Below are 57,671 nucleotides of genomic sequence, written 5' to 3'. Positions count from 1 at the left end.
ACCGGGTCGTTTTCGTAACCGATATTCAACACATTGGACGTGGTTTCGCTTTGTGTGGGTGACGCAAACGCGATGTACTTGGCATCCCGATAAAACCCCGACCAGTGATCGCCACTCAGGTCTGCCAGGCTATTGACTGCCAGACCACCCAGGCTATGGCCGCTGACCAGCACATCCTTGCCGTTCAACCCTTGAGCGCTGGCAAAGGCAGCCACTTTGCCGAGCAGCGCGTCAAAGGCGTTGGCGCTGTAGTTTTTGGCGTAGTCCGCAGGCCCGATGGCCGCTAGTAAATCGCTGATTGCATCGCCGATGGAGTCCGTAATCAACGACTCACGCGGCCCGCTGGTGCCACGAAAACCGATACCGATAGACGTCAAATGACCATCGGCGGCGTATTTGCCGAGGATTTCCACTTGGGCGCTGCCATAACCTGCCTTTTCGCCGAAAAATGTCCCACGCTGATCTACCTTGCCCGCGTATCCCAATTGCTCGGCGCTGATGGGGGTCCACCCGGCTTTTTCCACCGCTTCACGGGCAAGTTTCTCCGAGTCCGGGTTCCAGGGAATCCCCGGCACTACCCCCTGAGAATCGGTGCCGCCCAGTACGGCCTTGACCAGTGTGGCAGGCAAACCTGTGCCGAGACCGTGTTGCTGGTAACCCACGGCAAAACCGTTGTCGAGGTTGTGATAGCTGTAAAGCGTGATTGCCATTGCATCCTTGAAAAGTGCCGTAGATGCGCTGGAACCCACATCCTTGTAGTCAAACACTGCCATGGTTCTACTCTCCTGGTTGATCAAATCAATCGTGCACCACAAACGCCTCATCGACCCGTGCCAGGTCCTGCTCGCCCAAGGTCCCTGCGTAAAAATGCAATTTGGTCCAGGCCAGCAAATAGTCGTAACGCGTCTGGGCCAGGTCGCGGCGCGTGCTGTACAGCTGCTGCTGGGCATTCAACGCATCGAGGTTGACCCGTTCACCCCCCAGAATGCTCTGACGGGTCGACACCACCAGCGCTTCGGCCGAAATCAGGGCTTTTTGATAGGCGCGCAACTTGCTGACACCCGACTGGCAGGCATTGAATTGGCGCCGCAGTTCGATAAGGGTTTCGCGAGTTTTGCCCTCCAGTTCGTATTCCACCTGGGCCAGATTGCTGCTGGCCTGACGCACCGACGCCGACACCCCGCCCCCCGCATACAGCGGCAGGCTGATCTCAATACCGATGGTGTTAGTGTCGTAACGCTGGTTGTAGGTATTACCGCTGTCGGATTCCATCTTGCGCACACTGGCATACGCATTAAGTTTGGGTAGATGCCCTGCCCGATTACGTTCAACCTCATACCTCGCCACTTCCAGTGCCTCACGCTGAGAGGCCAGTAACGGGTTACGTTCCAGCGCCATTTCATGCCAGGTCGAGAAGTTCGCCGGTTCCAGCGGCAACGAGTTGAAACGGCTGGCCAATGGCGTCAGTTGCTCAATATCCAGCGTAGCCACACCGATCAGCGCACCCAGCTCGCGCAAGGCGGCATCCTGCTCGTCATGGGCCTGGATTTCTTCGGCGGTGGCCAGCTCGTAACGCGACTCGGCTTCCAGGATGTCGGTGCGCGTGCCCTCGCCCTGGCGGAACATATGCTCGTTTTGGTGGAACTGCTGCTCGTAGGCGTTTTTCTTGGCACGGGCATTGTCGATCTGGTCCTGGGCAAACAAGGCCTGGGTGTAATGGGTCAGTACCCGTACCAGCAGTTCCTGGCTTTTACTGCGAAAGGTCTCATCGGCAAACAGCGCTTGGGCCACACCTTTGCGGTAATTTGCGTACGCTTCGTAGTCGATCAATGGCTGCTGCAACGTAAACGTCGAGCCATAACTGTTGTAGTTACGGTCTTCGTGGGTATTGCCACGCTCATTCATATACGTGGCCTTGGAGTTGTTGCGGCCTTTGTTGTAGTTGTACGACAGCTTGGGCAGCAGCCCGGCACGGCCGATATTGCGGCTCTCCAGGCCTGCGTCGCGCTCCTTGATGGCACCGAGGAACTCTGGATCATTGCGCAACGCCTGTTCGTATACCTCAAACGGGCCCAGTGCCTGGGCACTGCCAGCGACACCGACCCATAGCGCAAAACCCAGGCCCACCCTTGCAGCTATCTTCATAAGTCGCAGCATCCTAGCGCTCAGTCAGCGCAGAACCTGCGCGATCCAGCAGCGGTTTAAACAAGTAGTTGAGCAACGAGCGCTCGCCCGTGCGCACAAACATCTCGGCAGGCATGCCGGGCTTGATCACCAGTCCGTTGAGTTTTTCCAGCGCTTGGTCACTGACCGAGCTGCGCAGCACGTAATACGGCATGCCGGTTTTTTCATCGAGCAACTGATCGGCTGAAACCAGATTCACCTGCCCCGACACCCGTGGGGTACTGCTTTGATTGAACGCGGTAAACAGAATGTCCACCGGCAACTGGCTGCCCACCCTGTCCACCAGATGCACCGGCAGGCGCCCTTCCACCTCGAGGCGCGTGCCTTGGGGCACGATCTCCAGCAGGGTTTCGCCCGCCCGCACCACCGCGCCTTCGGTGTGCACGCTAAGATTGACGGCGATGCCATCAGCTGGCGCGTTGATTTCACTGTGCAACAGATCAAAACCGGCCGATGCCAATTGTTGTTCAAGGGTCAGGGTTTTGAGTTGGGCATCGGCCAGTTGGCTGCGCACCTCTTTCTGGTATTCATCGATGTGCTGCGCCAGTTTGAGCCGCGACTCCAGAATGCCCTGTTCGATACGCCCGCTTTCACCGGCGTTCTGCGCCAGATCCTGCTGCACCTGGGACAGCTGGCGCTCGTACTCCATCAGGCGATTGCGCGGGATATAGCCGTTTTCAGCCAGGGGCCGAAGATTGTTCAACTGTTGCCGCAAGGAGTCGGCTTGAGCCGTTTGATCACCACGCGCTCGGCGCATCCCGTTTAGCTGCTGGGTTGCGCCTTCAATACCGGCTTTGAGCCCGGCCTGTTCGCGGGCAAAGGCTTCGCGCCGGCTACTGAACAACTGCTGCTGGCCTTCCAGCACCAGCGCCAACCGTGGGTCAGGGTCCTGGCTCAATTCCAGGGGGAAGCTCACCCGCGCCAGGTTGTCACGCTCGCTTTGCCAACGGGCCAGACTGGCCCAGGCCATCCGGTACTGGGCGCGCAACGATTGCACATCCGCCTCGACCTGGGTCTGGTCCAGTCGAAACAACGGCTCGCCCTGACGCACCGCCTGGCCCTCACGCACCAGAATCCGGCTCATCACCCCAGCGCCCAACGACTGCACGGCCTTGCGCTTGCCCGACACCACCACCGTACCTTGCACCGGAATACCTTCGTCCAACGGCGCAAGGCTGGCCCACAGGAAGAAACTACCCGCACCGACCAGGGTCAGCACCCAGCCTGCTCGCACGTAGTACCCGGCACCGCGTTCGCGCGATGATGGTTGATCGTGTTGATTCATGCTTGCAGCGTCCTTGCTCATGCGTCAGCGCTCTGACGGTTGATACTCGCCGCTTGGGGCGCGGCGTGTTGCTGTTGGGCCCCGGACAACGCCTTGAGCACCTCGGCACTCGGCCCGAATACCTGGCAGCGACCTTCGTTGAGTACCAGCAGCTTGTCGGCCTGGGCCAGCGAAGACGAACGATGCGTCACCAGCACCACGGTGCAGCCCTGCGCCTTCAGGTGAGCTATGGCCTGGGTCAGCGCCGCGTCACCGACCGCATCGAGGTTGGAGTTGGGCTCATCCAGCACCACCAGTCGCGGGTTGCCATAAAGAGCACGGGCCAGCGCCACCCGCTGTTTCTGCCCGCCTGACAGGCCGCTGCCCTCATCCCCCAGGACCGTGTCGTAACCTTGCGCCAGACGCAAAATCATCTCGTGAACCCCGGCCTGACGCGCCGCCGCAACTACCTGCTGGGGATCTGCATCACGAAAGCGGGCGATATTTTCAGCAATGCTGCCGCTGAACAGCTCGATGTCCTGTGGCAAATAGCCGATATACGGGCCCAATTGATCGCGGTTCCATTGATGAATATCTGCACCATCCAGGCGCACCGTACCCGCCAACGTCGGCCATACACCCACCAGCACCCGCGCCAGGGTCGACTTGCCGGAGCCCGACGCGCCCAGCACGCCGAGCACCTCGCCCGCGTTGAGGTTGAAACTGACCTGATGCAAGGTGGGCAATCGCAGGCCCGGCGGTGCGGCACTGACCTGCTCAAAGCTCAACTGGCCCTTGGGCGCTGGCAACTGCAGGTTGTCTTCGCCTGGCGGATGCTCGCGTAGCAAGCTGTCCAGCCGTTGATAGGCCAACCTGGCCGAACTCCATTGTTTCCAGACGGCTATCAGTTGATCGATGGGGCTCAACACACGGCCCATCAAAATCGAACCGGCAATCATCATTCCCGCGCTCATCTCACCCTTGATCACCAGCAGGGCACCCAAGCCGAGCACCAGTGATTGCAAGCACAAACGCAAGGTTTTGCTCACCGAACCGATCACGGCACCGGTGTCGCTGGCCTTGTTTTGCTCGGCCAGGAACCGTGAGTGCAGGTTAAACCAGCGTTTGCGCAACACACCCAGCATGCCCATGGCCTGAATCGTCTCGGCATTGTGCAAATGGCTGGTGGCCAGTTGGCTGGACTGCTGGGAATACTGGCTGGCTTGGCTCAGGGACTTGCGCGTCATCACTTCATTGATGCACGCCAGGGCAATCAGCAGCAGCGCGCCTGCGGTCGCCATCAGCCCGAGCCATGGGCTGAACAGAAAAATTACCCATAAATAGACGGGAAACCACGGCGCATCAAAGAAGGCAAACAATGCAGGGCCGGTGACAAACTGGCGGATCAGGGTCAAATCCCCTAATGCCTGCCCGGCATGGGCCTGGCCACTGAACAGGTTGCGCTCGAACGCGGCACGGTACACCTGCTGGTTAAACCTGCGCTCCAGTTGGCTACCAATGCGGATAACAATAAAACTGCGGACAGTTTCAAGCAGCCCGATAAAGATGAAAAAACCCACCACCATTAATGACAACATCGCCAGCGTCGTAGTGTTCTGCGAAGACAATACCCGGTCATAGACCTGCAGCATGTAAATCGATGGCACCAGCATCAATATATTGATCAAGGCGGTAAAACAGCCAACGCTGATCAGAATGCTTTTATAGTCGGCCAGTGCATGTATCAACGGCGCAACGGTGCTGTTTTTCAATCGCCTCATGAATCTTCCTTGATCGATAAAACACTGCAGGCCTGCACAAACAAAACAGACAGACGCACGTGAGCCGCCCCTTGCAGGTGCCTGCTCAACCTTTGACGATTTACGTTGTGCTTTTTAGTGCGTCTTAATTATTAACGCGCACCATAACCAGTACAGTTTCGGGGTTAAGCTGTGCCTCATAATGCCCCGGTTCAATACGGTTCATGTGCACTAAAGCCGTACCACTGCTGCCCATCAAGAACAGACCGTCTGGAGTGGGCGACCAACTTTTGGGTGTTTCGCCCAGCCATGTTTCCAGGCATTTTACTTGCGGGCTAAAGGTTTTCTGCTCGGCAATCAACTGCACCGTGCAGGCCTGTTTCTCATCACCCTGCGGGTAAAACGTCCAGTTGCCCGCCAGTTGTGCGGGGCTCATCAGCAGCAAGGAATTGGCCATGGTGCTCTCTGTGGTAAAGGTCAGCAATGCGGCAATACACCCCATTACCTTGAAAAATCTGCGTGCCATATGACTCATGAATTCAGGCTTCCTGGCAGAGAGCAGCGCTTGCGCGCTGCCCGTGTACCGGCAGGCTTAGACGACGATGTCGTAAGTTGCCACTTGACCCACAGTGTTCACCAGGAAATCAGCGACCGCATGACCACTGAAATCGACGGCAAAGTGGCCCAGATTGCTGGCCTTGTCATAGCTGATGATCGCTTCACCGGCACGGCCCGTAAAGGCGTCAACAAAGCTCAGACCGGCCAGCTTGGAGATGGCCGAGACGTCGATTTTGTCGATCCCGGACTGGAAGTCCATGATGATATCGGCTGCACCGGGCGCAGAGTCTGACACCGCGCCAAACACAAACACGTCAGCACCCGTACCACCCCACAGCGTATCGGCACCGCCGCCGCCAAAGATGATGTCGTTGCCGGCACCGCCCTTGAGCACGTTATCTGCGCTGTTGCCGATCAGCAGATCATTGCCCGAGCCGCCAATCGCATTTTCCACGACCACGCCTTGAGCGATGGAGACGTTACCTGTCATGCCGCCGACATCGGAAAACGAGCCTGCTGTCAGGTTGATCTTCTGGTTTTGAGTGAAGCCGGAGAAGTCCAGCGTGTCATTGCCACCGCCATCCCACACCGAGAAAATCAGTTTTGAGCTGGCCGAAGTTGCGTGAAAGTAATCACGATCGGCTGTGGAGTTAAAACCGTAAACCGTATCGTCAGCCCGGGTTTCCATGTTGGCGCCATAGAGCTTCTGTACCGCGGCGATGTCATCCAGCAACGGGGCCGACGCGTAAGCACCTTCGCCGCTATTGGTGAAATGCTGACCGGTGTTGCTTTCGCTCCAGTAGCTCATAACGCTGTAAGCACGGGTATCTTCGCCATACACGGCGTCGCGATACGTCGGATTGCCATTCCCTGCGTTGTAGTCTCCAGGGTGGGACAACCCCAAGGTGTGGCCGATTTCGTGGGTCAGGGTCTGGCGACCGTAGTTACCTTCGCCCGGGGTCTTGTTGACCTCGTAGTCCTTGTTTATCAAGTACCACGACTCGCCTTTGCGCGAACTGCTGGGCAGATAGGCAAACGCCGCACCACCGTTGCTTGCGCTGAAATTGGCGAAGGTCATGTGACCATCATCGCCCCGCGCAGCCGGGCCTTCCGTGAAGGTCACCTTGGCCACGTCGGCCCATGACTCCAGCGACAGCTTGGCTTGGTCCTTTTGCAGCGAGGAGAACTGGCTGAAAGTACCCAGACCACGGGTGGCGTAGCCCACCGGCGGCGCCGTCAGGAAGGTATACGTGAGGTTGATCACGCCGTCGCCGTTCAAGTCATGCCAACTGGCGCCGGAACGCGTTAGCTGATCGGCCGCTTGATCGGTGGTGAACGAAGGTTTGCCATTGACCAGATGATCACCGCGGTCATAGAAATGACTGAAGTTATCAATCTGAGTGAAGGCGGAACTGCCGGTGTTTGCCGCTTGCACCTGGCCAACAGACAATGCCGCATTCTCTTTAAGTTTCGACATGTAAACATTTCCTTGTTTAGCAGTAGAAAGATTTTGACAGACCACGACGACCCCATGGCGAGATCGTCCTATCACTCGCCGTTTATGGCCGGGAGAAACTGACACAACTAGAAATATTTAGTCCAGCGTTATTTTAATATCGATTTGCGCAAACTCATGAAGTAGCCGTAAACATTGAACAATCAATTTAAAGTATTTTTTTCGGCACGACTGGCCTAATACTGACTGCCCAGTCTAAGTGCATTGACTTAAATTAAGCGACACTACATTCGTTTATTAACTTGGCCTTGGCCCCCACTGAAATAACACTCGTCATATAATTAATCAGCCGCTTGAAATACCCTGAAGTTATAAAGTAAGTGTCGCCAACTGATAAGTTTACGTCGCATCCACTCTTTATCTTTAGCTGTAGGTCTGTGTGCCTAACAGTGGGCTCTTGTACAACCAAAAACCTGTGGGAGCCGGGCTTGCCCGCGATGGCATCACCGCGATACCTCTGACCCACAAGGGTCTGCACACCTGTTAAACGACACTTATTTGTGGGCGCCGATATTGATCACAGCCGGCGCTTGCCTTACGTTAACGTAAAGACAATAACGTGACCCCGACTCGCGGGTCTGAATACATTTCCAAGGATGATCAAGGTATGTCTCGGCTTGCCCCTTCTTTGCAAGACACTGCCGCCCCTGATGGCGTTTGCTACGGTTGCGGCAGCAACAACCCCCACGGCCTGCATATCAAGAGTTTCTGGCATGAGGACGGCGTGCATGTCATCGCCGAACACTTGCCGGACCCCAAGTATTGCGGCTGGCCGGAGCTGGTCTACGGCGGCATGGTCGCGATGCTGGTTGATTGCCATTCGAACTGGACGGCGATGGCTTACCACTACCGCATGGAAAACCGCGAAGCAGATAGCCATCCGCGGATCAATTGCGTGACGGGAAACCTGGGGATCAAGTTCATCAAGCCGACGCCAATGGGCGTGCCACTGACTCTACGGGCGAAAGTGGAAGGCGATGTGGGGCGCAAAACTCGGATCATCTGTGAGGTGTATGCGGGGGATGTGCTGACGGCTGTCGGCGATTCCATTTTTGTTCGCGTCGATACCGAACAACTGGCGACTGCCGCCCATGGGCGCGAAGCTGTTTGAAGGTCGATACCCTCGCGAGCAGGCTCGCTGCCACAGTGGTCCTGTGAGTGACACAAAACCTGTGGAGCTGGCTTGCCTGCGATGCCAGCACGCGGTCTGTCAGCCAAGCCACAACTCCCGCAAAGGTTGCGGGAGCCGGGCATATTGTTATTGACCCAGCAGCTTGGCGTTTTTGGTGCGGATCTCCTTGATCACTGCATTCACCCGGTTGACCAAAACATAGTGCCCGCTGATCAGTACCCATTGCTCATGTTCATCGGGCTTCGGTAGCCCTTTGGCTTTCCAGTCCTTGATCGCCACGTCATCCCGAGAGTATTGATCCGGTGCCTTGTCGCCATGGCCATAGCAACTGCTCAGGTCCATGGACTCGGCCAGTATCTGCCCAGGCTTGCAGTCACCGGGCTTATCGTCGTCAGCCTGCGCTGCGTAAGGAATGACACACAAAAAACCAGCCATTATCGATGCAGAAATCAAGCTGCGCATATTTACCTCAGCGAATGGGAGTACAGACTTGATGGACAAGTCAGGGACTCGTAACGTTCCGACGCACTGATCAAAAATATTGATTACGAGATCATCAATGACGATTGGACTCCACCTGTAGGCTGCGGTGAAGTAACCACAGGGCCGGTCAAAATAATAAGCGGCCGTTTGTGGAGAACAGCATGTCATTCAATATCAGCAGCTTCCAGCTTGAGGGTCGTCGCGCCCTGATCACCGGATCAGGGCAAGGCATTGGGCTGGAACTGGCACGCGGACTGGGCGCTGCCGGCGCAATCGTGGTGATCAACACTCGCAATATCGAAAAATCCCGTGCAGTTGCAGGTCAGTTGCGCGATGAGGGTTTGAAGGCCGAGTTCTTGGCGTTTGATGTCACCGACCGTGAGCAGTTGCTTGCAGCCGTCAACAGCTTTGAGACCGATATCGGCGCCATCGATATTTTGGTCAACAATGCGGGTATTCAACGTCGCGCACCGCTGGAGGACTTTTCCGCCAGCGATTGGCACGACGTAATGCGGACCAACCTGGACGGTGTGTTCCATGTTTCCCAGGCGGTTGCGCGGCACATGATTGCCCGCGGGCGCGGCAAAATCATCAATATCTGCTCGGTGCAAAGCCAACTGGCGCGCCCGACCATCGCCCCTTACGCAGCCTCAAAGGGCGCGGTCAAAATGCTCACCAAGGGCATGTGCGCCGAATGGGCACGCCATGGCATTCAGGCCAATGGCCTGGCGCCAGGCTATTTTGCAACCGAGATGAACCGCGCGCTGGTCGACAACCAGGAGTTCTCCGAGTGGCTGTGCAAACGCACTCCGGCCGGGCGCTGGGGACGGGTTGAGGAGTTGTGCGGCGCGGCGGTGTTTCTCGCCTCCCCCGCCTCTGACTTTATCAATGGGCAGACGCTGTTTGTAGACGGAGGATTGACCAGCGTTGTTTGACCCGTACCGGCAAAAAAACAATAACAAGGAACACCCAATGAGCAACTTGAACGAACAAGCCCTGCCGGCAAACGATATCGGCAATGCGCAAGCAACGGGCAAAGGCTTTGCGTCCAAACGCTGGCTGTATTTGATCCCGCTGATTTTCATTACCTACAGCCTCGCGTATCTGGACCGGGCCAACTATGGCTTTGCCAGTGCCGCGGGTATCGAGCAGGACCTTGGCATCACCAAGGGCATGTCCTCGCTGATCGGCGCTCTGTTTTTCCTCGGTTACTTTTTCTTTCAGGTGCCGGGCGCGATCTACGCGCAGAAATACAGCGTGCGCAAACTGGTGTTCTGGAGCCTGATCCTGTGGGGCTTTTGCGCCATGGCCACGGGGCTGGTGACCAATATCCCGATGCTGATGTTTATTCGGGTCTCGCTGGGCATCGTCGAAGCGGCAGTGATGCCAGCGATGCTGATTTTCATCAGCAACTGGTTCACCCGCAAAGAGCGTTCGCGGGCCAATACCTTTCTGGTACTGGGTAACCCGGTCACCGTGCTGTGGATGTCGGTGGTATCCGGTTATCTGATCCAGGCCTGGGGCTGGCGCGAGATGTTTGTGATTGAAGGCGCGCCAGCGGTGCTGTGGGCCTTTGTCTGGTGGCGCCTGGCGCGGGACAAGCCCGAGCAGGTCGACTGGTTGACCCACCAGGAGAAAGCCCAATTGGCCGCGACCCTCGCGGACGAACAGAAAGGCATGAAGCAAGTTCGCAATTACCGTCAGGCATTCACCAGCCCTATCGTGATCCAACTGTGCTGTGTGCACGCGCTGTGGAGCATCGGCGTGTATGGCTTCATCATGTGGTTGCCCAGCATTATCAAACAGGCGGCAGCGGCAGATATTGTCACCGTCGGCTGGTTAAGCGCTGTGCCTTATGTCGCTGCTGTTGCGGCGATGCTTGCGGTCTCTTGGGCATCGGACAAAACCCAGCAACGCAAACACTTTGTCTGGCCGCTGCTGGCACTGGGCGCGCTGGCCTTCTTTTGTTCGTACCTGCTTGGGTCATCGCACTTCTGGCTGTCGTTTGCGCTGCTGACGATTGCCGGTGCTGCGCTTTACGCACCGTATGGCCCGTTCTTCGCGTTGATTCCAGAGATTATCCCGGCCAACGTTTTCGGAGGTGCAATTGGCCTGATCAATGCCTGTGGAGCACTTGGGGCTTTTGTCGGCTCGTGGATCGTGGGTTATCTGATCGGCCTGACTGGCAATCCCGGAGCGGCTTATATCTTCATGACTGCGGGCGTGTTGTCCTCGGCGCTGCTAATGGGCTGGGTGAAAGTACGGCGTTAAAACGCAAGTGCAGCCGCTGCCTGCGTCAGCGGCTGCAGGCAATGCGCACCACCCGCGCAATTGCGAATATTTCTCAGAGGGGATGACAGCTCAATTGGATATGTTATAAAGTAACTACACCTTATAACACTTATCTGCTGTGATCCCTCAATGACGACCGCTACTCCTTCCCCAAGTCAGCGCCTGCTGTCCATCGATGCCCTACGGGGCCTTGTGATTCTCTTTATGTTGCTGGACCACGTGCGCGAGACGTTCTTCCTGCACCGCCAGGTGTCCGATCCCATGAACGTCGACATCACTGACCCAACCCTGTTTTTTAGTCGCACCCTTGCCCACTTGTGTGCGCCGGTATTTGTCTTGCTCACCGGTTTGTCGGCGTATCTGTATGGCGAAAAATACCAGGGCAAGCGCGATGTTTCGGCGTTTCTGTTCAAGCGCGGGCTGTTTTTGGTGGTGTTGGAGTTTACGCTGGTCAACTTCGCCTGGACCTTCCAGTTACCGCCCTCGGTGATTTACATGCAGGTGATCTGGGCCATTGGCGTGAGCATGATTGCCCTCGCTGCGCTGGTCTGGCTGCCCCGTCCAGTACTGCTGGTACTCGGCCTGGTAATTGTAGGCGGGCATAATCTGCTCGATAACCTGCACTTCCCGGCAGGCTCGGTGATGCATGTGCCCTGGGCCATTTTGCATGATCGCGGCTGGCTCGAGTTCTCGGACAACCTGCGTCTACGCACCTCTTACCCGGTGCTGCCGTGGATTGGCGTCATTGCGCTGGGCTATTGCATGGGGCCGTGGTTTGCCCGTTCCGCCCCGGCTGGCGTGCGTCAGCGGTATCTGTTGTTGGCAGGCGTGGGGGCCCTGCTCGGTTTTGTCGTGCTGCGTTTGCTCAATGGCTACGGTGAGGCACCCTGGGTGGCTCATGACAACGTCACCCAGAGCCTGATGAGTTTTTTCAACATCACCAAATACCCGCCATCGCTGCTGTTTCTCGCCTTGACTATAGGGGTAGGCCTATTGCTGTTGTGGGGGTTTGAGCGCGCGCAACAACGCAAATGGATTGCCACCCTGGCGGTGTTTGGCGCCGCGCCGATGTTCTTCTACCTGCTGCACTTGTACGTGCTCAAAGTGCTGTATCTGGCGAGCGTTGCTTTGTTTGGCCTTAATCACGGCGATTACTTCGGCTTCGACAGCATGGGTGCGGTGTGGTTGACGGCGGTTTTACTCTCGGCAGCGCTGTTTTTGCCGGTGCGCTGGTTCGCGGCCTTGAAAGCCCGTCGCAGGGATATCGCCTGGCTCAAGTACTTCTGAACCCGACGCCATGTCCATTTGACAAACAAGATCGACTCTCCCAGCAGCAACTGACCATTCTGCTGGCGCGCGGATTCTACGAATGCGGCCCTTTTGAGCCCTTGTATGGAAAGCCAGGTATGCGTATTTCTTCCATTACCCTGTTATTGTCCACCGCCCTGCTCTGCTCATCGGCACTGGCGCAGACCTTCGAAGTAAAAATGCTCACCCGCAGCGCCACCGCCGGCAGGTTGATGCCTCAACAACAGGTCAACCCGTGAGTCGCGTGCGATCGCGCTCCGCGATCCTGATCGCCCTCGCCAGCCCGCTGGCTGTTGCCGAGTCAGCCCAGGAGCAATCCAGGGGGTTTATCGAAGACAGCACCTGGAACGTGCTCAATCGCACGGTCTACGACAATCGTGAATATCGCCACGGCGCCAGCAACAGCAGTGCACGCAATGCCTACAAGCCGCGATCCGAGCGTAGTGGCTATGCCGAAGAATGGGCCTACGGCTTGATGGGCACCTTGCAGTCCGGCTTCACCCAAGGGCTGATCGGCGTCGGGGTGGATGCCCACGCCTATTTGGGGCTAAAACTGGATAGCGGCGGCGGCCGCGCAGGCAAGGCGCGCCTGCTCGCGCTGGATAACGACGGCTATCCCAAGGACAACTACAGCCGCGGCGGCGCAGCGGTAAAATTGCGCATGTCCAATACCGTGGTCTCTTATGGTGAGCAGCGGGTCAAGACGCCGGTGTTCAGTTCATCCGACAGTCGCCTGCTACCGGAAACCGCGACCGGGGTGTTTCTGGTCAGCAACGAGTTCAACGCCCTGAAAATGGTCGGCGGGCATTTCACCGAGAGCACCGACCGCAATGCCAGCAGCCACAACCAGAGCTTTGTGGTGAATTACTCGAATGGCCCCAAAGGTGATGCCTTCGACCTCGCCGGGCTGGTTTACACCCCAAGCAAGAACCTTAGCGCCAGCCTCTACAGTTCCCGCTATCAGGACACCTGGAACCAGCAGTATTTAGGCGCGATCTTTAGCCAGGCAATTGATGAAAACAGTTCGCTGGCGTTCAACTTCAACCTGTACCGCACTACCGATGAAGGCAAGGCGTTGTCGGGCAATATCGACAACACCACCTGGAGCCTGCTGAGCACTTACGCCCTGGGGCCGCACAGCTTCAGCCTGGGGTATCAGAAGGTACATGGCGACACGCCGTTCGATTACGTGACCCGTGGCGCAATCTTCCTCAGCAACTCGGTGCAAATGTCTGATTTCAACGCCCCCAACGAACAATCCTGGCAGGCACGCTACGACCTTGCGATGACGCCCTGGGGCATGCCCGGTCTGGTGTTCAGCGCTGCATATGTGCGGGGCAGCCAGATCGACGGCAGTCATGTCGACCCGCGTGGCGGCTATGCCTACTTGGGCTATGGCAAAGGCGGGAAACATTGGGAGCGGGATTTGGAAGCGCGTTATGTGATCCAGAGCGGTGCGGCCAAGGGCACCATCCTGTCATTGCAACATAATGTGCATCGCGGCAATGTTGCGCAGGCCGAACTGGATACCGACCAGATCCGTCTGTCGGTCGAGTACCCGCTGACGGGGCGGTTCTGACCAGCTATACCCGTAGCCGCTAAGGAGCACAGCGAGGCTTCGCTCCTCAGCGGCTACCCCCTTTAGTGCATCGCGCCGTGGTCGTGCATCGGCATGCTGTTCAACGCACGAGCCTGGGCCTTGACCTCAATCGACTCCTTTACCCCTTTGCTGTCTTCGACAATCAGGGTCAATGGCACGTGATCACCGGCTTTGACCTGACCCACCAGGTCAATCAGCATCACGTGATAGCCCTCAGGCTCGATAGCCACGCTTTTACCCGCTGGCAACGCGACCGATGACACCGGCTGCATGCTCATCACGTCGTTTGCCATCTTCGACTCATGGATTTGCACAGTCTTGGCAACGGGCGAGCGAACTTCAACCAACTTGCTGTCGGTGCTCGACGTAATGTGCATAAAGGCCCCGGTCGAAGGTTGCCCGGCAACCGTGGCCCGGACCCAGGCATCGTCAACAACGGTTTGTGCCGAAACTTGCAGGCTCATGCCCAGCAGCGACAGCAACAGGTAGTTTACAGGCTTCATATGCATGACTCTTTCTGAGGAGGCGTGGATTAACAGACGGACATCACTGTCAGCAGGTCTTCGGTGCACTGCTTGGCTGACAGCGAAGGCGACAGGCCCAGGCGCAACACACCACGGGAATCGAAGACAAAACTGGTGGCGGTGTGCGACATGGTGTACGAATCACCGGTAGGGATTTTTTCGTAAAACACCTTGAACTCTTTAGCCGTGGCAGCCGTTTCTTCGAGGGTGCCGGACAAGGCAATAAAGCTCGGATCAAAGGCTTTCACATAAGCATCGAGCATCGCCGGCTTGTCGCGTTCAGGGTCGAGGGTGATAAACACCACCTGCAACCGGTCACCGTCAGGGCCCATCATTTTCTTGGCCTGTGCGGCGCGCGCCAGCGCGGTCGGGCACACCGCCGGGCACTGGGTAAAGCCGAAGAAGATCATCGGCATCATCCCGCGAAAACTGCCCAGCATCATCTCGGTGCCATCAGCATCGCGCAGCTTGAACTTGCGCCCCAGGATTTCATTGCTCAGGTCTTTTCCGTACTTGTATGACAAACCGCTGCCACTGTCGCAACCTGCGATCAAGCCCAGGCTGAGCAAGCCAAGACCGGTGACTACGCGGCGGCGAGTCAGTAATTCATTCATGTAAGGTTCCTTTAAGCGGCCTTTGAAACGATAAAGGCCTTTACCCTGCGCACTACGAGGCAGGTGTGTACGCTGCTCGATTCCTGGAGTGGCCAGGCTCGGTGCGCACGATTGCTGTGGGATGGACGTGTTGCATGGGCGCAGAATCTACCACTGTCGCCTGCTCGTCGCACGGCTAGCCCGCCCCGCAATGGTGCGCTCCTTCTCCTGCAGCCAGTAAAACCGGGGGATGCACCCAGCCTGCGACAAATCGACTCAGGGGCAGTTTTGGACGATTACGGGCAGCCGCTGCTGCCGGTATCGGCTGACTGCGCCCACCCTGAGATTTTACAACATTCGTTTTTTTCACATTGGCTTCACCTCTCGCCCACCTGCCCCCGCTTAACGTGCCGCCCATAACTACTGTCTATAACGGGCTCGCAGGTGGAAAGCATGGTTGCCGTTGTACCTAACACTTTTAGAACCCGGGGTCTGGAGCGCTGGGCCTTGCCCAGCCTGATACTGGCTTTTGTGCTGTTTTATCTGTTGCCACTGATGACTCACGGGTTGTGGATCCCTGATGAAACCCGCTATGCCCAAATCAGTCAGGAAATGCTCCACAGCGGCAACTGGGTTGCCCCGCACTTCATGGGTTTGCGCTATTTCGAAAAGCCCATCGCCGGTTACTGGATGATTGCCATCGGGCAGGCGGTGTTCGGTGACAACCTGTTCGGCGTGCGCATTGCCTCTGCGCTCAGCACCGGGCTGAGTGTGTGGCTGGCCTGGCTGATCGCAGGGCGACTGTGGCATGACCCGCGCAAGCGCTTTGCCAGCACCCTGCTTTATATGAGTTTCGGGCTGGTCGCAGGCCAGGCCGGGTACGCCAATCTGGACCCACAATTCACCTTCTGGGTCAACCTGAGCCTGGTTGCTGTGTGGTTTGCCTTTGACAGCACGACCCGGCGCGGGCGCCTGAGCTCATGGGCTGTGCTCGGCATTGCCTGTGGCATGGGCTTTATGACCAAAGGCTTTCTCGCCTGGTTGCTGCCGGTGCTGATCGCGGTGCCGTATGCCCTGTGGCAACGGCGCCTGAAAGAAGTCCTGATTTACGGCCCGCTGGCGATCCTGGTTGCCGTGGCCATCTGTGTACCGTGGGCGCTGGCAATCCAGCATCAGGAGCCTGACTTCTGGCAGTTCTTCTTCTGGAATGAACATATCCGCCGTTTCAGCGCAGCCGATGCACAACATACCCAGCCTTGGTGGTTCTATCTGCCAATCCTGCTCGCAGCCAGTTTGCCGTGGGCGGCCTTGTTGCCTGCAACCTTGATTGATGCCTGGAAGCAAAAGCGCCAGCCAGCGATTGGCTTTCTGTTGCTGTGGCTGCTGCTGCCGCTGGCCATCTTCAGTTTGAGCAGAGGCAAATTGCCGACTTACATCATGCCGTGCCTGCTGCCATTGGCGCTGCTGATGGGCCATGCGCTGGTGACTTGGCTGGCCCAGGCGCGCAGCCGGACCATCCGCATCAATGGCGTATTGAACACGCTACTGGCCGTGGCCGGGCTGGTGGGGCTGATTTATTTGCAAATCAGCCGCCCGGTCTATGACAACACCGAGATATTCAGCCTGTCGCTGGGCTACATTGTGTTGCTCGGCTGGTTGTTGAGTAATGCCTTGCAAGCCCTGCGCCCCTTGCAGCTGTGGGCCTCACCGGCACTGGGCATGGGCTTGCTGGTGGCCTTGTTGCCCGCAGCGATGCCAGGCCAAATCGTCAACAGCAAAATGCCGGATCAATTTATCGCCGAGCATGTGCAGGAGTTGAGTCAGACCAACACCTTGCTGAGCAACGATCTGGGCGCGGCATCGGCTCTATCCTGGCGCCTGGGGCGACCTGAAGTGAGTCTTTACAACACCGTGGGCGAACTCAAGTACGGCCTTGGTTATGCCGATTCAGCTGCGCGTCAGGTTGATATGGATAACATCGTGCGCTGGATGAAAGACGCCCAACTGCGCGGTTCCGTAGGGGTGGTCATGCGGGTTCATTCGGCACTGGAAACCCACGAAGTCGAGTTGCTGCCGTTGGGTGGCAAACGCTACGAGCGCGGCGATCTGTCGATATTCATCTTCCCCAAGGTTCAGCCTTAAATGATTGACATCAAGCGCTGGAACCCCGAGCAGAAAGCCTTGCTGGTGCTATTGGCCGTATCTGCCGTGCTTTTGTTGCTCGGCCTGGGATCGCGGGAACTCTGGGGGCCGGAAACCCGCTGGGCCAATATCGCACTGCAGATGCTGCAAAGCGGTGATTATCTGGACCCGTACCTCAAGGGTTCACCCTACTACGACAAGCCCTTGCCCTCTTATTGGCTGATCACAGCAACGGCCGGGCTGATGGGTGGCCTGGGGCACTGGTCGTTGCGCCTGTCTTCAGTTATCGCCGCTTGGCTGAGCGTGTGGCTGGTGTACCTGATCGGTGAGCAACTGTTTCGCAAAGGCACCGGGCTGATCGCTGGCTGGATGCTGGCTACCACTTTTTACTTTGTATTCTGGGCTCGGGTGGCCACGGCTGACATTCTCACCGTGTTCGGCCTGCTGGCGGCGGTATGGTGGTACTGGCGCGGCCCGGAGGACACACGCTTTAGCCGTTATTGCGTGTTCTTCCTGCTGCTGTCCCTGACCTCGCTGCTCAAGGGACTGATCGGTTTTATCCTGCCAGGGCTGGTGTTGCTGCCTCATTTGCTCGGCGAGCAACGCTGGAAGCGGCACCTGAACCTGCGTCTGTTACTGGCCCTGATCGTTGCCGGGGCGGTGTACATGCTGCCTTTTGTACTGTCGCATCTGTATGGCGCGCCTACTTATGGTGAAAGCGGCCTGGGGTTGGTGTTGCGTGAAAACGTGGTGCGTTTTTTCAACCCCTTTGACCATATGGGGCCGATTTACACCTACCTGATTTACCTGCCCGCTTACACCTTGCCCTGGGCTCCATTCTGGATGATCGGGCTATGGGTTGCCGTGCGTCAGTGGCGGCATATCGAGCCCAATACCCGTTGGTTGGTGTGGGGCCTGGGTCTGCTGTTTGTGTTCTTCACTGCCAGCGGCAGTCGGCGCAGTTATTACGTGTTGCCGCTGGTGCCCTTCGCCCAACTATTGGCCGCCTGGTGGGTCACACGCCGCATTGCCCAAGGCAAAAGCAGTCAGCGCCGCTGGAACATCGGTTTTGGCGCAAGCGCTACGCTGGTGCTGTTGGTTCTGGGGGTGTTTTACCCGTGGTCCAACGGTGGTGGTGGGGTTGTTCAGTTCGGCCAGGACGTGAAAGCACGTGCCAGCGAGCAAGCGCCCTGGGATCAATGGCGCATGGTAATGATCGATGTCGACAACAAATTGCCGATGTATGTGCAGAACCAGAACGAGCCGTTCTACTTTGTCGACCTGAGCCAGGACTTCCCCCGCAATGGCGACAGTGCCGGTCTGATGGCCTGGCTGGATAAAACCAGCGGCCAGCATTTCAACCCGCAGCGTACGCTGATCTTCGCCCAATACCGCAGTGGTGATCCCCTGCCCCTCGGCTATCTGAGCGTGGATCACCAGACCGTGACCAGCCAGCCGGACAACGGCGACCGGCTGTTGCATCGGCGTGAGGGTGGCAGCGTGGTGTATATCCCTGAAGCCAACTGAATGTGGGAGCGGGCTTGCTCGCTCCCACAAATACAGGTGTTTAGAGAATCCGGTACAACAAGCGCTCAATCCGTACCCGGCTGACCCGACGTAAAAACTTGGCTACCGCTGGCGGGTACTCCGCCAGTGTTTCCAGGTTCTTGAAGTTGTCGATGCGCTGAGTGTGGGCAAAAATCGCGTCCAGCTCCTTGCGCCGCGGCTCCAGCAGTTCACGACGCGGATCATCGATCAACAGGCCGTTTTCCAGATCCAGACGGAATGCCCGTGGGTTGAGGTTGTTGCCGGTCAACAAGGTATAGCGGTCGTCCACCCACATGCCTTTGAGGTGGTAGGTGTTGTCACCTTCGCGCCACAAATGCAGGTTCAGCAGGCCGTTGTCGATCATCCGCTGATGGTTTTTGGCAAACCGACGCAGGCTCAACTCATACAGATACGGCAACGCTGCGATAATCCGGAAGGGTTCGCTCGGCGGGATATAGAAGTCGTTGGCAGTCTTGTCGCCGACCACGATATCAATCCGCACTCCACGCTCCAGGGCCCGATTGATCTCGCGGGTCACCGGTAATGGCAGGTTGAAGTACGGCGTGCAGATAGTCAGCTGTTGCTGGCTGCTGGCGATCAGTTCACAAATCACCCGGCTCAGTTGGTTGTTTTTACCCACGCCCAGCAACGGGCTGACCGATAGGCCAAAGTGGCCGACAGTCCCGGCGCTGGTGTCATAGCTGGCTTTTTTCAGATGGCTGCGCAAATCACCGATAGCACTGCGCAAACTGCGGGTCGTCGGCAGTGTTGGCACGTCCAGGCGATGCACCGCCTTGGCCTCGATCAGGTCTTGCTGGACAAAGCGCTGCATGGTGTCGGCCAACTGCTTGTTGTGCAGCAGGTGGTAACGGTCAAAGCGATACTTGTCGAGCTTGTGCAGGTACACGTTATTCAGACTGGCACCGCTGTAGATCACGCAGTCATCAACAATAAAACCCTTGAGGTGCAGCACGCCGAACAGCTCACGGGTTTGTACCGGCACGCCATAAATCGGCACATGGCTCGCGTGAGCCGCGGTTTGTGCCTGATACCAGGCCGCATTGCCGGGCTGCTTGCCTGCACCGATCAGCCCGCGCTGGGCACGCAGCCAATCGACAACCACTGCGATTTCGAGTTCGGGCCGTGCGGCTTTAGCGGCATGCAAGGCATCCAGGATTTCCTGCCCCGCCTCGTCCTGTTGCAGGTACAAGGCCACCAGCGTGATGCGATGGCGTGCGCCAGCAATCTGCTCCAGCAGGCAGCGACGAAAGTCCGCAGCGCTGGGCAAGATGCTGAATGCATCGGCGGACAACGGAAAGCTGCGCAGCTTGGGCAGCAAAGAGCGTTTGAAGAGCGACGGCATAGGGCTCGCTAAGGGTCGAATGCGAAGAACCGCGAAGCTTACACGATTGGGCCTCAAGTCTGTAGCAGCTGCCGAGGCACGACGGCTGCGTTCGGCGAAGCAGCCGTCGTAAAACCTTGGCTCTCAATACATCTGACACACTTGGCGGTCTGATTTACGACGACTTTGTCGCCGAGCGCAGTCTTCGTTCCTCTGCAACTGCTACAAACTCAACAAACGTGCAATATCCCGCGCCCGGTCGGTCAGTAACTGCCCTGCCCGATCACAGGCGTCCTGCAGGGTCATAGGGCCACTGGCAATCGCAAATGCGGCGTTGATCCCGTGCTCATACAGGGCCTGATAACCTTCGCCCAAGGTGCCAGCCAGCACCACTACCGGAACCCCGTTGGCCTGGGCAATACGTGCGACGCCAAAGGGGGTCTTGCCGCGCAGTGTCTGCGCATCAAAACGGCCTTCACCGGTAATCACCAGATCAGCGCCCTTAACCGCTTCGGCCAACCCTACCAGCTCGGCGACCACTTCCACCCCTGGGCGAAACTGCGCGCCGAAAAACGCCTTGGCGGCAAAGCCCAAGCCCCCGGCAGCACCCGAACCTGGCTCGTCGCGTACATCCTTGGGCAAGACCTGCGCGCAATGGTCAGCAAAATGCCCCAGGGCCTGATCCAGCAAGCGCACTTGTTCGGCTGACGCGCCCTTTTGCGGGCCGAAAATTGCCGAGGCTCCATGCTCGCCGCACAGCGGGTTGTTAACGTCGGCGGCAATCTCAAAGCGAACTTCGGTCAGGCGCGGATCCAGGCCAGTCAGATCGATACGTACTACCCCGGCCAACGCCAGGCCGCCACGAGCCAGGCTATTACCCTGCTCATCGAACAAACCCAGCCCCAATGCCTGCAGTGCACCCGCTCCGGCATCATTGGTGGCACTGCCGCCGATAGCCAGGATGACGCGCCGCGCGCCTGCATCCAGCGCAGCCCTGATCAGTTCACCGGTGCCGTAAGTGCTGCTGATGCACGCGTCACGTTGTGCCGGAGCCACCAGTTGCAGACCGCTGGCTTCAGCCATTTCAATGATTGCTGTGTGACTGTCCGGCAGCCAGCCCCAATGCGCCTCGACGGGCTCGCCAAGCGGGCCTTGCACCTGATTGCGCCGTAACTGGCCATTGCCTGCGGCGACAATCGCCTCGACCGTGCCTTCACCGCCGTCGGCCATCGGGCATTTGACCAGGTGCGCGTGGGGCAATACCTCAGCCAAGCCTGCGGCGATCGCGTCGGCAACTTTTTCGGCACTCAGGCTGTCTTTGAACGAGTCGGGGGCAATCACGATTTTCATGGGGCGCATCTCCAGTTCTTATGCCTTCCATGCTGCCAGTATCCGGGCACAAACACGCCAGTCGGGCGCACAAGCAATCACAGGGTTTGTTGTTCATTGTTACAAGGAGCGGCCACAGCTAGGTGCGCGACTAACTTTGCGGTAAAAGCTGAACGCCCAAATACAGCGCCAGCATGCCATTGAGGCTTAGCGGATCGACACCGCTCAATTCGGCGATGCGCTCCATGCGATAACGCAGGCTGTTGCGATGGATCCCCAGGGCGTCGGCGCAGGCCTGGCTCTGGCCATCGTGCTCGCACCAACTGCGCAGCGTAGCAATCAGTTGGCCGTTGGCGTCCTTGGCCACCACCTTGTGCAACGGTCCTAGCAACTCCTCCAGCGCATCGTCATTGCGATGGCGCCACAGCATTACCGGTAAGCGGTAGCGATTGAGAGTCAGCAAACGTGTCTGCGGCAGTACATCGCGGCCATACGCCAACAAGTCACCGACCCGGCGATAGCAGCGGCGCAAGCCTTTGAGCGCATCTGCCTGCCCGCCCGCGGCAATGCGCAAGACCTTCCAGCCCTGGCCGTCGAGTTTTTCCAGCAGGCGCACATCGTCCAGCACAACGGTTGCCGGTCGGCACCACAACAGCGAACCCGTCGCAGGGCAAACGCACCAGCTGTCCGGGTAACGTGATTGCAGCCAGGCACTCAAGGCCTCGGCACTTTGCCCTTTGCCCAGCTCGAACAGATACGGAATACGCGCCAGCTGCGGCTTGAGCCCCAACTGCTGGGCTTCATCGATCAATCGCGGGGAGTCACCGCCCTCGCTGAGCAACAGGGCCACCAGATCATCACAGCGCTGCCGTCGCCATTGCTGTTCGGCTTGCTGATAACGCTGGCCCACCAACATTTCGGCGGTCATGCGCACCAGTTCGGCGTAAGTGCGCAGCAACTCGGGCTCGCCCGTAAGCCCCAGCACCCCGATCAAGCGTTGATCGAGCAACAGCGGCAAATTGATACCGGGCTGCACACCCTTGAGGCATTTGGCGGTTTGCGCGTCAATTTCCACCACCCGTCCATTGGCCAGTACCAACTGCGCTCCTTCGTGACGGGTGTTGATACGTTCAGGCTCGCCACTGCCCAGGATCAGGCCCTGGCTGTCCATCACGTTTACGTTGTACGGCAAGATGGCCATCGCGCGATCCACGATGTCCTGTGCCAAATCATGGTCCAGTTCAAACATAGGGTGACTATCCTTGGATACATTTGTTCACGGGCACAGGCGACTCGGCAAAATGCTGTGCGATAGCACAAAGACAGCGACGTTGCGGTGACCGAGACTCAAGCAGCGGTCAACGTTACCCCCGGATCGCAAAAAAACATAATAAAGAGAGACATAAGATGCCACAGAGCGCCAACGCATCGCCGATCAGCGATGACGACAAAAACGCCATCTACAAGCGCATCACCCTGCGTTTGATCCCCTTCATTTTCATCTGCTATCTGTTCAATTACCTCGACCGGGTAAACGTTGGCTTTGCCAAATTGCAGATGCTCGACGCACTCAAGTTCAGCGAAACCGTTTACGGCCTCGGTGCCGGGATTTTCTTTATCGGCTACGTGCTGTGCGGCGTACCGAGCAACCTGGCATTGACCCGGTTCGGCCCGCGGCGCTGGATCGCCGTGATGATGATCAGTTGGGGCACGCTGTCGACCTGCCTGATGTTTGTCACGACACCTGCCGGCTTCTATACCTTGCGCCTGCTGACCGGTGCTGCTGAGGCGGGCTTTTTCCCGGGCGTGGTGTTGTATCTCTCGCAGTGGTTCCCGACCTTTCGCCGTGGCCGGATCATGGCGTTGTTCATGTGCGCCATTCCTGTTTCAGGGCTGATTGGTGGCCCGTTCTCGGGCTGGATTCTTAGCCACTTCGCTGCAGGCCAGGGCGGCCTTGCAGGCTGGCAGTGGATGTTCATGCTGCAAGGGATCCCTACCGTGCTGCTGGGCGCACTGGCGATTTACCTGCTGAGCGACAGCTTTGCCAACGCCAAATGGCTGGGCGCTCATGAGCGTGCGGTGCTTGAAGCGGATCATCGGCTGGATGCGGCAAGCAAACCGGCCTCTTCTACCGATTCGCTATTGGCCGTGTTCAAAAACCCGGCCATCTGGGCCTTTGGCCTGATCTACTTCTGCATCCAGAGTGGCGTGTATGCGATTAACTTCTGGTTGCCGTCAATCATCAAGAGCCTGGGTTTCAGCGACACCTTGGTGATCGGCTGGATCAGTGCGATTCCTTATCTGCTGGCGGCGGTGTTCATGTTGCTGGTGGGTCGCTCGGCAGACTTGCACAAGGAACGCCGCTGGCATTTGGTGGTGCCTATGCTGATGGGCGCGCTGGGGCTGGTGATAGCGGTGAATTTCGCCACCCAACCGGCGATTGCGATCCTGGGCCTGACCATTGCGACCATGGGTGCACTGACTGGCTTGCCGATGTTCTGGCCAGTTCCTACGGCGATGCTCAGCGCCGGTGCGGCAGCAGGCGGTCTGGCACTGATCAACTCCATGGGGCAAATGGCTGGTTTCCTCAGCCCGTACCTGGTGGGTTTTGTCAAAGACGCCACCGGCTCCACTGACGTGGCCTTGTATGTGCTGGCAGCGGTGATTGTGGGTGGCAGCCTGCTCGCACTGCGCATGACCCGTGGCATAAGTAACGCATAACGCTAATACGCATATCCCCGTAGCAGCTGCCGAAGGAACGAGGCTGCGTTCGGCGGCGCAGCCGTCGTAAAACCGGACACTGCGGTGTGTCAGGCAAATCCCGGATTCAGGATTCACGGGCGCTTCGCACCCGAACGCAGCCTCGTTCCTTCGGCAGCTGCTACGAGAATTTGCCCTATCGTTCACGGGGCCTCAAGCTACGCACTTCTAATAATCAAAATGCGTGTTTCAACGAGGCTGTTGTGTCCAAAGGTATTGTTCTGTCTGTTCTGGCATCGAGCCTGTTCGGTGTCATGTATTACTTCACATCTCTGCTCTGGCCCTTGAGCGGAGCCGAAATCTTCGGCTGGCGGATGCTCCTGACCCTGCCCTGCATGACCCTGTTCATGTGTATTTCCGGTGATTGGCGACTGGTTCCGGCAATCGTCTCGCGACTGCGCCAGCAACCCCGACTCTGGGCCGTGCTGTTTGCGTCCAGCGCGTTGGTGGGCGTTCAACTCTGGCTGTTTCTCTGGGCACCGCTCAATGGTCACAGTCTTGACGTGTCCCTGGGCTACTTCCTGCTACCGCTGACCATGCTCCTCACCGGCCGCATGGTGTATGGCGAGCAACTGTCGCATCTGCAAAAAATCGCCGCAGCACTGGCTACCCTCGGGGTCGCCAACGAGGTGTACCGGGTAGGCGGCTTCTCCTGGACCACGCTGGTGGTGGCCATCGGTTATCCCCTGTACTTCGTGCTGCGCAAACGTGCAGGTACCGACAACCTCGGCGGCCTGTGGCTCGACATGTTGCTGCTGATACCCGTGGCCTGGTGGTTTGTGCAAAGCGGTGAGCAAGGCTTTGCAGTGGCCAGCCAGCGCCCCGCGCTGTACGCGCTGATTCCGATACTGGGGGGCATCAGCGCGCTGGCCCTGATCAGCTACATCCTGGCCAGCAGGATGCTGGCATTCAGCTTGTTCGGTTTGCTCAGCTACGTGGAGCCGGTTTTGCTGGTTCTTGTTGCGTTGCTGCTGGGCGAAAGCATCAGCGCCGGGCAATGGATGACCTATCTGCCAATCTGGCTGGCGGTGCTGGTGCTGATTTTTGAAGGCTTCAAGCATCTGGTGCGTCAACGCAGGTCGATGTAATCGGCCTGGTTGTAGCTGTGCATGTGGGTGCGGGCTTGCTCGCGCCCATAGCGCTACCGTTAATCAGTTTTTTGAAAAACACGAACGCTCGTTTAAAACGACTTTGGCCCAGTAATTGCTTGCACTTTTTAGAGTTGAGCATCCACAACAAGAATCAGTCCCAAGTAATTGGTTTAAAAGGCATTTGCCAACATCCCCCAACACCCTCAAACTATGTGCCCACTCACACGAGTAACGCTGTAGATCCATTGAGGTTGTTGTGTCTAAAGGTATTGTTCTATCGATTTTGGCTTCCTGCTTGTTTGGCGTTTTGTACTGGTTCACTTCCCTTCTCTGGCCCCTCGATGGCCAGGAAATCTTCGGCTGGCGAATACTGATCTCGCTGCCCTTCATGACTCTGTTTATCTGCCTCTCCGGCGACTGGAAATGGGTTCCCATAATTTTCAATCGCTTACGTGCAAAACCTCTACTGATTCCTTGCGTGCTGCTCACCAGTTTCCTGGTCGGCCTGCAGCTGTGGATGTTTATGTGGGGGCCGCTTAACGGGCATGGTCTGGATGTATCACTGGGTTATTTCCTGCTGCCACTGACGATGATCCTTACCGGACGCATCGTGTACGGCGAACACTTGTCACACTTGCAGAAAATCGCCACGGCCCTGGCCGTCATCGGCGTGGCCAATGAGCTGTACCGCACGGGTGGTTTTTCCTGGACAACTCTTGTAGTCGCAGTCGGTTACCCGATGTACTTCGTGCTGCGCAAGAAGATCGGCATCGATAACCTCGGCGGGCTATGGCTGGATATGCTGTTGATGGTGCCTGCCGCACTTTGGTTTGTGCTGGCAGGGCCGCATGTCGACCTTGGCGAGCAACGCCAGGCGCTGTATGCCCTGGTGCCGCTGATGGGCATCATCAGTGCTGCGGCAGGCTTCGCGTATATTCTGGCCAGCCGACTGCTGCCATTTAGCCTGTTCGGCTTGCTCAGTTATGTCGAGCCGGTGCTGCTGGTCGCTGTCGCCCTGTTGCTGGGTGACAGCCTGGCAGAGGGTCAATGGTTGACCTACGGCCCGATCTGGCTTGCGGTGGTGGTGTTGATTATTGAAGGCTTGAAGCATGTGAGCCGTCAGCGTCGCTCCATCTAAAGTGCAAAACCTCGCTTCAAGCCGGCAACCAGAGCTTGAAGCGAGCACCGCCCAACGGTGACTGTTCGACGTTCAGCGTACCGCCCTGCGCCTGCAGGGCGCGCCGACTGATCGCCAGCCCCAGGCCAAAGCCCCCGGTCGCTCGGTCCCGGCTGCGATCCAGACGGTAGAACGGTTCAAAAATACGCTCACGCTCCTGTTCCGGAATGCCAATCCCGTCGTCATCCACCCACAGTTCACAGCCCTGGCCGGTAACATTCACTCCCACCTGAATTCGCCGATCGCAGTAACGCATGGCGTTGCGCAGCAGGTTTTGCAGCGCCCGCGCAGTCAACCGCGGGTCAAGGGCAAAGCGCTCTTGAGTTCCGTGCAGCAATACATCCAGCACGATATCGGGCGCCTCCAGTTCCTCATCAAAACTGCCGAGAATGCTGTCGATAAACTCATCCAGCGACACCTCTACCCGTTCTGGCATCAATGCCGGATTTTGCAGGCGACTGAACGACAGTAACTCCAGTACCAGCTCATCCAGTTCGCGAATATGCCCCACCAATACCTGCAAGCGCTGACGACTGGGCTCAGGCAAGTCGTCGCACAGTACCAGCGCCAGCCCAAAGTCCAGACGTGTCAACGGCGTGCGCAATTCATGGGACACCGCATTCAACAAGTCGCGCTGCTGATTGAGCAGATGCTCGACGTCCTGCGCCATGGCGTCAAACACCGTGGCCAGGCCATAAATGTTCGAACGTTGGGATATCTGCGTACGCTCGCTCAGTTGCCCCTGGCCGATGCGCGCCGCCGTTAGCTTGAGGCGCTCCAGATCACGCCAGTGCGGGCGCAGCCACAGCAGCAAGCCGCCAAGCATGGCAGCACCGATCAAGACGTTGATACTCCAGTACAACACACTCATATCAAACGGATCAGGGGGCATGACCCATTCAATGGCGACCTGATCGTCCAGTGGTGAAACCACCAGTGTGCGCCAACCCCACTCGCCAATACGCAATACGCCCTGCCCTTGCTGCAACTGGCGTTGCTCCTCGGCGGTGAATTTCGCATCGGTAATGGGCAGCAGATTGACCCTCATCGGCTGGAATTGCGTGTCGAGTTCTTGGGCAAGACTCGGCCATTGCTCGGGGGGCAGATGATGGAACTGTTTGACCAGCAGGGTCTGCATGCCCCGCGACATATCGACGTTGTAGTTCATGAAACGCTCATGAAACAGCGACACGATTACCCCAGGCACCAGATAACTGGCCATGGCGAACGACACGATCGTTACCAGATACAGGCGTATCAGTATTTTGAACATGGACTCAGCATTCCCATTCAGAGCGGCTGAACAGGTAACCCTTGCCCCACACAGTCTTGATCTTGCGCGCTTCACCGGCGCAGTCATCGAACTTGCGCCGCAACTTGGAGATTGCCACATCGACAGAACGGTCCGTACCGTTGAACTCAATTCCGCGTAAACGCTGCAGGATCTGATCACGGCTCAGCACCTCACCGGCATGCCGCGCCAGCACCACCAGCAGGTTGTACTCGCCGCTGGACAGCTCGATCACTTGCCCGCGCCAGTGAACCGTGCGCTCTGACAAGTCGATGCACAGGTTGCCAATAATGATCCGGTCACTGGCCAACTGTGGCTCGGCCAGGCTACTGCGGCGCAAAAGAGTACGCACGCGAGCCAGCAATACACGGGGCTCGCAAGGTTTTGTCACATAATCGTCAGCCCCCATCTCTAGCCCCAGCACCTGATCATGACTATCGTCGCGGGCTGTCAACATCAGGATCGGCAGGCTTGCAGACTCGGCGCGCAACAAACGGCAGACTTGCAGGCCATCGAGCCCTGGCAACATCAGATCAAGAATGACCAGATCCGGAGGGTTACTTCTTGCTCTGTCACAGACTTGATCGCCACGGGCAATCACACTGACCTGATAGCCATTGCGTTCCAGATAGCTGGCAATCAGCTCCGAAAGAGCGGCATCGTCTTCGACCAGCAAAATAGTGGGCATAATATGTGCTTACAACCGGGGAAAACCCAAAGGATATACAACCTCACAGGGATAGGAGCACAACCTTCACACTTTTTCACACACCCTCTACATAGCTTCACAACGCCTCTTGCGTGCTGCGCTTAGCATGCCTACAGAAACAACCCGCTTATTTAAGAAGGCACGATCGTTGAAAAAGCTCTTCGCCCCGCTATTCCTAACGGCGCTGGCCCTGGCCATCAGTGCCTGTGATAAAAATCCGGTCGCTGAAACCAAACCTGCTTTGGCCAAGGTTCGTACAGAAGTCATCGCCACTGCGCCCCTGTCCGTCAGCAACGAGCTGAGCGGCCGGGTTGTGGCCCCGCGCGTGGCGCAAGTCAGCGCCCGGGTTGCCGGTGTCGTGCTCAAGCGCGCATTCACCGAAGGTTCGGAGGTCAAACAGGGCGATGTACTGTTTTTGATTGACCCGGCACCGTTCAAGGCGGACCTGGACAGCGCCCAGGCAGCACTGCGCAAATCCGAGGCAGTTGCCTTGCAGGCAAAACTGCAAGACCAGCGCTACGCCGAGCTGATTGAAATCAACGCCATCAGCCGCCAGGACCATGACAATGCGCGCGCGGCTGCACAGCAGGCCAACGCCGATGTTGCCGCCAACCAGGCCGCTGTTCAGCGCGCCAAACTGAACCTAGGCTACGCCACCGTCACCGCGCCGATCTCCGGTCGCATTGGTCGTGCACTGGTGACTGAGGGCGCACTGGTCGGTCAGGGCGAAGTCACGCCGCTGGCACGCATCCAGCAACTGAACCCGATCCATGTCGACCTGACGCAGTCCACCCGCGATCTGGACAACCTGCGCGAGGCTTTCCGTGCCGGGGAGTTGCAGCAGGTTGGCAAGCAGCAAGCCAAGGCCACCTTGATTCGCGACAATGGCAGCCTGTACCCGCTGCCGGGCAAGCTGCTGTTTACCGATGTGACCGTGGACCCGAGCACTGGGCAGATCATTCTGCGCAGCGAGTTCCCCAACCCTGACTACGACTTGCTGCCTGGCAGCTTTGTGCGTGTGCGTCTGGAGCAGGCAGTCAACAAGGAAGGCATCAGCGTGCCGCAGCGCGCAGTCCTGCGTGACAGCGCCGGGGTTGCCCAAGTGTTGTTGATTGATGCTGACAACCGTGTGCAGTTGCAATCAGTGCAACTGGGCAGCGCACATAATGATCGCTGGGCCGTGACTTCAGGCCTCAAGGCCGGTGACCGTATTGTCACTGAAGGTCTGCAGCACGCACGCCCCGGCGAGCAAGTACAAATCGATGACCCGACACTTCCTCTCGCACACTCCACGGATCAGTGAGCATGCCGCAGTTCTTTATCGACCGCCCGGTCTTTGCCTGGGTCGTCGCGTTGTTCATTCTGCTGGCGGGGGCCTTGGCCATCCCGCAGTTACCAGTAGCCAAATACCCCGACGTGGCACCGCCACAGGTTGAGGTGTACGCGATTTACCCTGGTGCATCTGCGCAAACCCTGGACGAAAGTGTGGTCAGCCTGATTGAGCAAGAGCTCAACGGCACGGACGGCCTGCTGTATTTCGAATCCCAAAGCAGCCTGGGCAGTGCCAGCATTACCGCAACGTTCAAACCCGGCACCGACCCGGAAATGGCTCAGGTCGATGTGCAGAACCGGCTTAAAGCGGTCGAGTCGCGCCTGCCACAGGCGGTTATTCAGCAAGGCCTGCAAGTCGAAAAAATCTCCTCGGGCTTTTTGATGCTGGTGACCCTGACCGCCGACAGTACCAGCACGCTGGATGAGGTCGCCCTCAGCGATTACCTTGCGCGCAACGTGATGAACGAAGTCAAGCGCATCGACGGGGTCGGCAAGGCCCAGTTGTATGGCGCCGAACGAGCGATGCGTATCTGGATCGACCCGCAAAAGCTGATTGGCTTCAACCTCACCCCGGCTGATGTCAACCAAGCGATTGCCAGCCAAAACGCACAGGTTTCAGCAGGCAGCATCGGTGACTTGCCGGGCCGCTCTACACAGGAAATCACTGCCACGGTTCTGGTCAAAGGACAGCTATCTACCCCGCAAGAATTTGCTGACATTGTTCTGCGTGCTAACCCGGATGGCTCTACCGTGCGGGTCGGCGATGTCGCGCGGGTCGAAATCGGCAGCCAGGAATACCAGTACGGCACCCGTCTGAACGGCAAGTCCGCGAGCGCTTTCAGCGTCAAGCTGGCCCCGGAGGCGAACGCGCTGAATACCGGCAACCTGATCCGCGCCAAGATGGACGAGCTGAGCCGCTATTTCCCGGCCGGTGTCGAGTACACCATCCCGTATGACACCACGCCGTTTGTCAAAGTCTCGATCACCAAGGTCATCTACACCCTGGTCGAGGCCATGGTGCTGGTGTTTCTGGTGATGTACCTGTTCTTGCAGAACATCCGCTACACCTTGATCCCTACCCTGGTGGTGCCGGTGGCGCTGATGGGCACGTTCGCCACCATGCTGATGTTGGGGTTTTCGATCAACGTACTGACCATGTTCGGCATGGTGCTGGCGATCGGCATTTTGGTGGACGATGCCATTGTGGTGGTGGAAAACGTCGAGCGGATCATGGTCAGCGAAGGACTATCGCCCCGTGAAGCTACGCGCAAGGCAATGACCCAGATCAGCGGCGCGATTATCGGCATCACCCTGGTACTGGTGGCGGTGTTTATTCCGATGGCGTTTATGCCGGGCTCGGTGGGTGTCATTTACCAGCAGTTCTCGCTGTCGATGGCGACTTCGATCCTGTTCTCGGCGTTTTTGGCCCTGTCCCTGACCCCGGCGCTATGCGCAACCCTGCTCAAGCCCATTGCCAAGGGTGAACATCATGCCAAGGGCGGTTTCTTTGGCTGGTTCAACCGCAAGTTCGAACGCCTGTCAGCAGGTTATGAGAACTGGGTAGTACACCTGATCAAGCGCAGCGGGCGTTATCTGCTGGTGTACGGTGGCTTGCTGGTGATTCTGGTGGTGTGTTTTGCCCGTCTGCCCTCCTCCTTTTTGCCGGTCGAGGATCAGGGTTACACCATCACCGACATACAACTGCCGCCGGGCGCCAGCCAGAACCGCACGATCAATGTGGTCGAGCAGATCGAGGCACACAACGCCAGCGAGCCGGGCGTGGGTAATACCACGATGATTCTGGGCTTCAGTTTTTCGGGGAGCGGACAAAACGCAGCGCTGGCCTTTACCACCCTCAAGGACTGGTCGCAGCGTGGCGCCGAGGACTCTGCATCGGCTATCGCTGACCGGGCGAACGGTGCTTTCAGCGAACTCAAGGACGCGATTGCCTTTGCCATTCTGCCGCCTCCGGTCAGTGGCCTAGGCACCTCCAGCGGTTTTGAGTTGCGCCTGCAAGACCGTGGTGGCGTCGGTTATGACACGTTGATGCAAGCCCGTAGCGAACTGCTGGCTCTGGCCGCAAAAAGCTCGGTGCTGGCCAATGTGCGTCAAGAGGCACTGGCAGAAAGCCCGCAAGTGCAGCTTGAGGTTGATCGCAAACGTGCCAATGCGCTGGGCATTTCCTTCGCTGACATCGGTGCAGTGCTGTCTACCGCGGTGGGCTCGGCCTATGTCAACGACTTCCCGAACCAGGGCCGCATGCAGCGGGTAGTGGTTCAGGCCGAAGGCGATCAGCGCAGTCAGGTTGAAGACTTGTTGAAAATGAATGTGCGCAACGACCTCGGCAAGATGGTGCCGCTGTCGGCCTTCGTCGAAGCCCGCTGGATAAAGGGCCCCTCGCAGTTGACGCGCTACAACGGCTACCCGGCGATCAGCGTTTCCGGTGAGGCGGCTCCAGGGCACAGCACCGGCGAGGCGATGGCCGAAATGGAGCGTCTGATCAGCCAGTTGCCTACAGGTCTGGGCCTGGAATGGACCGGGTTATCGTTGCAGGAACGCGTGTCCGGGGCTCAAGCACCGGTTCTGCTCGGGCTGTCACTGCTGATCGTGTTCCTGTGCCTTGCGGCGCTGTACGAAAGCTGGTCGATCCCGACTGCGGTGTTGCTCGTGGTGCCGCTGGGAGTGCTCGGCGCAGTACTGGCCGTGACGTTGCGCGGGATGCCCAATGACGTGTTCTTCAAGGTGGGGCTGATCACTATCATTGGTTTATCGGCCAAAAACGCCATTTTGATCATCGAATTTGCCAAGACTCTCTACGACGAAGGTCATGATCTGATTGACGCCACCGTGCAAGCTGCCCGCCTGCGGCTACGTCCGATCGTGATGACCTCCCTGGCGTTCATCCTCGGCGTGGTGCCGTTAGCCATTGCCACGGGCGCCAGTTCGGCCAGTCAGCAAGCCATTGGCACCGGGGTTATTGGCGGCATGATCGTCGCAACCCTGGCCGTGGTATTTGTGCCGGTGTTCTTCGTGGTGGTGATGAAACTCGCAAGAAGCAAACCACGTCAGGGTTAAGACGCTGCGGTGCGTGCTAAGGTGCAGTAACACTCAGAAACAGGGATTGTTTATGCCGCACCTTGCTCGCACGCATCCTCGCTTGACCGCCGCTACCCTGCTGGGTGTGGCGGTCGGCATTTTCGCCCCCGCTGCCACAATAACCACCAAGTTTTTGTTGGGCTGGAACGCCGGTGTATGGCTGTATCTGGCTCTGACGTTGTGGTTGGTGATGCGCTCCAAAGCCTGTGACGTAAAACGCACGGCTGAAGTAGAAGATGAAAACGCCAGTATGGTGCTGATCACCGTGTGCATTGCATCGATTGCCAGCCTCGCCGCCGTTACCCTTGAGCTGTCGGGCAACAAACTCAGCGATGGCGACCGCCTTATGCATTACGGTTTTACCGGACTGACTGTGGTGGGTTCATGGTTGATGATCGGGGTTATTTTCAGCCTGCATTACGCAAGGCTGTTCTATAACAACGAAGGGACGGAGCCAGCGTTGCGCTTTCCTGAAGGGGAACTGGACCCGGATTACTGGGACTTCATGTATTTCTCTTTCACCCTCAGCGTTGCGGTGCAGACAGCTGATGTGAGCATTGCCACCCGCGAAATGCGCAAAGCCGTATTGGGGCACTCCCTGCTGGGCTTTTTGTTTAACACGGCTGTGCTGGGGTTTTCGATCAATATTGCGGCGGGGTTGTTCTAACGAGACTCTCAAAGTTGCGGGAGCGAGCCTGCTCGCGAAGGCATCTCTGCGGCCCACATCGCGAGCAGGCCCGCTCCCGCAAGAGCTGGACCTGCATCAGCAAAGTGGCTGCCATTGCGGCAGCCACCGGCTTTTAGTCAGCCGTCAGCACACCACGGCGCACCTGATCGCGTTCGATGGATTCAAACAGCGCCTTGAAGTTACCTTCACCAAAGCCATCATCACCCTTGCGTTGGATAAACTCGAAGAACACCGGGCCCATCAAGGTTTCCGAGAATATCTGCAACAGCAAACGCTTGTCGCCTGACTCGGAAGAACCATCCAGCAAAATCCCACGCGATTGCAGCTCTTCAACCGGCTCACCGTGGTTCGGCAGGCGGCCTTCGAGCATTTCGTAGTAAGTTTCTGGCGGCGCAGTCATGAAACGCATGCCGATTTTCTTCAGCGCATCCCACGTCTTGATCAGGTCATCACTGAGGAAAGCCACGTGCTGAATGCCTTCGCCGTTGAACTGCATCAGAAACTCTTCAATCTGACCTGCACCTTTGGACGACTCTTCGTTCAAGGGGATACGGATCATGCCATCCGGAGCCGTCATGGCCTTGGACGTCAGGCCGGTATATTCGCCCTTGATGTCGAAATAGCGAATTTCACGGAAGTTGAACAGCTTCTCGTAGAAGTTGGCCCAGTAAGCCATGCGGCCGCGATAGACGTTGTGCGTCAGGTGATCGATGATCTTCAGCCCAGCGCCCACGGGATGACGGTCGACGCCTTCGATAAACACAAAGTCGATGTCGTAAATCGAATTGCCTTCGCCGTAACGGTCAATCAGGTACAGCGGCGCACCGCCAATGCCTTTAATAGCCGGCAAATTCAGTTCCATTGGACCTGTAGGAATGTGGACCGGCTGGGCACCCAGTTCAAGCGCTCGGGTGTAGGCTTGCTGCGCATTGCGCACGCGGAAAGCCATACCGCAAACCGACGGGCCGTGCTCCGCTGCGAAGTATGACGCGACACTGTTGGGTTCGTTATTGAGGATCAGGTTGATATCGCCCTGGCGATACAAGTGCACGTTCTTGGAACGGTGGGTTGCCACCTTGGTGAAACCCATGATTTCAAAGACAGGTTCGAGAGTGTTGGGTACAGGGGACGCGAATTCGATGAATTCAAAGCCCATCAGGCCCATTGGGTTTTCGTATAGATCAGCCATTTTCGGCGCCTCATCATGGTCATTTTTAGAATAAACAGGGGTTATTTACTAAGAATGCTGAGGCTGGCAGGAGGCGCGCAGGAGATCCCGCGTACACTGCGCGCAAGGAAATCACCGTAGATCAATTGGAACCCGAATCGCTTCATTTCGATCCATCTCTTACGCGGTAGGGCTTCTGAATGCAGAAGTCGTTATTCTTGTATGCGTAAGCCGATTCTACATGGCGTAATCTTATTTGTCCTACCCATTGTAAAATAGCCGGCCTGTGCTGCTAGCCTTTTACTATTGTTCTCTAGCGTACGCCAAAGCCTCCCCCCCCCAACGCATGAGTAGGATTTTGAATGCCACTCACTCTGAAGCTGAGCCGCAAATGGACTGACCGCTACGCGCTGATTGTGCTCAGTGGGCTGCTGCCAGTTGTGCTGGGGATGTTTATTCTATTTTGGCAGGCCAACCGCTCGCTCGAGCTTGAAGCCGAACAAACCGCTACTGAAGCAGTACGCCAGTTTGACTTGATGCTGGACAACGCCAGGCTTGCCGCCGATGTCGTCTTGCCGCTGGCCGGTCAGGACTGTGCTCAGGTTGAACTGGCCCTGCGCGAGCAGGTCGCGCGCCGCCCTTTTGTACGCTCCGTAAACCTGGTGTGGGACAACCAGATTTACTGCACTTCTTTATTTGGCAATTACAAGGAAGTGGTTAACCCCGCCAACTATGCCAATGGTGAGTTGTGGCTGATGCCCGGCACTATGGTCACACCCAATGACCCCGTTCTGGTGTACCGCCGCAACGATGAAAAACGTGGGGTGTTGATCAGCCTGTACGGCTTTCATCTGGTTAACGTATTGGGCCTGATCAACCACAAGACCCAACTAATGATTACAGTGGGCGATGCCTGGATCGATCGTTACGGCCAAGTACGCAACACCCCGCCTCCACATTTTCCAGTGGCGCAAACTGCAGTAGCCTCACCCGAATTCCCCTACCAAGTAATTGCAGGGTTTAACAAGGGCGAAGTCTGGCAGCATGTCATTGTGGAATACCCCGGCTTCCTCGGTTTGTTGATCTTTTTAGGCGCTATTTCAGCAGCGACGGTTCACAGGCTGCAAAAACGCTCATCATCACCCTCCAGTGAAATGCGCCGCGGTCTGGACGCGGCAGAGTTCATTCCATACTTTCAGCCGGTGGTACGGGGTGATACCAAGCAGTGGGCAGGGGCGGAAGTATTGATGCGCTGGCAGCATCCTAATGAGGGGTTGGTTCGCCCGGACCTGTTTATTCCTTTTGCAGAACACTCGGGGTTGATTGTGCCCATGACGCGTTCACTCATGGAGCAAACATCACGCCTGCTTGCCCCCCATTCCAGCCATATGGAACCCGGCTTCCATATAGGCTTCAATATTACGGCCCGGCATTGCCAGAACCTTGAACTGGTAGAAGATTGCCGACGCTTTCTAAAGGCGTTCCCACCCGGAAAAATCAGCCTTGTGTTGGAACTTACCGAGCGCGACCAGATCGTACCGACCCCCACCACCCATGAATTGTTCAGTCAATTGCACACCCTGGGAGTCATGATTGCCATCGATGATTTTGGCACCGGCCACTCAAGCTTGAGTTACTTGCGCGAGTTCAACGTCGACTATTTGAAGATTGATCAGAGTTTTGTCGCCCTGATTGGCGTGGACGCCCTGTCCAGACATATTCTGGACAGCATCATTGAGTTGAGCGCAAAGCTCGACCTGGGGATAGTTGCCGAGGGCGTTGAGACCGAAGAGCAAAGTGAATACCTGGCCGCTCAAGGCGTTGATTTTCTACAGGGCTATTTGTTTGCGCGGCCCATGCCCGCCGCCGAATTCATCAACGCTTTACAGGGGCGATAACACCTGCTTAACAACAAGCAGGCTTACTGATTAAAACAATTTTAAACAGTAAGCCTGTATCACTTGGCAGCCTGCGAATTAACTACTACAATTTTTTTGTGCCAATAAGAACTTTTGAATGTTTGCATCAGCGGGCTCGCTCACAAGAAGCAACAGCGAGGCGTAACCCGGTAAATCTTGTGCATTCCAAACATCATTAATTCGCTTCGGTATCACCCCACCGAACCTGTGAATGGAGTAATGACTTTGTCTAGACTTGCTGAGTTTCGCGCTGCCGAAAAAGCGCTTCAAGAACAGCTGGCGCAATTGGAAGCCTTGAAAAATGATGCCGGACTGAAAAAAGAAATCGAGTTTGAAGAAAAACTTCAACACTTGATGAAAACGTACGGCAAGAGCCTTCGGGATATTATCGCCATCCTTGACCCTAATCCTTCAGCTTCAAAGGGCGGGGCAGCACCTAAACAGCGTAAGGCTCGCGTGCTGAAGGTTTACCAAAACCCGCATACCGGTGAACTGATTGAAACCAAGGGCGGCAATCATCGCGGCCTGAAAGCATGGAAAGAAGAGTACGGTGCCGCAACGGTAGATACTTGGCTTCGTGCATAAGTTTGTACTTGATCAACGCCCTGCTTGTGCAGGGCTTTTTTATAGCTTGAATTCAAGTCATTCAATTCTAAAGATTTAAAGCTGGCCTAATTGCTCGCATCAGGGTGGTCGTATCCGCTTCCTGATAAATGGCGCCTGTCTATTTAGCCTGATCACTCGTCCAAAAATGAATAATCCCCCGCTAAAGCAGTAATACCATGTAGGAATTGTCTTGCTGTGCGAGCCATGCGACCGAAAGCGGGTAAAGAGTGTGCTGCTTCACAATTTTTTCACATGGAAGATCACAGGATAGGGGCTGCTAAAGGACTAGCGCCCCATGCCCGCTTCGGCGGGCTTCTTTTTGCCCGAAATTTGCCAACCTCCCTGCCTGAACCTTGACTCACGCAGCCATTACCCTGAATCGGGTTTGGCGCATGGCGTCACATTCCGTATCATTCGCCCATCACGCTCACCGTAGCGACCGATCACCTACGCATCATTTTCGGAGGGTTCATGAGCCTGCAAGACCTGAACAACATTCCCGGCGTAACTGCTGAACCAGATAGCGCTACCCAGAACTTCGTGTTCAACCACACTATGCTGCGTGTAAAGAACATCGAGAAATCCCTGGATTTCTATACCCGCGTCCTGGGGTTCTCGCTGGTTGAAAAGCGTGATTTCCCCGAAGCTGAATTCAGCCTGTACTTCCTGGCACTGGTGGACAAGGCGCAGATCCCGGCAGATGACGCAGCGCGCACGCTGTGGATGAAGTCGATTCCCGGCATCCTGGAGTTGACCCACAACCACGGTTCGGAAACCGACGACAGCGTTGTCTACCACAACGGCAACACCGACCCGCGTGGCTTTGGTCACATCTGCATTTCGGTGCCGGATATTCGCGCCGCTTGCGAGCGTTTTGAAACCCTGGGCGTGGACTTCCAGAAGCGTCTGAACGATGGCCGCATGAAATCGCTGGCATTCGTGAAAGACCCGGACGGTTACTGGGTCGAGATCATCCAGCCGCAACCGATGTAAAAATCGGACGCAAAAAAAAACCCATGATTGCTCATGGGTTTTTTTGTATCTGGCCGCTTATTCCGGCGCAGATGAGCGGATCAAGTGATCGAATGCGCTCAGCGAAGCCTTGGCGCCCTCACCTACCGCAATCACGATCTGCTTGTACGGTACGGTAGTCACGTCACCTGCAGCGAAAATGCCGGGGATGGACGTTTCACCGCGAGCATCGACAATGATCTCGCCGCGAGGCGAAAGCTCAATAGAGCCTTTGAGCCAATCAGTGTTTGGCAGCAAGCCAATCTGCACAAAAATGCCTTCCAGTTCGACGGTGTGTACATCACCCGATTGACGATCCTTGTAACGCAGACCGTTAACTTTCTGCCCGTCACCTGTGACTTCAGTGGTTTGAGCGTTGGTGATGACCGTTACGTTGGACAAGCTGTGCAACTTGCGCTGCAACACAGCATCGGCGCGCAGTTTGGTATCGAACTCAAGCAGCGTCACATGGGCAACGATACCTGCCAGGTCGATGGCCGCTTCAACGCCGGAGTTACCGCCGCCAATTACCGCAACGCGCTTGCCTTTGAACAGCGGACCATCGCAATGCGGGCAGTAGGCAACACCGCGGCTGCGATATTCCTGCTCGCCGGGCACATTCATTTCACGCCAGCGCGCACCGGTCGCCAGAATCACAGTCTTGGCCTTGAGCGAAGCACCGCTGGCGAATTTCACTTCGTGCAACTCGCCCGCCTTGCCAGGAATCAGCTTGTCAGCACGTTGCAGGTTCATGATGTCGACGTCGTATTGCTTGACGTGTTCTTCAAGTGCCGTTGCAAGCTTTGGCCCTTCAGTCTCCTGAACCGAGATAAAGTTCTCAATGGCCATGGTATCCAGCACCTGACCGCCAAAGCGCTCAGCCGCAACACCGGTACGAATGCCTTTACGCGCAGCATAAATTGCCGCTGCAGCACCGGCCGGGCCACCGCCGATCACCAGCACGTCAAAGGCTTCCTTGGCGCTGATTTTTTCGGCCTGACGCTCAATGGCGCTGGTGTCCAGCTTGCCAAGGATTTCTTCCAGGCCCATGCGGCCCTGACCGAAATTGACCCCATTCAGGTATACGCTTGGCACCGCCATCACTTGACGCTCGGTGACTTCGTCCTGGAACAGGGCGCCGTCAATCGCCACATGGCGAATGTTCGGGTTAAGCACCGCCATCAGGTTCAGTGCCTGCACCACGTCCGGGCAGTTCTGGCATGACAGCGAGAAATAGGTTTCGAAGTTGAACTCGCCTTTAAGGGAGCGAATCTGTTCAATCACGTCGCTACTGGCTTTCGATGGGTGGCCGCCTACTTGCAGCAAGGCCAGTACCAACGAAGTAAATTCGTGGCCCATAGGGATACCTGCGAAACGCAGGCTGATATCGCCGCCCGGGCGGTTCAGCGAGAACGAAGGCTTGCGCGCATCGTTGCCGTTGTCCAGCAGGGTAATCATGCTGGAAAGGCTGGCGACTTCTTTTAACAGGTCATGCATTTCACGGGATTTCGCACCGTCGTCGAGGGAAGCAACGATCTCGATCGGCTGTGTGACCCGCTCCAGGTATGACTTCAACTGAGCTTTTAGATTGGCGTCCAACATACGGGCGATCTCCTTAATACTGAATTCTGTGTAAAAAAAACGCCCGAGCGAATGTCGCCCGGGCGTTTTGAGGGCGATGCTGCTTACTACTCAGGTGCGGATCACCGCCCTTGTCTGATTCACAGACTTAGATCTTGCCGACCAGGTCCAGCGATGGAGCCAAGGTAGCTTCACCTTCTTTCCATTTGGCTGGGCAAACTTCGCCTGGGTGAGCAGCAACGTACTGAGCAGCCTTGATTTTGCGCAACAGCTCGGAAGCGTCACGGCCAACGCCGCCGTCGTTCAATTCGACGATCTTGATCAGACCTTCCGGGTTGATCACGAAAGTACCGCGGTCAGCCAGGCCTGCTTCTTCGATCAGTACGTCGAAGTTGCGGGAGATGGTCAGCGTAGGGTCGCCGATCATGGTGTACTGGATTTTGCCGATGGCTGGCGAAGTGTTGTGCCAGGCAGCGTGGGCAAAGTGGGTGTCAGTCGACACGCTGTAGATTTCCACGCCGAGCTTCTTGAACTCTTCGTAGTTGTCAGCCAGGTCTTCCAGTTCGGTTGGGCAAACGAAGGTGAAGTCGGCTGGGTAGAAGAACACGACAGACCACTTGCCTTTCAGGTCAGCGTCCGAGACTTCCACGAAGCTGCCGTTTTTGTAGGCAGTTGCTTTGAACGGTTTAACTTGGCTGTTGATGATAGGCATCGTTGACTCTCCGTCAGGGTTGAAAAGTTGATGAGGTGAATCCTAACAACACATTTCGTATCTGGCTCATTGGCAAAGCTGATGCTGGCGATTGGTTTTGGCTATCAGCGGTACCTATATATAGCTGAAAACTAAATATGGCCCTCACTGAAGGTTTTCAACTTGACGCCGATCAGCTACCGATACGTTTTTCAGCGGTGAGACTCATCCCGGTAAACGGGCTCGCTTCAACATAGCGCATGGCTGACTTGACGTCCTTCCAGCCGACGTAATTCATCAGCGACTTCAAATCCCAACCACTTTGATGCGCCCATGTTGCAAAACCGCGACGCAGGGAGTGGCTGGTGTATTGCTCTGCAGGGATGCCTGCGCGCTCCAGTGCCTGACGCAGCAGCGGAATCACACTATTGGCGTGCAACCCCTCCTCGCCCAAGTTGCCCCAGCGATCAATCCCCCTGAACACCGGGCCGCGCACCAACGCTGCAGTATTGAGCCATTCGATATAGGCCCGAACCGGGCACAGGCGCTGTAGTGCCGGGGTTTGAAAGGTCTTGCCCAGATTGTCACGGTCACTTTTGCTGCGCGGCAGATAGAGCGTTATGCCTGAACCTGCGACGGCCTGAACATGCTCAATCTGCAGGCGGCACAACTCATCACTGCGAAACCCGCGCCAGAATCCAAGCAGAATCAGGGCTGCGTCGCGTCGTGCACGCAACAGCCCCGGCTGATCTGCAGCGGCTTGCGCTGCCTGCGCCTCACCTTCAAGCCAGTCGACCACCTGCTCCAGATGCTGCAACTGCAACGGCTCCGCCTGCTTCTCTTGTACCGGGTGCAAGGCGCGGATGCCCTTGAATACCTTGCGTACCACCGGGGCCTTGGTCGGATCAGCAAAGCCCTGGCTGTTGTGCCATTGAGCCAGCGCTGACAAGCGTAGCTTCAAGGTGTTGATCGAAAGCTGACCGGCATGGGCCACCAGATAACGCGCCACGCTGTCGCTGGTGGCAGGCAGAAACCCGCCCCAGGTCACTTCGAAGTGCTCGATAGCAGCCCGATAGCTACGGCGGGTGTTGTCACGGGTCGCGGCATTTAAGTAGCGATCCAGCTCGCTCATGGGCAGTTCTCTTGGTTGGCGTACTGAAAACGGCCGTTAAAAGCACTTTAAAGGCTCTAACACGGGATAATACCAGTATATCCCGTGTCTATAATTACAAATAAAGACAAAATTTAAACACTCATATAGTATGTAATTACATGATACATACCACAGTACATAATCGTAGGAGAGAGCCATGGCTCGTGGCGGCGTAAACAAGGCGGTCGTTCAAATTGCACGCACGGCGATCCTGGCCCGCGGTGAACACCCGAGCATTGATGCGGTACGTATCGAGATGGGAAATACCGGATCGAAAACCACGATCCATCGCTACCTTAAAGAGCTGGACGAGGTCGATTCGCGCCGTGGCGCACCTCAAGAACAGATAGGTGACGAGCTGACCGAGCTGGTGGCCCGCCTCGCTCAGCGCCTGCAGGAACAGGCGCAAGAGCCTATAGACCGCGCCCAGGCGCATTACGAGCAGCTGAAAGTCCAGTTGCAGGATCAACTGAGCGAGGCGCAAAACGCCCAGGCACAACTTGAACAACAGCTTGAGATTCAAGGCGCGGCACTGAGCCTGGAAAGCACCAACCTTGAAGCCACTCGTTCAATGCTGCAAACCGAACAGACCCGCAACGCCGCGCTGAACCAGGCGTGCAGCGACTTTGAGCTACGCCTCAATGATCGTGACGAGCAGATTCGCTCGCTGGAAGACAAGCACCTTCACGCCCGCGACGCGCTTGAGCACTACCGCAGCGCCGTCAAGGAACAACGCGAGCAGGATCAGCGGCGCCATGAGGGGCAATTGCAACAAGTGCAGATGGAGCTGCGGCAGGCGCAACAAAGTGCACTGGTACGCCAGGATGAAATCACCCAGCTGCATCGCGACAACGAACGCGTACTGAGCGAAAGCCGCGCACTCAATAAAGAGCTGAACCAGGCCAACGACCAGCAGCACAAACTGAGCAATCTCAACGGACAGTTGAGCGCGCAACTGAGCAAGCTGCAAAGCGAATGCACTCTGCTTCAGGAACGCCTGCGTGTGGCCACGCAAGAAAGCGAAGGCTTGAAACAGGCACACAGCGAAACCCAACACAGCAACAGCGAGCTTGCCCTGCGCGCCATCAAGGCCGAAGCGGCACTGGAAAGCCTTCAAGCACGAAATAAGAATGAGGACGAAAGCAAAGCCCCGTAGCAGCTGCCGAAGGAACGAGGCTGCGTCCGGCGGCGTAGCCGTCGCGAAATCAGACACCGCGGTGCGCCAGTTAAAACAAGTACTCAGGGTTTACGACGACTACGCCGCCGGACGCAGCCTCGTTCCTTCGGCAGCCGCTACAAATGATCCGCAATCCTCGTTCAGCAACCGTTCAGCTAATGCAATCAATTCCTGTTTGGGAATACGTATCAATATGTTACAAACTAGCCCCCTGACTATTAATCACGCGGGCTTTCACCATGCTGGTTCCATTTCTGATCATGCTGCGCGAAGGGATTGAGGCCGCACTTATCGTCGGTATCATTGCCAGCTACCTCAAGCAAACTGGCCGCGGTCAGTGGATGCCCGCCGTGTGGATCGGCGTCTTTCTGGCCGCTGCACTGTCGCTGCTGATCGGTGGCGGCCTGGAATTAATGAGCGCCGAATTCCCGCAAAAGCAGCAGGAGTTGTTCGAAGGCATCGTCGGCCTGATCGCCGTCGGCATTCTCAGCTCGATGGTGTTCTGGATGCGCAAGGTGGCGCGCTCCATCAAACATTCGCTGCACACATCTCTCGACCAGGCTTTGGCTGGCTCCAAACATCAAGTCACCGCCCTTATTGCCATGGTGTTCTTTGCGGTCGCCCGCGAAGGGCTCGAAACGGTGTTCTTCCTGCTCGCCGTATTCCAGCAGAGCGAAGGCCCGGCCGCGCCTCTGGGCGCCCTGCTCGGCCTGATTCTGGCTATTTTCGTGGGTTTTGCGATTTACAGCGGCAGTATGCGCTTGAACCTGGGTCTGTTCTTTCGCTGGACCGGTCTATTCATCCTGGTGGTTGCCGCAGGAATTTTGGCCAACTCGGTGCAAGCCCTGCATGAAGCCGGTCTATGGAATCACTTACAAGACGTGGTGTTCGATATCAGCGCCCACCTGCCAATGGACGGCCCCCTGGGCTCGGTACTGGCAGGCATGTTCGGTTATCAGGATGCGCCAACCGTCAGCGTGCTCGGTGCCTATGTGATTTATCTGGTGGTAACCCTGGCAATGTTCTTCCGCCCGCCGGCACCAGCGAAAACTGCACACACCTCCTCAGTAACAAACCCATAAGGCCAAACATGCCTACCCCTGCAAGCGGTACACCCCCACGCGCTTTGCGCTGGGCGGTGGCCGGCTCGGTGATCGTGATGATCGCGGCCGGCGGATTGTTTTACTACGCCTCGCAACTGGCTGCGGCCAAACGCAAGGTTCACAACAACGAAGTCACGGTGACCATTCACCCCCACAGCTGTGAACCCAATGCACTGACCGTACCGGCTGGTTTCAACAGCTTTCGTATCGTCAACGCCTCGGAACGGGCGGTTGAATGGGAGATCCTGGACGGCGTACTGGTAGTTGAAGAGCGTGAGAATATCGCTCCTGGGCTGAGCCAAGTAATTAACGCAACCCTGGCTCCAGGTGATTACGCCATCACTTGCGGGCTGCTCAGCAACCCCCGCGGCACATTGCACGTAACACCCACCGCAGAGTCCGAAGCCCGCGCCAATGCGCGACCGTCAATGGTAGCGTTTATCGGCCCGCTGTCGGAGTTCCGGGTGTACCTGAGCAGCCAGGGCAGCGCACTGATCAAGGCCGTTGACGCACTGTCGCAGGCCATTGCCGCCGATGACCTGGTGCAGGCGCAGGCTTTATATATTCCCGCCCGCGAGGCCTATCAGCGCCTGGCTCCGGCAGCACAGCGCCTCGCCGAACTGGATAACGCGATCAACGCGCGTGCCGACTATTTCGAAAAACGCGAGCAGGACCCGGGCTTCACCGGCTTCCATCGCCTGGAATACGGCCTGTTCGATCAACGCAGCACCCAGGGCCTGATACCTGTTGCCCAACAACTGCAAGCCAATGCCATACAACTCAAGCAACAGTTACTGGCGCAATCGCTGCCCCCCGAGCAACTGGTGAGCATTGTTGCGCGCACCCTCCACAACTTGGCCGACACTCGCGCCAACAGCGGCGAAGAGGAACGCTACAGCCATATCGACCTCAGCGGCTTTGCCGCCAATCTTGAAGTTGCGCGCAAGGTGGTTGACCTGCTGCGCCCACTGCTGGCCAGGAAAAATGCCGATCTACTGCACAGCATAGACAGCGCCAGTACCTCGCTTGAGGCCGAGCTCAATGGTCTGAAAACCGCACAGGGCTACCGCACCTACGACACGGTCAGTTCCGAACAACGCCAACAAATCAGTAACAAGGCCAAGGTTCTGGCCGATGCACTCGATGGAATCGATCCCGCCCTCGGCCTTAGCGGCCTGTAATTGCAGACGAGACGCATATGAGCGATTCAGAACACAACCCGGACTCCTTCAACCTGCAACGCCGCCGCATCCTGATGGGCATGGGGGTCGCGGGGGCTGCACTGGCCGGTGGCGCCCTGAGCTGCCCAGCGCTGGCTGCGGGCAACCCGGCCAGCGCGCAAGTGACCCAAGCGCCCAGCAGTGACAAGACCCAAGACCATCACGTTTTTCACGCCCAACACCAAAATGGCATTGTCACCCCGCGCCCGGCCGCGGGCATGCTGGTGGCCTTTGATGTGCTGGCCAGCGACCGGCAAGACCTGGAGCGCTTGTTTCGCACCCTGAATGAACGCATTGCCTTCTTGATGAAGGGCGGTGCAGTCCCCCAGATAGATCCCAAGTTGCCACCGGTTGACTCCGGGATTCTCGGCCCGGTTGTAACCCCGGATAACCTGACCGTCACAGTCTCGGTAGGCGAATCGCTGTTTGATGAGCGTTTCGGCCTGACATCAGTCAAACCCAAACGCCTGAGTCGCATGCAAGGCTTCCCCAACGACGCACTGGAGCCTGCGCAGTGCCATGGCGATTTGAGCCTGCAATTTTGCGCCAATACCGCCGACACCAATATTCACGCCCTGCGCGATATCGTAAAAAATCTGCCTGACTTGTTGTTGGTACGTTGGAAGCAGGAAGGCACCGTACCACCACAAGCTCCCGCCAAGCCTGGCGAACCAGCGCAGAGCGCACGCAACTTCCTAGGCTTTCGCGATGGCTCGGCCAACCCCGACTCCAACAACGACACCACGATGAACCAGATTGTCTGGGTGCAGTCCGGTAGCGACGAGCCCGCCTGGGCAGTCAACGGCAGCTATCAGGCAGTGCGCATCATCCGCAACTTTGTCGAGCGCTGGGATCGCACGCCACTGCAAGAACAGGAAAGCATCTTCGGTCGCAACAAGGCCACCGGCGCACCCATGGACGGCAGTCGCGAAACCGAGGTCCCGGACTACAGCAAGGACCCCCACGGCAAAATCACCAAAATGGACGCCCACATTCGCTTGGCCAACCCGCGCACCGCGCAAACGCGCAACAGCTTGATCCTGCGCCGGCCATTCAACTACTCCAATGGCGTCAACAAAAACGGCCAGCTGGACATGGGCCTGCTGTTTATCTGTTACCAGCGCGATCTGGAACAAGGCTTTATTGCCGTGCAAACCCGCCTCAACGGCGAGCCACTGGAGGAATACCTCAAGCCCGTGGGCGGCGGCTACTTCTTCACCCTGCCGGGCGTTCGCGACAACCAGGACTTTATTGGCCGTTCATTGCTCGATGCAGCCACCCCCCTTACCCGCACCTGAACCTCAACCCAACCGGAAAGAGTCCCATGAAGAAGACGCCGCTCGCACTGTTCCTGGCCCTAGGCTTGCTCCACACCCCGCTCCCGGTATTGGCGGCAACCGCTCCACTGGATTTGGTGCAACCTGTTTCGGACTATAAGATTTACGTCACCGAGCAACTGGATGAGCTGGCCAGCAACACGCAAAAATTCACCGACGCCGTAAAAAAGGGTGATCTGGCCACAGCCAAAAAACTCTACGCCCCGACCCGCGTCTACTATGAGTCGATCGAGCCGATTGCCGAACTGTTCAGCGACCTCGACGCCTCCATCGACTCACGGGTCGACGATCATGAAAAAGGCGTAACGGCACCTGACTTCACCGGCTTTCACCGCATCGAATACAGCCTGTTCTCCGAGAACAGCACCCAGGGCCTTGATCAACTGGCCGACGGCCTGAACAAAGACGTCAAGGACCTGCAAGCCCGAGTCGCCGGACTGACCTTCCCGCCCGAAAAAGTCGTCGGTGGCGCTGCCGCCTTGATGGAAGAAGTGGCCGCGACCAAGATTTCCGGCGAGGAGGACCGCTATAGCCACACCGATCTCTACGACTTTCAAGGCAACGTAGATGGCGCGAAAAAGATCTTCGATCTGTTCCGCACGCAAATAGAACAGAACGACAAAGCCTTTGCCGCCAAGGTGGATAAAAACTTCGCCACGGTGAACAAGATCCTGGCCAAGTACAAAACTGCCGACGGTGGCTTTGAAACCTACGACAAGGTCAAGGAAAACGACCGCAAGGCACTGGTCGGCCCGGTCAACACCTTGGCTGAAGACTTGTCGACCCTGCGCGGCAAGTTGGGCCTGAACTAAAGTTTATCGACGGCGCCAGCCAATGTGATACGCGTCACATACCCACAGGTTGGCGCCGCAGCATTTACCTCGTACGCCCCCCCGCAAACTTGCTTCTTGCCGTGCATCACTGTTCAAAGTCATTTCTCTACTGTAAGAAGCTTGTTATCCAGGAGAAACATTATCATCTGTGCAAATACTGTTCGGGAGCTGCAAATACTTTCCTGAATAGCACCTGTCTAGCAGCTGGAAAACATGCACTGTTGATCCAACTTTCATAGGTTTTTCACAAGGAGGCGTTTAACGTATGCACTATCTCAAATGGCAAAGCCCATAGAGTTATCAAGAAAATCATGTAGATAACACAATCGAGTGACTTTACCTTTGTCAGTAATAGGCTTTACTGGGAGCGGGCGCGAGTCCTTACAGTGCGCTTTAACCAGGTTGACTTAGACATGTCGTCTTGTGCCAATGAAACTGACTGGAACGAATACTTTGAAACCTTACCCAATCCAGTGTGTGTCGATCGTCATTCCGGTCTACAACGAAGAACAGAGCCTGCCAGAACTGTTGCGCCGCACTGAAGCTGCCTGCGCACAACTGAGCCAAGCCTACGAAATCGTGCTGGTCGATGACGGCAGCCGTGACAACTCGGCGCAAATCCTGCAAGAGGCCGCTGAGCGTGAAGGCAGCCATGTGGTCGCGGTTATCCTCAACCGCAACTACGGGCAACATGCCGCGATCATGGCCGGCTTCGAGCACTCCAAGGGCGATGTGGTCATCACCCTCGACGCCGACCTGCAAAACCCGCCAGAAGAAATCCCGCGACTGGTTGCGCAGGCAGCACTGGGTTACGACGTGGTCGGCACCGTACGCAACAACCGCCAGGACTCTGCCTGGCGCCGCTGGCCTTCACGCCTGATCAACCTGGCCGTGCAACGCTCCACCGGGGTTGCCATGAGCGACTACGGCTGCATGCTGCGCGCTTACCGCCGCAGCATCGTCGACGCCATGCTCGCCTGCCGTGAGCGCAGTACTTTTATCCCGATTCTGGCCAACAGCTTTGCCCGCCATACCACTGAAGTGCTGGTCGAGCATGCCGAGCGCGAGCACGGCGACTCCAAGTACAGCCCGATGCGCCTGATCAACCTGATGTTTGACCTGATCACTTGCATGACCACCACGCCTTTGCGCTTGCTGAGCATTATCGGCTTCAGCATGGCTGCCCTTGGCGTCGTGTTCGCGATTGCGCTGATCATGCTGCGCCTGATCTTCGGTGCAAGCTGGGCCGGCGACGGTACTTTTGTACTGTTTGCGGTGCTCTTCGTGTTTACCGGCGGCCAATTTATCGGCATGGGCCTTTTGGGTGAGTACTTGGGCCGCATGTACAGCGATGTGCGTGCACGACCACGGTTTTTCATTGAAAAAATTGTTCGAGCCGAATCTTCGACGTCCACTGTTTCAACTTGCAACTCGACTTCTTCTACTTCGACACAGGTCCAATCATGAGTTTGAAAGCCGTTGTTTTCGCCTATCACGATATTGGCTGCACAGGCATCGAAGCCTTGCTCAATGCAGGCTACGAAATTGCAGCTGTATTTACCCATGCTGACGACCCCAAGGAAAATAACTTTTACGGCTCGGTCGCCCAACTGTGTGCCCGTAAAGGTATCCCGGTTCACGCACCGGAAGACGCTAACCACCCACTGTGGATCGAGCGCATTCGCAAGCTGAACGCCGATTACATCTTCTCGTTCTACTACCGCCACCTGCTGGGCGAAGAACTGCTGGCCAGCGTCAGCAAAGGTGCTTTCAACCTGCATGGCTCGTTGCTGCCGCGTTATCGTGGTCGCGCACCAGCCAACTGGGTACTGGTCAACGGCGAAACCGAAACCGGCGTCACCCTGCACCGCATGGTCAAGCGTGCTGACGCAGGCGACATTCTGGCTCAGCAGCGCATCAGCATCGAGCGCTCGGACACCGCACTGAGCCTGCACGCCAAGCTGCGCGAAACCGCCGCTCAACTGCTTGCCGAAGCCTTGCCATTGCTGCCTCAGGGCAAGCTGACCGAAACTGCGCAAGACGAATCCAAGGCCACCTACTTCGGTCGCCGCACCCCGGCTGACGGCCTGCTGCAATGGACTCGCCCGGCCGAAGAACTGTTCAACCTGGTGCGTGCCGTTACCCAGCCGTACCCGGGCGCTTTCTGCGCCGTGGGCGAGCACAAACTGATTGTCTGGGGCGCCGAAGTGGTTGCCGGCAATGAGGGCCTTGCACCTGGCCAGGTCATCAGCTGCGACCCACTGCGCATTGCCTGCGCTCAAGATTCCCTGCTGATCACTGCCGGTCAGCGCAACGACAACGGCCTGTACCTGAGCGGCCCGCAACTGGCCCGCGAACTGGGTCTGGTTGAAGGTTCGCGCCTGCGTGGCAGCGAGTCCGGTCGCCCGGCACGTCGTACCCGCGTCCTGATCCTGGGCGTAAACGGCTTTATCGGTAACCACTTGTCCGAACGTCTGCTGCAAGACGACCAGTACGAAGTGTATGGCCTGGACATCGGCTCCGACGCCATCGAGCGCCTGCGCAGCAATCCCAACTTCCACTTCGTGGAAGGCGACATCAGCATCCACACCGAGTGGATCGAATACCACATCAAGAAATGCGACGTGGTTCTGCCGCTGGTGGCCATCGCGACGCCTATCGAATACACCCGCAACCCATTGCGCGTATTCGAACTGGACTTCGAGGAAAACCTCAAGCTGGTGCGCTACTGCGTCAAATACAACAAGCGCGTGATCTTCCCGTCCACGTCCGAAGTGTATGGCATGTGCCAGGACAAGAACTTCGACGAAGACACCTCCAACCTGATCGTTGGCCCGATCAACAAGCAACGCTGGATCTACTCGGTCTCCAAGCAACTGCTTGACCGCGTTATCTGGGCCTACGGCCAGAAGGGCCTGAAATTCACCCTGTTCCGTCCGTTCAACTGGATGGGCCCACGCCTTGACCGTCTGGATTCGGCACGGGTTGGCAGCTCGCGTGCGATCACTCAACTGATCCTGCACCTGGTGGAAGGCACCCCGATCCGTCTGGTTGACGGCGGCGAACAAAAACGCTGCTTCACAGACGTGGCCGACGGTATCGAAGCTCTGGCACGCATCATCGACAACAAGGGTGGCAAGTGCGACGGCCAGATCATCAACATCGGTAACCCGGATAACGAAGCCAGCATTCGTCAACTGGGTGAAGAGTTGCTGCGTCAGTTCGAAGCGCATCCACTGCGTGCCAACTTCCCTCCGTTTGCCGGTTTCCGCGACGTAGAAAGCCAGTCGTTCTACGGTACCGGCTACCAGGACGTGAGCCATCGTAAACCAAGTGTTGAAAACGCCCGTCGTCTGATCGACTGGACACCCACCACCGAGCTGAGCGAAACCATTGGCAAGACCCTGGACTTCTTCCTGCGTGAAGCCATGGTAGAAATCGCGGAAAAACGCTGATGCAAGCTGGACTACGTATTGATGTCGACACGTACCGTGGAACCCGTGAGGGGGTTCCACGGTTACTCGAACTGCTCGACGAAGCCCAGATCAAAGCCACGTTTTTTTTCAGCGTGGGGCCGGACAACATGGGCCGCCATTTATGGCGGCTGATCAAGCCCCAGTTTTTCTGGAAAATGATGCGCTCCAAGGCTGCCAGCCTGTACGGCTGGGATATTTTGCTGGCCGGCACCGCCTGGCCAGGCAAACCGATCGGCAAGGATCTGGGGCACTTGATGCGCCAGACCCTGGCCGCGGGCCACGAGGTTGGCTTGCACGCCTGGGATCACCATGGCTGGCAAGCCAACACCGCACGCTGGAGCGAAGCGAAATTGATCGAGCAGATCCGCCGTGGTGTCGAGACGTTGAGCGACATCACCGGGCAAGCCGTCGAGTGTTCGGCCGCCGCAGGCTGGCGTGCCGATGAACGCGTAGTCCAGGCCAAGGAAACCTTTGGCTTTCGTTACAACAGTGATTGCCGCGGGCACAGTCTGTTTCGGCCAAGGTTGGCTGATGGCAGGCTGGGCGCGCCGCAAATCCCTGTGGATTTACCCACCTTCGATGAAGTGGTCGGGCCCGAGCTGAGTGCCGCCGATTTCAACTCATTCATTCTTGATCGCTTCAGCCCACAAAAGCTGAATGCGTACACCATCCATGCAGAAGTAGAAGGGATTCTAATGGCCAACGACTTCCGTCAATTGCTTGCCCAGGCCCGGGCGCGTGACATTCATTTCCAACCCCTGCGGGACTTGCTCCCCGCCGATCTCGACAGCCTGCCAGCCGGGCAACTGAGTCGCGGCGTGCTTGAAGGCCGTGAAGGCTGGTTGGGAGTGCAGAAGCCATGACTCAGCGCTGGACGATACCGCTGCTGGTTTTAGCCTTTATCGCGTTTTACCTGCTACCGCTGGGCACTCACGGCCTGTGGATTCCTGACGAAACGCGCTACGCACAAATCGGCCAACAAATTCTGGTCGACGGTAACTGGATCACCCCGCACTTCATGGATTTGCGTTACTTCGAGAAGCCGATTGCCGGCTACTGGATGATCGCCATCGGTCAGGCCATTTTTGGCGAAAACCTGTTTGGCGTACGCATTGCCTCAGCCATCGCCACCGGCCTGAGCGTGTTCCTGGCTTATGCCGTGGCCCGTCGCCTGTGGAATGACCCGCGCAAGAGCTTTGCCTGCGCGCTGGTGTACATGACCTTTGGCCTGATTGCAGGCCAGGCCGGGTATTCCAACCTCGATCCGCAATTCACTCTGTGGGTCAACCTGAGCATGGTTGCCCTATGGTTTGCCGTGGACAGCCGCTCGCGCCGTGATCGCCTGATCAGCTGGGCGGTACTGGGTTTTGCCTGCGGCATGGGCTTTATGACCAAAGGCTTTCTGGCCCTGCTGCTGCCGGTTCTGATCGCCCTGCCCTACATGATTTGGCAAAAACGCTTTCTGGAACTGGTCAAGTATGGCCTGGTAGCCATGCTGGTCGCCGCTGCCGTCTCGCTGCCATGGGTGCTCGCGGTTCACGCCCAGGAGCCCGATTACTGGCGCTTCTTCTTCTGGCACGAGCATATCCGCCGCTTTGCCGGTGACGATGCCCAGCACGGTCGTCCGTGGTGGTTCTACTTGCCGTTGATGGTGGTCTCCAGCTTGCCGTGGGCAGCTTTGTTGCCCGCGACCTTCAAGGACGCCTGGCAAAACAAACGCCATGCCAGCGTTGTGTTCATCCTGCTGTGGCTGTTGCTGCCACTGGGCTTGTTCAGCCTGAGCAAGGGCAAACTGCCGACCTATATCATGCCGTGCATGCTGCCGCTGGCACTGCTGCTGGGCCACGCGATGATGCAACGTGTCGAGCAGGCCAAAACTGGCGCCTTGCGCGTTAACGGGCTGGTCAATCTGTTGGTCGGCGGCGCGGCATTGCTGGCGCTGGTCTACTTCCAGATCAAAAAGCCGTTCTATGACAACGAGCCGCAGCACATGGCGCTGTTGGTCGTGGTGCTGCTGACCTGGATCGTGACCGGCCTGCTGACCTTGTCCAAACCGCTGAAAATGTGGGCAGCCCCTGCCGTGGCCATGGGCGTGCTGGTACTTGCGCTGCCTGCGGCTATGCCGACCAGCGTGGTGCACAACAAAATGCCCGACCAGTTCATCCTTGAACACATCGACGAACTGGCCCAGGCCAAAACCTTTCTCAGCAACGACCTGGGTGCGGCTTCTGCCCTGGCCTGGCGCCTGCGTCGTCCGGACGTGACGCTTTACAACACCCAGGGCGAGGTCAAATACGGCCTGACCTATGACGATGCCAAAGGCAAAAGCATTGGCCTGGATCAGATTGGCCAATGGATGACCGACGCACGACGCCAAGGTCCTGTAGGCGTGGTAATGCGGGTCAAGGACAGCGATGAAAGCCATGAAATGGACGAGCTGCCCAAAGATGCCCAGCGTTATGACGAAGGCAATATGGTGATTCTGATATTCCCGCAGATCACTCCATGACCTTGACCCTGCTACTGCTGGCTTGCCTGTTGACTTGCGCCGGCCAGATCGCCCAGAAGTATGCCGTCGAGGGCTGGCGCGGAATCGACACCGGGGTAGCGCAAAAACTGCGCTCCCCTTGGTTATGGCTGGCACTGCTGTGTCTGGGTCTCGGTTTGCTGGTGTGGTTGCTGGTATTGCAACGGCTGGAGGTCGGGATTGCTTACCCGATGCTCAGCCTCAATTTTGTGTTGATCACTCTGGTCGCCCGCTACCTGTTTAAAGAAACCATCGACCTGCGTCATTGGGTGGGTGTTGGACTGGTCATTGCCGGGGTGGTTTTACTGGGGCAACACGCATGAGCCTGCGCCGTGGATTTATCTTTGCTTCGGGCAGCGTGTTGCTGGTCAGTTCTGCCCAACTGGGTATGCGCTGGAGCATGACCCGCTTGCCGGAGCCTGCCCAATGGGTGAGTGCAATCAGTCAGGGCGAAGTATCAATATCGGCATTGGCCGTGGTGCTTGCGGCAATTGCTGCTTATGCCTTGTCGATGCTGTGCTGGCTGCTGGCTCTGCGCGATTTGCCGTTGGGCCGCGCCTATTCGCTGTTAAGCATCAGTTACGCACTGGTTTATCTGCTGGCTGCAAGCCTGCCGGTATTCCATGAAAGCTTCACCCTTTCAAAAACCCTTGGTGTGACGCTGGTCATTCTAGGGGTGCTTACGATCAACTCTCGACGTACCCCAAGTTCCAGGAACTGCGCATGAAAATCAGTGTATTTGGTAGTGGTTATGTAGGCCTGGTGCAGGCGACGGTATTGGCGGAAGTCGGCCACGACGTAATCTGCATGGACATTGACCAGAAAAAGGTCGAGTTGCTGCAGCAAGGTCACGTCAGCATTTTTGAGCCCGGCCTTTCCAGCCTGGTGCGTGAAAACCTTGAAAGCAAACGCCTGCGTTTTACCAGCGATGAAAAACTCGCCGTTGAACACGGCCAGGTACTGTTTATCGCTGTAGGTACGCCCCCGAGCGAAGACGGTTCGGCTGACCTGGGCCAGGTGTTCTCTGTGGGTGATGCGGTTGCCCGCCACCGCAAGGAACCACTGATTCTGGTCGAGAAATCCACCGTTCCCGTGGGCACCGGCGACGCACTGACTGCGCATATCAACCAGGCCCTGGATCTGGCCGGGCGCTCGTTGCAATTTGACGTGGTATCCAACCCCGAATTCCTCAAGGAAGGCTCGGCAGTTACCGACTGCCGCCGCCCGGACCGCATCATCATTGGCTGCGCCCGCGAAGAAGTGCGCGAGGTCATGCGTGACCTGTATGCGCCGTTCAACCGCAACCATGACCGCATTATTTTCATGGACCTGCGCAGCGCAGAGCTGACCAAGTACGCTGCCAACTGCATGCTTGCGACCAAAATCAGCTTTATCAACCAGATTGCCGAACTGGCCGAACACCTGGGGGCGGATATCGAAGCCGTGCGTCTGGGTATTGGCGCCGACACGCGCATTGGTTATCACTTTATCTACCCTGGCTGCGGCTACGGCGGTTCGTGCTTCCCTAAAGACATGCGCGCGCTGATCCACAGTGCCCAGCAGGTCAATTGTTCGAGCGACTTGCTGCAAGCGGTCGAAGCGATCAACGAACGTCAGAAACACAAGCTGTTCGATCGCATCAATGCATTTTTCAAGGGTGACCTCAAAGGCAAGACGTTTGCTCTGTGGGGCCTGGCATTCAAACCCAACACCGACGACATGCGCGACGCGCCGAGCCGTGTGCTGATGGAAGCCCTGTGGGCAGCCGGTGCCGATGTGCGCGCTTTTGACCCCGAAGCCATGCAGGAAACCCAGCGTCTGTACGGCGATGAGCCACGCCTGAGCCTGATGGGCACCCCGGAGTCGACCCTCAACGGCGCAGATGCGTTGATCGTGTGTACCGAGTGGCAACAATTCAAGGCGCCGGATTTTGACCTGATCAAACAGCGCCTGAACACTCCGGTGATTTTCGACGGCCGCAACCTGTATGAAGGCGAGCGTCTGGCCAAGGTCGGCCTGCAATACTTCCCGATGGGCCGGGGTGAGTCGTGCAACTTGCCGGTAGGTTCAACAGCCATTTAATGATCTAACAGCGCCGCCATTGGTAACAGTGGCGGCGCTTTTTTATGCGCCCTGATGAGTCAAGGAGACTCGAGATGCCTGCCGACTTCAACGACACAGCTTTGCTCACCCTGCGCAGGCAATCCCTGATTCTGGGTGCATTCGCTTTGCTGCTGTTTATCCTGGGCAACCATCAAGAGGCGGCGATAGGCTTTGATTCGCGCTTTGTCATGTTTGCCAACGAAATGCTGCGCCATGGCCCCGGTTTTTTCCCGACCACCTATGGCCAACCCTATGCGGACTACAGCGCTACTTCCACGGTATTTACCTGGTTACTGGCGCTGCCCTTTGGCAAAGTCACCAGCCTGACTGCATGGCTACCAACGGCCATTGCCAGCGCAACGCTGGTGACGTTGATGTACCGCCTGGTTGCGCCACAATCGACAACCTGGGCGCTGGTCAGCGTGGCCTTGCTGTTACTGAGCATGACCTTTATCACCGAAACCCGGGCTGTTTCGCTGGACCAAATGCTTGCAGCCGTGAGCTTCAGTGCATTTTACCTGGCCTACTCCCACGATCACTTTGGCACGCCACGCCGTCATTTCTGGCTACTGGCCCTGCTGGTGCTGGGGTTTGCCATTCGCGGCCCGATCGGCCTGGTGATCCCTACCGGCATTCTGTGCAGTTACTACCTGCTCAACGGCCAGTGGCGCCGCCTGATCAGCTTTGGGCTGCAAGCGCTGGCACTGCTGGTGCTGTGCATTGGCACATTGCTGATGTTGGCCTGGCTCAGTGGTGGCGAAGCCTTTGTCCACGAAGTGATCCGCATGCAAGTTACCGGGCGCATGGACGGCACTGAAGGCGCGAGCAGCGTGCTGTATTACTTCACCAGCTCGATGGGCAACTATGCGCTGGCCTATCCGCTAGCCGTTGTAGTGCTGGTGGCGATTCTGGTTGCCGGGCGCAAGCAGTCGGGGCCAGCCTTGCAACTGGTCAAATATTGCGTTGCAGCTGCTCTGGTGGTGATGATCGGGCTGTCGATTCCCCAGGCGAAAAAAGCCCGCTATCTGCTGCCCATGTTGCCGATGGCGGCCATCATTGCGGCGTATCAGTTTCAGGTCATGAGCGGACGGGTGTTTGGCGTCTTGCGCGGGTTGATTCAAGGCCTGTTCTTGCTGCTGCCAGGCTTGCTGATTGTCGGTCTGGTGGTGGTACGCCAGCGGTTTGGCGAACAGCTGCCGTCATTGACTGCTACTTTCGTCATCCTCGCGGTACTGCAAGTTCTGGCCCTGGGCCTGCTGTTCAAGGCCCAATGGCGGGTTGCAGGACTGGCGGCGTGTGCGGTACTGGCACTGTGGAGCAGCTATATCACGGTGTTTGAACCCGCTGAACGCAGCCTGTATGACACCCGCACCTTTACTTTAAAGGCTATGCAACTGATCGATCAGGCACCGGCTCCTGTGGTGCTGCACGGCATGGGCAAGGATGCGAAGGCGATCAAGTTCATGGTCAACGTTGACCGCGATCTGCTGCCGCTGTTCACCCAATCGCCCGCCGAGCTGACAGCATTGCCATCTCCGGTCTGGATCGTCATGGACCGCAAGGACTATCAGGCCTTGCAAGGCAGCGAGCTGGGCAACATGGCTCCGGCACTCAGCGGGCGTTTCGACAAGAACGATTACGTGTTGCTGCATCTGCCTTGATTGCAAGGCGTGGGAGCGAGCCTGCTCGCGAAAAACATTCGCGAGCAGGCTCGCTCCCACTTTGGCACAGAGTATCTACATACCGCGTATCGCGTGCAGTTACGCCCACAAACATTGCGCCTGCAGGTACAATCTGCGCCCTCTTCTTTCTTCCAAGGAATCCCAATGTCAGGGCTTGAACTGTTTGCCGCCGCACTCGGCGTCATTGCCGTCTGGTTAACAGTCAAACAAAACCCCTGGTGCTGGCCCATTGGCCTGGTAATGGTGCTGCTTTACAGCTGGATCTTTTTCGAGATCAAGCTGTATTCAGGCATGCTGCTGCAGGTGTTTTTTGCGCTATTGCAAGTCTATGGCTGGTGGCAGTGGACTCGCACCGGCGCACAACA

General features: G+C 57.3%; 49 protein-coding genes (2 of these 49 running past the window's edge). 31 read left to right on the top strand and 18 right to left on the bottom strand.

All coding sequences use genetic code 11. From position 1 onward, the window contains the following. From V6L79_RS15190 to V6L79_RS15165, 6 genes are all read right to left on the bottom strand, one after another. Positions 1-773: the 5' end (the start) of a polyurethanase gene (locus V6L79_RS15190; RefSeq protein ID WP_338579097.1), read on the bottom strand. The gene continues 1,078 nt to the left of window position 1, outside the view; the window shows 773 of its 1,851 coding nt (coding positions 1-773); it begins with the start codon at positions 771-773; its stop codon lies beyond the left edge, outside the window. A gap of 25 nt (positions 774-798) precedes the next feature. Next, positions 799-2,145: a TolC family outer membrane protein gene (locus V6L79_RS15185; protein ID WP_321833026.1), complete on the bottom strand. Its 1,347-nt coding sequence runs from the start codon at positions 2,143-2,145 to the stop codon at positions 799-801. A gap of 13 nt (positions 2,146-2,158) precedes the next feature. Next, a complete protein-coding gene (locus V6L79_RS15180; protein ID WP_405046596.1) occupies positions 2,159-3,469 on the bottom strand; it encodes an HlyD family type I secretion periplasmic adaptor subunit in 1,311 nt (436 codons plus the stop codon). 17 nt (positions 3,470-3,486) lie between these two features. Next, complete coding sequence (locus V6L79_RS15175; RefSeq protein WP_338579095.1) at positions 3,487-5,229, bottom strand: type I secretion system permease/ATPase; 1,743 nt, start codon at positions 5,227-5,229, stop codon at positions 3,487-3,489. Between the two features lie 124 nt (positions 5,230-5,353). Further along, positions 5,354-5,734 carry a protease inhibitor Inh/omp19 family protein gene (locus V6L79_RS15170; RefSeq protein WP_261742301.1) on the bottom strand — a complete coding sequence of 127 codons (381 nt, stop codon included), beginning with the start codon at positions 5,732-5,734 and terminating at the stop codon, positions 5,354-5,356. A 66-nt stretch (positions 5,735-5,800) separates the two neighbouring features. Next, on the bottom strand, positions 5,801-7,243 hold the full coding sequence (locus V6L79_RS15165; protein WP_321833023.1) for a serralysin family metalloprotease: 1,443 nt from the start codon (positions 7,241-7,243) through the stop codon (positions 5,801-5,803). A gap of 646 nt (positions 7,244-7,889) precedes the next feature. Between V6L79_RS15165 and V6L79_RS15160 the strand changes: the two genes are divergently transcribed. After that, positions 7,890-8,393 (top strand): PaaI family thioesterase, encoded by a 504-nt coding sequence (locus V6L79_RS15160; protein ID WP_261742299.1) that lies wholly within the window; start codon positions 7,890-7,892, stop codon positions 8,391-8,393. Positions 8,394-8,540: 147 nt separating this feature from the next. On the opposite strand, the gene V6L79_RS15155 is transcribed toward V6L79_RS15160, so the two are convergent. Beyond that, entirely contained in the window at positions 8,541-8,876 is a 336-nt protein-coding gene (locus V6L79_RS15155; protein WP_261742298.1) for an RcnB family protein, read from the bottom strand. Between the two features lie 182 nt (positions 8,877-9,058). Here V6L79_RS15155 and V6L79_RS15150 point away from each other — a divergent pair, with 182 nt between their 5' ends. The 5 genes from V6L79_RS15150 (at position 9,059) to V6L79_RS15130 (ending at position 14,076) form a co-directional block, all read left to right on the top strand. Further along, positions 9,059-9,832, top strand: a complete 774-nt coding sequence (locus V6L79_RS15150) for an SDR family NAD(P)-dependent oxidoreductase (protein WP_261742297.1) — start codon at positions 9,059-9,061, stop codon at positions 9,830-9,832. Between the two features lie 37 nt (positions 9,833-9,869). Then, positions 9,870-11,168, top strand: coding sequence for an MFS transporter (locus V6L79_RS15145; RefSeq protein WP_261742296.1), 1,299 nt, complete (start codon positions 9,870-9,872; stop codon positions 11,166-11,168). 150 nt (positions 11,169-11,318) lie between these two features. Further along, positions 11,319-12,476 carry a DUF1624 domain-containing protein gene (locus tag V6L79_RS15140; protein ID WP_338579094.1) on the top strand — a complete coding sequence of 386 codons (1,158 nt, stop codon included), beginning with the start codon at positions 11,319-11,321 and terminating at the stop codon, positions 12,474-12,476. Positions 12,477-12,595: 119 nt separating this feature from the next. Continuing rightward, positions 12,596-12,736, top strand: coding sequence for a hypothetical protein (locus V6L79_RS15135; protein WP_338579093.1), 141 nt, complete (start codon positions 12,596-12,598; stop codon positions 12,734-12,736). Then, positions 12,733-14,076 (top strand): OprD family porin, encoded by a 1,344-nt coding sequence (locus V6L79_RS15130; protein ID WP_338579092.1) that lies wholly within the window; start codon positions 12,733-12,735, stop codon positions 14,074-14,076. Before V6L79_RS15135 ends, V6L79_RS15130 begins: the two co-directional genes overlap by 4 nt. 62 nt (positions 14,077-14,138) lie before the next feature. Here V6L79_RS15130 and V6L79_RS15125 read toward each other — a convergent pair whose 3' ends face one another. Together V6L79_RS15125 and V6L79_RS15120 are read right to left on the bottom strand one after the other, a co-directional pair. Continuing rightward, entirely contained in the window at positions 14,139-14,600 is a 462-nt protein-coding gene (locus V6L79_RS15125) for a copper chaperone PCu(A)C (protein WP_338579091.1), read from the bottom strand. 29 nt (positions 14,601-14,629) lie between these two features. Next, positions 14,630-15,235, bottom strand: a complete 606-nt coding sequence (locus V6L79_RS15120; protein WP_261742291.1) for an SCO family protein — start codon at positions 15,233-15,235, stop codon at positions 14,630-14,632. 432 nt (positions 15,236-15,667) lie between these two features. On the opposite strand from V6L79_RS15120, the gene arnT (V6L79_RS15115) reads away from it, so the two are divergent. Continuing rightward, positions 15,668-17,356, top strand: coding sequence for a lipid IV(A) 4-amino-4-deoxy-L-arabinosyltransferase (gene arnT, locus V6L79_RS15115; protein WP_338579090.1), 1,689 nt, complete (start codon positions 15,668-15,670; stop codon positions 17,354-17,356). Beyond that, positions 17,357-18,883 carry a glycosyltransferase family 39 protein gene (locus tag V6L79_RS15110; RefSeq protein ID WP_338579089.1) on the top strand — a complete coding sequence of 509 codons (1,527 nt, stop codon included), beginning with the start codon at positions 17,357-17,359 and terminating at the stop codon, positions 18,881-18,883. Positions 18,884-18,923: 40 nt separating this feature from the next. Here V6L79_RS15110 and pssA read toward each other — a convergent pair whose 3' ends face one another. The 3 genes from pssA to V6L79_RS15095 form a co-directional block, all read right to left on the bottom strand. After that, a complete protein-coding gene (gene pssA / locus V6L79_RS15105; protein WP_261742288.1) occupies positions 18,924-20,267 on the bottom strand; it encodes a CDP-diacylglycerol--serine O-phosphatidyltransferase in 1,344 nt (447 codons plus the stop codon). A 201-nt stretch (positions 20,268-20,468) separates the two neighbouring features. After that, positions 20,469-21,596: a glycerate kinase gene (locus V6L79_RS15100; protein WP_338579088.1), complete on the bottom strand. Its 1,128-nt coding sequence runs from the start codon at positions 21,594-21,596 to the stop codon at positions 20,469-20,471. A 130-nt stretch (positions 21,597-21,726) separates the two neighbouring features. Next, positions 21,727-22,824, bottom strand: coding sequence for a sugar diacid recognition domain-containing protein (locus tag V6L79_RS15095; protein ID WP_338579087.1), 1,098 nt, complete (start codon positions 22,822-22,824; stop codon positions 21,727-21,729). A 158-nt stretch (positions 22,825-22,982) separates the two neighbouring features. On the opposite strand from V6L79_RS15095, the gene V6L79_RS15090 reads away from it, so the two are divergent. The 3 genes from V6L79_RS15090 (at position 22,983) to rarD (V6L79_RS15080) (ending at position 26,564) form a co-directional block, all read left to right on the top strand. Next, positions 22,983-24,296 carry an MFS transporter gene (locus V6L79_RS15090; RefSeq protein ID WP_261742285.1) on the top strand — a complete coding sequence of 438 codons (1,314 nt, stop codon included), beginning with the start codon at positions 22,983-22,985 and terminating at the stop codon, positions 24,294-24,296. 242 nt (positions 24,297-24,538) lie between these two features. Beyond that, positions 24,539-25,423: an EamA family transporter RarD gene (gene rarD, locus V6L79_RS15085; RefSeq protein ID WP_261742284.1), complete on the top strand. Its 885-nt coding sequence runs from the start codon at positions 24,539-24,541 to the stop codon at positions 25,421-25,423. A 259-nt stretch (positions 25,424-25,682) separates the two neighbouring features. Next, positions 25,683-26,564, top strand: coding sequence for an EamA family transporter RarD (gene rarD / locus V6L79_RS15080; RefSeq protein ID WP_261742283.1), 882 nt, complete (start codon positions 25,683-25,685; stop codon positions 26,562-26,564). A gap of 16 nt (positions 26,565-26,580) precedes the next feature. On the opposite strand, the gene V6L79_RS15075 is transcribed toward rarD (V6L79_RS15080), so the two are convergent. Further along, positions 26,581-27,876, bottom strand: a complete 1,296-nt coding sequence (locus V6L79_RS15075; protein WP_261742282.1) for an ATP-binding protein — start codon at positions 27,874-27,876, stop codon at positions 26,581-26,583. Between the two features lie 4 nt (positions 27,877-27,880). Next, on the bottom strand, positions 27,881-28,582 hold the full coding sequence (locus V6L79_RS15070) for a response regulator transcription factor (RefSeq protein ID WP_261742281.1): 702 nt from the start codon (positions 28,580-28,582) through the stop codon (positions 27,881-27,883). Between the two features lie 169 nt (positions 28,583-28,751). Between V6L79_RS15070 and V6L79_RS15065 the strand changes: the two genes are divergently transcribed. Genes V6L79_RS15065 through V6L79_RS15055 form a run of 3 tightly spaced genes read left to right on the top strand, consistent with a single transcriptional unit; the run spans position 28,752 to position 33,698 of the window. Further along, the gene (locus V6L79_RS15065; protein WP_338579086.1) at positions 28,752-29,906 is read left to right on the top strand and encodes an efflux RND transporter periplasmic adaptor subunit; all 1,155 of its coding nucleotides are present in this window, start codon (positions 28,752-28,754) and stop codon (positions 29,904-29,906) included. 2 nt (positions 29,907-29,908) lie between these two features. After that, positions 29,909-33,010, top strand: coding sequence for an efflux RND transporter permease subunit (locus V6L79_RS15060; RefSeq protein ID WP_338579085.1), 3,102 nt, complete (start codon positions 29,909-29,911; stop codon positions 33,008-33,010). Between the two features lie 52 nt (positions 33,011-33,062). Beyond that, positions 33,063-33,698: a DUF1345 domain-containing protein gene (locus V6L79_RS15055; RefSeq protein ID WP_261742278.1), complete on the top strand. Its 636-nt coding sequence runs from the start codon at positions 33,063-33,065 to the stop codon at positions 33,696-33,698. 133 nt (positions 33,699-33,831) lie between these two features. Here the strand turns inward: V6L79_RS15055 and hppD are convergent, their stop codons facing one another. After that, positions 33,832-34,908 carry a 4-hydroxyphenylpyruvate dioxygenase gene (hppD, locus tag V6L79_RS15050; RefSeq protein WP_261742277.1) on the bottom strand — a complete coding sequence of 359 codons (1,077 nt, stop codon included), beginning with the start codon at positions 34,906-34,908 and terminating at the stop codon, positions 33,832-33,834. Between the two features lie 341 nt (positions 34,909-35,249). Here hppD and V6L79_RS15045 point away from each other — a divergent pair, with 341 nt between their 5' ends. The 3 genes from V6L79_RS15045 (at position 35,250) to gloA (ending at position 38,405) form a co-directional block, all read left to right on the top strand. Next, entirely contained in the window at positions 35,250-36,785 is a 1,536-nt protein-coding gene (locus V6L79_RS15045; protein WP_338579084.1) for an EAL domain-containing protein, read from the top strand. A gap of 246 nt (positions 36,786-37,031) precedes the next feature. Continuing rightward, positions 37,032-37,391, top strand: a complete 360-nt coding sequence (locus tag V6L79_RS15040) for a histone-like nucleoid-structuring protein, MvaT/MvaU family (protein WP_261742275.1) — start codon at positions 37,032-37,034, stop codon at positions 37,389-37,391. Between the two features lie 492 nt (positions 37,392-37,883). Beyond that, positions 37,884-38,405: a lactoylglutathione lyase gene (gene gloA / locus V6L79_RS15035; protein WP_261742274.1), complete on the top strand. Its 522-nt coding sequence runs from the start codon at positions 37,884-37,886 to the stop codon at positions 38,403-38,405. A gap of 57 nt (positions 38,406-38,462) precedes the next feature. On the opposite strand, the gene ahpF is transcribed toward gloA, so the two are convergent. The 3 genes from ahpF to V6L79_RS15020 form a co-directional block, all read right to left on the bottom strand. Continuing rightward, positions 38,463-40,025, bottom strand: coding sequence for an alkyl hydroperoxide reductase subunit F (gene ahpF, locus V6L79_RS15030; protein ID WP_261742273.1), 1,563 nt, complete (start codon positions 40,023-40,025; stop codon positions 38,463-38,465). A 127-nt stretch (positions 40,026-40,152) separates the two neighbouring features. Then, entirely contained in the window at positions 40,153-40,716 is a 564-nt protein-coding gene (gene ahpC / locus V6L79_RS15025; RefSeq protein WP_261742272.1) for an alkyl hydroperoxide reductase subunit C, read from the bottom strand. 172 nt (positions 40,717-40,888) lie between these two features. Then, a complete protein-coding gene (locus V6L79_RS15020) occupies positions 40,889-41,827 on the bottom strand; it encodes a site-specific integrase (protein ID WP_261742271.1) in 939 nt (312 codons plus the stop codon). Between the two features lie 178 nt (positions 41,828-42,005). Here V6L79_RS15020 and V6L79_RS15015 point away from each other — a divergent pair, with 178 nt between their 5' ends. The 14 genes from V6L79_RS15015 to pnuC all read left to right on the top strand — a co-directional run. Further along, positions 42,006-43,004 (top strand): DNA-binding protein, encoded by a 999-nt coding sequence (locus V6L79_RS15015; protein WP_261742270.1) that lies wholly within the window; start codon positions 42,006-42,008, stop codon positions 43,002-43,004. Positions 43,005-43,264: 260 nt separating this feature from the next. Further along, positions 43,265-44,107, top strand: coding sequence for an iron uptake transporter permease EfeU (gene efeU, locus V6L79_RS15010; protein ID WP_338579083.1), 843 nt, complete (start codon positions 43,265-43,267; stop codon positions 44,105-44,107). Positions 44,108-44,115: 8 nt separating this feature from the next. Beyond that, positions 44,116-45,309 carry an iron uptake system protein EfeO gene (gene efeO / locus V6L79_RS15005; RefSeq protein WP_261742268.1) on the top strand — a complete coding sequence of 398 codons (1,194 nt, stop codon included), beginning with the start codon at positions 44,116-44,118 and terminating at the stop codon, positions 45,307-45,309. A 17-nt stretch (positions 45,310-45,326) separates the two neighbouring features. Then, positions 45,327-46,646 carry an iron uptake transporter deferrochelatase/peroxidase subunit gene (efeB, locus tag V6L79_RS15000; RefSeq protein WP_338579082.1) on the top strand — a complete coding sequence of 440 codons (1,320 nt, stop codon included), beginning with the start codon at positions 45,327-45,329 and terminating at the stop codon, positions 46,644-46,646. A gap of 26 nt (positions 46,647-46,672) precedes the next feature. Continuing rightward, complete coding sequence (gene efeO, locus V6L79_RS14995) at positions 46,673-47,497, top strand: iron uptake system protein EfeO (protein WP_261742266.1); 825 nt, start codon at positions 46,673-46,675, stop codon at positions 47,495-47,497. Positions 47,498-47,971: 474 nt separating this feature from the next. Next, a complete protein-coding gene (arnC, locus tag V6L79_RS14990) occupies positions 47,972-48,985 on the top strand; it encodes an undecaprenyl-phosphate 4-deoxy-4-formamido-L-arabinose transferase (RefSeq protein WP_261742265.1) in 1,014 nt (337 codons plus the stop codon). Beyond that, positions 48,982-50,973, top strand: coding sequence for a bifunctional UDP-4-amino-4-deoxy-L-arabinose formyltransferase/UDP-glucuronic acid oxidase ArnA (gene arnA / locus V6L79_RS14985; protein WP_261742264.1), 1,992 nt, complete (start codon positions 48,982-48,984; stop codon positions 50,971-50,973). The genes arnC and arnA overlap by 4 nt, the downstream gene beginning before the upstream one ends. Continuing rightward, a complete protein-coding gene (gene arnD, locus V6L79_RS14980) occupies positions 50,973-51,857 on the top strand; it encodes a 4-deoxy-4-formamido-L-arabinose-phosphoundecaprenol deformylase (protein WP_338579081.1) in 885 nt (294 codons plus the stop codon). Before arnA ends, arnD begins: the two co-directional genes overlap by 1 nt. Beyond that, positions 51,854-53,503 carry a lipid IV(A) 4-amino-4-deoxy-L-arabinosyltransferase gene (arnT, locus tag V6L79_RS14975; RefSeq protein WP_261742262.1) on the top strand — a complete coding sequence of 550 codons (1,650 nt, stop codon included), beginning with the start codon at positions 51,854-51,856 and terminating at the stop codon, positions 53,501-53,503. The genes arnD and arnT (V6L79_RS14975) overlap by 4 nt, the downstream gene beginning before the upstream one ends. Beyond that, entirely contained in the window at positions 53,500-53,844 is a 345-nt protein-coding gene (gene arnE / locus V6L79_RS14970) for a 4-amino-4-deoxy-L-arabinose-phosphoundecaprenol flippase subunit ArnE (RefSeq protein ID WP_261742261.1), read from the top strand. The genes arnT (V6L79_RS14975) and arnE overlap by 4 nt, the downstream gene beginning before the upstream one ends. Then, positions 53,841-54,248 (top strand): 4-amino-4-deoxy-L-arabinose-phosphoundecaprenol flippase subunit ArnF, encoded by a 408-nt coding sequence (arnF, locus tag V6L79_RS14965; protein ID WP_261742260.1) that lies wholly within the window; start codon positions 53,841-53,843, stop codon positions 54,246-54,248. The genes arnE and arnF overlap by 4 nt, the downstream gene beginning before the upstream one ends. After that, entirely contained in the window at positions 54,245-55,603 is a 1,359-nt protein-coding gene (locus tag V6L79_RS14960; protein ID WP_338579080.1) for a UDP-glucose/GDP-mannose dehydrogenase family protein, read from the top strand. The genes arnF and V6L79_RS14960 overlap by 4 nt, the downstream gene beginning before the upstream one ends. A gap of 74 nt (positions 55,604-55,677) precedes the next feature. Continuing rightward, complete coding sequence (locus tag V6L79_RS14955) at positions 55,678-57,285, top strand: phospholipid carrier-dependent glycosyltransferase (protein ID WP_338579079.1); 1,608 nt, start codon at positions 55,678-55,680, stop codon at positions 57,283-57,285. Between the two features lie 165 nt (positions 57,286-57,450). Beyond that, positions 57,451-57,671 carry the 5' portion of a nicotinamide riboside transporter PnuC gene (gene pnuC, locus V6L79_RS14950; protein ID WP_261742257.1) on the top strand. The gene runs 343 nt beyond the window's last position, so 221 of the gene's 564 nt are visible here — the first part of the coding sequence; the start codon lies at positions 57,451-57,453; its stop codon lies off the right edge, out of view.

The organism is Pseudomonas sp. ML2-2023-6 (assembly GCF_037055265.1).
Taxonomy (GTDB): Bacteria; Pseudomonadota; Gammaproteobacteria; order Pseudomonadales; family Pseudomonadaceae; genus Aquipseudomonas; species Aquipseudomonas kulmbachensis.
Note: the sequence above shows the minus strand (reverse complement) of the source record. Positions and strands in the feature narration are given on the sequence as shown.

Coding starts and splice junctions, on each gene's coding strand:
- V6L79_RS15095 (WP_338579087.1), bottom strand. CDS start 22,824: ATGTTTGAACTGGACCATGATTTGGCACAGGACATCGTGGATCGCGCG.
- V6L79_RS15170 (WP_261742301.1), bottom strand. CDS start 5,734: ATGGCACGCAGATTTTTCAAGGTAATGGGGTGTATTGCCGCATTGCTG.
- V6L79_RS15145 (WP_261742296.1), top strand. CDS start 9,870: ATGAGCAACTTGAACGAACAAGCCCTGCCGGCAAACGATATCGGCAAT.
- gloA (WP_261742274.1), top strand. CDS start 37,884: ATGAGCCTGCAAGACCTGAACAACATTCCCGGCGTAACTGCTGAACCA.
- V6L79_RS15020 (WP_261742271.1), bottom strand. CDS start 41,827: ATGAGCGAGCTGGATCGCTACTTAAATGCCGCGACCCGTGACAACACC.
- V6L79_RS15155 (WP_261742298.1), bottom strand. CDS start 8,876: ATGCGCAGCTTGATTTCTGCATCGATAATGGCTGGTTTTTTGTGTGTC.
- V6L79_RS14960 (WP_338579080.1), top strand. CDS start 54,245: ATGAAAATCAGTGTATTTGGTAGTGGTTATGTAGGCCTGGTGCAGGCG.
- V6L79_RS15160 (WP_261742299.1), top strand. CDS start 7,890: ATGTCTCGGCTTGCCCCTTCTTTGCAAGACACTGCCGCCCCTGATGGC.
- V6L79_RS15090 (WP_261742285.1), top strand. CDS start 22,983: ATGCCACAGAGCGCCAACGCATCGCCGATCAGCGATGACGACAAAAAC.
- V6L79_RS15140 (WP_338579094.1), top strand. CDS start 11,319: ATGACGACCGCTACTCCTTCCCCAAGTCAGCGCCTGCTGTCCATCGAT.
- arnE (WP_261742261.1), top strand. CDS start 53,500: ATGACCTTGACCCTGCTACTGCTGGCTTGCCTGTTGACTTGCGCCGGC.
- V6L79_RS15110 (WP_338579089.1), top strand. CDS start 17,357: ATGATTGACATCAAGCGCTGGAACCCCGAGCAGAAAGCCTTGCTGGTG.
- V6L79_RS15070 (WP_261742281.1), bottom strand. CDS start 28,582: ATGCCCACTATTTTGCTGGTCGAAGACGATGCCGCTCTTTCGGAGCTG.
- arnT (WP_338579090.1), top strand. CDS start 15,668: ATGGTTGCCGTTGTACCTAACACTTTTAGAACCCGGGGTCTGGAGCGC.
- pssA (WP_261742288.1), bottom strand. CDS start 20,267: ATGCCGTCGCTCTTCAAACGCTCTTTGCTGCCCAAGCTGCGCAGCTTT.
- V6L79_RS15165 (WP_321833023.1), bottom strand. CDS start 7,243: ATGTCGAAACTTAAAGAGAATGCGGCATTGTCTGTTGGCCAGGTGCAA.
- arnF (WP_261742260.1), top strand. CDS start 53,841: ATGAGCCTGCGCCGTGGATTTATCTTTGCTTCGGGCAGCGTGTTGCTG.
- V6L79_RS15055 (WP_261742278.1), top strand. CDS start 33,063: ATGCCGCACCTTGCTCGCACGCATCCTCGCTTGACCGCCGCTACCCTG.
- V6L79_RS15015 (WP_261742270.1), top strand. CDS start 42,006: ATGGCTCGTGGCGGCGTAAACAAGGCGGTCGTTCAAATTGCACGCACG.
- arnA (WP_261742264.1), top strand. CDS start 48,982: ATGAGTTTGAAAGCCGTTGTTTTCGCCTATCACGATATTGGCTGCACA.
- ahpF (WP_261742273.1), bottom strand. CDS start 40,025: ATGTTGGACGCCAATCTAAAAGCTCAGTTGAAGTCATACCTGGAGCGG.
- arnD (WP_338579081.1), top strand. CDS start 50,973: ATGCAAGCTGGACTACGTATTGATGTCGACACGTACCGTGGAACCCGT.
- V6L79_RS15060 (WP_338579085.1), top strand. CDS start 29,909: ATGCCGCAGTTCTTTATCGACCGCCCGGTCTTTGCCTGGGTCGTCGCG.
- V6L79_RS15180 (WP_405046596.1), bottom strand. CDS start 3,469: ATGAATCAACACGATCAACCATCATCGCGCGAACGCGGTGCCGGGTAC.
- V6L79_RS15135 (WP_338579093.1), top strand. CDS start 12,596: ATGCGTATTTCTTCCATTACCCTGTTATTGTCCACCGCCCTGCTCTGC.
- V6L79_RS15150 (WP_261742297.1), top strand. CDS start 9,059: ATGTCATTCAATATCAGCAGCTTCCAGCTTGAGGGTCGTCGCGCCCTG.
- arnT (WP_261742262.1), top strand. CDS start 51,854: ATGACTCAGCGCTGGACGATACCGCTGCTGGTTTTAGCCTTTATCGCG.
- ahpC (WP_261742272.1), bottom strand. CDS start 40,716: ATGCCTATCATCAACAGCCAAGTTAAACCGTTCAAAGCAACTGCCTAC.
- V6L79_RS15120 (WP_261742291.1), bottom strand. CDS start 15,235: ATGAATGAATTACTGACTCGCCGCCGCGTAGTCACCGGTCTTGGCTTG.
- efeB (WP_338579082.1), top strand. CDS start 45,327: ATGAGCGATTCAGAACACAACCCGGACTCCTTCAACCTGCAACGCCGC.
- V6L79_RS15125 (WP_338579091.1), bottom strand. CDS start 14,600: ATGAAGCCTGTAAACTACCTGTTGCTGTCGCTGCTGGGCATGAGCCTG.
- hppD (WP_261742277.1), bottom strand. CDS start 34,908: ATGGCTGATCTATACGAAAACCCAATGGGCCTGATGGGCTTTGAATTC.
- efeO (WP_261742268.1), top strand. CDS start 44,116: ATGCCTACCCCTGCAAGCGGTACACCCCCACGCGCTTTGCGCTGGGCG.
- V6L79_RS15075 (WP_261742282.1), bottom strand. CDS start 27,876: ATGTTCAAAATACTGATACGCCTGTATCTGGTAACGATCGTGTCGTTC.
- efeO (WP_261742266.1), top strand. CDS start 46,673: ATGAAGAAGACGCCGCTCGCACTGTTCCTGGCCCTAGGCTTGCTCCAC.
- V6L79_RS15175 (WP_338579095.1), bottom strand. CDS start 5,229: ATGAGGCGATTGAAAAACAGCACCGTTGCGCCGTTGATACATGCACTG.
- V6L79_RS15100 (WP_338579088.1), bottom strand. CDS start 21,596: ATGAAAATCGTGATTGCCCCCGACTCGTTCAAAGACAGCCTGAGTGCC.
- V6L79_RS15185 (WP_321833026.1), bottom strand. CDS start 2,145: ATGAAGATAGCTGCAAGGGTGGGCCTGGGTTTTGCGCTATGGGTCGGT.
- efeU (WP_338579083.1), top strand. CDS start 43,265: ATGCTGGTTCCATTTCTGATCATGCTGCGCGAAGGGATTGAGGCCGCA.
- V6L79_RS15045 (WP_338579084.1), top strand. CDS start 35,250: ATGCCACTCACTCTGAAGCTGAGCCGCAAATGGACTGACCGCTACGCG.
- V6L79_RS14955 (WP_338579079.1), top strand. CDS start 55,678: ATGCCTGCCGACTTCAACGACACAGCTTTGCTCACCCTGCGCAGGCAA.